Origin of the sequence: uncultured Massilia sp., from assembly GCF_913773735.1 — a bacterium.
In the GTDB taxonomy this organism is placed as follows: Bacteria; Pseudomonadota; Gammaproteobacteria; order Burkholderiales; family Burkholderiaceae_D; genus Telluria.
This window is the reverse complement of sequence record NZ_CAJYEB010000015.1, coordinates 1-56,725: the sequence shown is the minus strand read 5'-3', so window position 1 is coordinate 56,725 and position 56,725 is coordinate 1. Positions and strand designations below refer to the sequence as shown.

Here is a 56,725-nt window from a genome sequence, read left to right as displayed (position 1 = left end):
AAGACCCGCAGCGCGCGGCCGAAGCGCAGGCGGCGCACGCGCGCCTGCTGGCCACCGACTACGACGTGATGGTGGTGGCCGCCTATGGCCTGATCCTGCCGCGCTCGACGCTCGACATCAAGCCCTGCATCAACATCCACGGCTCGCTCCTGCCGCGCTGGCGCGGCGCCGCCCCGATCCACCGCGCGATCGAAGCCGGCGACCACGACACCGGCGTGACCATCATGGAAATGGAAGAAGGCCTGGACACCGGCCCGATGCTCCTGATGGAACACCTTCCCATCGACGCCACCGACACCACCGGCAGCCTGCACGACAAGCTGGCGGCGCTGGGCGGGCGCATGATCGTCGACGCGCTGCGCCGGATGGCGGCCGGCACGCTCGAGGCCGTGCCGCAGCCGGAAGACGGCGTGACCTATGCCGCCAAGATCGGCAAGGAAGAGGCGAAGCTGGACTGGTCGCTGCCGGCCGAGGCGCTGGCGCGCAAGGTGCGCGCCTTCAATCCCTTCCCCGGCGCGTCCGGCCAGGCCGGCGCGAGCACGATCAAGATATGGAACGCGCAGGCGGTCGACGGCGACGGCCGGCCCGGCCAGGTGCTGGCGGCCGATGCGCAGCACGGCATCGTCGTCGCCTGCGGCACCGGCGCGCTGCGCCTGACGGCGCTGCAAAAGCCCGGCGGCAAGCGGCTGGCGGCGGCGGAATTCCTGAAGGGGTTTTCGTTCGACGGGCTGGCGTTCGCCTGATCCCGGGCGCGCCATCTCACCCACCAGAATGCGAACGGCCGGTGCATGCTGCAGCATGAACCGGCCGTCGTCTTGTCGGAGAGGCATCCGGCCTCGGTGAGATTCCCGTTCCGGGAAACGGGTGGCGGCGTCGCCGTCGACCCGCGGGGCGCTGGGCCCCGGTCACGTGCCCGGCGCGCCGCGCCGGGCTGTCCTGTCGTGTATCAGTGCTGCTCGCCCTGGGCGCGCACGCGGTTGGCTTCCATGTACTCGCGCAGTACCTGGTTGATGCGGGTCTGGTAGCCCGGACCGGCCGACTTGAACCAGTCCAGCATGTCGACGTCGAGGCGGATGGTAACGATTTGTTTCACACCGCCAGCGGCGTGGGCCTTGATCGGCGCGGCGGCGTCATCGCCGCGAGCGGCCGGCTGGTCCCATTCAGGCACGTATTCTTTATTCATAGCAATCTTCCCATTGTGGAGGCGGAAAAACGGTCCGCGTATGCCGTGTTTTTGGACTAGGCACCGCGCCAACGGCGGTTCCATGGGGTTTATTGTCATGCCTGTATGTATCTTGGAAATTGCTAAACCCCCCGTATTTGTATCCTTCTGTAACAATCGGATCATTGAAACACTACGTTACAAACGTCTTTACGCCACGCTTTTTTTGAGGCGTCCGGCACCATCTCATCGATGCCGGAACAAACCCGGCGAGTGACGGTATAATTTCAGACCCGCCTGACGGGACGCCACCGATTCGCCGCACGCCGCCACCCCTGGCATGCGCCGCGCCGCCACCCGTGCGGTGCCCTGCGACGCTCGCTGGCATCCCTGACAACAGCCCCGAATTCCCTACGAAAGCACACGATGACCAGCGCCGTCCCCACCGTCTCCCCCGTCGAAGCCCAGCTGCGCGCCACGCTCGCGCGCCGCATCATGATCCTCGATGGCGCGATGGGCACGATCATCCAGCAGTACAAGCTGGACGAAACCGCCTACCGCGGCGGCCCCGGGGGCCGTTTCGCCGACTTCGCCGCGCCCGCCGGCAGCGGCGCCCGCGAGCTGTTCGTCAAGGGGAACAACGAGCTGCTGAACCTGACGCAGCCGCAGATCATCCAGGAAATCCACGAACGCTACCTGGCGGCCGGCGCCGACATCATCGAGACCAACACCTTCGGCGCCACCGGCGTGGCCCAGGACGACTACCACATGGCGCACCTGGTCTACGAGATGAACGTGCAGGCCGCGAAGCTGGCGCGCGCCGCCTGCGCGAAGTACTCGACGCCGGATCGGCCGCGCTACGCCGCCGGCGCCCTCGGCCCGACGCCCAAGACCGCCTCGATCTCGCCCGACGTGAACGACCCGGCGGCGCGCAACGTGACCTTCGACCAGCTGGTCGCGTCCTACCACGAACAGGTCTGCGCGCTGGTCGAAGGCGGCGTCGACCTGCTGCTGGTCGAGACCATCTTCGACACGCTCAACTGCAAGGCGGCGCTGTTCGCCATCGACCAGTACTTCGACGCGCACCCGGCAACCCCGCGCCTGCCGCTGATGATCTCGGGCACCGTCACCGACGCCTCGGGCCGCATCCTGTCCGGCCAGACCGTCACCGCATTCTGGAACTCGGTGCGCCACGCGAAGCCGCTGACCATCGGCCTGAACTGCGCGCTGGGCGCCGCGCTGATGCGCCCGTACGCGCAGGAACTGTCGCAGATCGCCGATACGTATGTGTGCATCTACCCGAACGCCGGCCTGCCCAACCCGATGAGCGACACCGGCTTCGACGAACTGCCGGAAGACACCTCGGCCCTGCTGCGCGAATTCGCCGACGCGGGCTTCGTCAACGTGGCCGGCGGCTGCTGCGGCACGACGCCGGAGCACATCCAGGCGATCGCCGACCTGCTGGCCAGCGCCACGCCGCGCACCGTGCCGACGATCCCGACGGCGCTGCGCCTGTCCGGCCTGGAGCCGTTCACCATCGACGACGACTCGCTGTTCGTGAACGTCGGCGAGCGCACCAACGTCACGGGCTCGAAGGCGTTCGCGCGCATGATCCTGAACGAACAGTACGACGAGGCGCTGTCGGTGGCGCGCCAGCAGGTCGAGAACGGCGCCCAGGTCATCGACGTCAACATGGACGAGGCGATGCTCGACTCCGTCGCCGCGATGACGCGCTTCCTGAACCTGGTGGCGTCGGAACCCGACATCTCGCGCGTGCCGATCATGGTCGACTCGTCGAAATGGAGCGTGATCGAGGCGGGCCTGAAGTGCGTGCAGGGCAAGGCCATCGTCAACTCGATCTCGATGAAGGAAGGCGAGGAGGAGTTCCTGCGCCAGGCAAAGCTGTGCCGCCGCTACGGCGCCGCCGTCATCGTCATGGCCTTCGACGAGAAGGGCCAGGCCGACACCTTCGAGCGCAAGATCGAGATCTGCAAGCGCGCCTACGACACCCTGGTGCAGAAGGTCGGCTTCCCGCCCGAGGACATCATCTTCGACCCGAACATCTTCGCGATCGCCACCGGCATCGAGGAGCACGACAACTACGCGGTGGACTTCATCAACGCCACCCGCTGGATCCACGAGAACCTGCCGCACGCGAAGATCTCGGGCGGCGTGTCGAACGTGTCGTTCTCGTTCCGCGGCAACGACCCGGCGCGCGAGGCGATCCACACCGTGTTCCTGTACCACGCGATCAAGGCCGGCATGACCATGGGGATCGTCAACGCCGGCATGGTCGGCGTCTACGACGACCTCGATCCGGAACTGCGCGAGCGCGTCGAAGACGTGGTGCTGAACCGCCGCGCCGACGCCACCGAGCGCATGATCGAATTCGCCGGCCGCCTGAAGGCGGGCGGCGCGAAGCAGGAGCAGAACCTCGAGTGGCGCAACGCGCCGGTCGGCAAGCGCCTGTCGCACTCGCTCGTGCACGGCATCACGCAGTGGATCGTCGAGGACACCGAGGAAGCGCGCCAGCAGATCATGGCCGACGGTGGCCGTCCGATCCACGTGATCGAGGGCCCGCTGATGGACGGCATGAACGTGGTCGGCGACCTGTTCGGGCAGGGCAAGATGTTCCTGCCGCAGGTGGTGAAATCGGCGCGCGTGATGAAGCAGGCCGTGGCCCACCTGGTGCCGTTCATCGAGGAAGAAAAGGCGGCCGAGGAAGCGCGCACCGGCATCGTGGCGAAACCGAAGGGCAAGATGGTGATTGCCACCGTCAAGGGCGACGTGCACGACATCGGCAAGAACATCGTCTCGGTGGTCCTGCAGTGCAATAACTTCGAGATCGTCAACATGGGCGTGATGGTGCCGGCCGCCGAGATCCTGGCCAAGGCCAAGGAAGAGAACGCGGACATCGTCGGCCTGTCGGGCCTGATCACGCCGTCGCTGGAAGAGATGGCCCACGTGGCGCGCGAGATGCAGCGCGACCCGTGGTTCCGCGACCGCAAGATCCCCCTCTTGATCGGCGGCGCCACCACCAGCCGCGCGCACACCGCCGTCAAGATCGCGCCGCACTACGAAGGCCCGGTCGTGTACGTGCCGGACGCCTCGCGCTCGGTGTCGGTGGGCCAGTCGCTGGTGACGGCCGACCTGCGCGACGGCTACGTGGCCGAACTGGAATCGGACTACGAGCGCATCCGCGAGCAGCACGCCAACAAGAAGGCGCTGCCGATGGTGTCGCTGGCCCAGGCGCGCGCCAACAAGGCCAAGCTGGCGTACGCGCCGGCCAGGCCGAAGTTCGTCGGCCGGCGCGTCTTCAAGAACGTCGACCTCGCGACCCTGGCGCGCTACATCGACTGGGGCCCGTTCTTCCAGACCTGGGACCTGGCCGGCCCCTACCCCGCCATCCTGACCGACGAGGTCGTGGGCGAGGCGGCGACCAAGGTGTTCGCCGAGGGCCAGGCGATGCTCAAGAAGCTCATCGACGGCCGCTGGCTGACGGCCAACGGCGTCATCGCCCTGCTGCCGGCGAACAGCGTGAACGACGACGACATCGAGATCTACAAGGACGACACGCGCGGCGCAGTGGACTTCACCTGGTACGGCCTGCGCCAGCAGGGCGTCAAGCCGGTCGTGGACGGCGTGCAGCGCCCCAACCAGTGCCTGGCCGACTTCATCGCGCCGAAGGGTTCCGGCATCAACGACTACATCGGCATGTTCGCCGTGACGGCCGGCCTGGGCATCGAGAAGCACGAGCAGCGTTTCGAGCAAGCGGGCGACGACTACTCGTCGATCATGCTCAAGGCCCTGGCCGACCGCCTGGCCGAAGCCTTCGCCGAATACCTGCACGAGCGCGTGCGCACCGACCTGTGGGGCTATGCGGCGGGCGAGGACCTGACGAACGAGGCCCTGATCAAGGAAGACTACGTCGGCATCCGCCCGGCGCCGGGCTATCCCGCCTGCCCGGAGCACACGGTGAAGAAGGAAATGTTCGAGACGCTGCAGGCGACCGAGATCGGGATGGAACTGACGGAATCGTATGCGATGTACCCGGGCGCGGCGGTGTCGGGCTTCTACTTCTCGCACCCGGAATCGAAGTACTTCGTGGTCGGCAAGATCGGCCAGGACCAGCTCGAGGACATGGCGCAGCGGCGCGGGATGGACAAGGCGGAACTGGAACGGCACCTGGCGCCGAACCTGTAGGCCGGCGGCGCGTAGGGTGCGCACCCCGTGCGCACCGCGCGTTCAAATCGCGTAGCGGACGACGCTGTCGCTCCACTGGTAGGCCGACATCTCGAGCTCGATCATGTCGTCGCCGGTGATGGCCAGCTCCTTCAGCGCCGGCAGCACCATGTCGTCGGCGCTGTCGGCCTGCTCGATCATCTCGGCCAGCTTGAGCAGCTCGCCGAAGAAGCCTTCGCGTCGCAGCAGCGCGTTGCGGATCTCGTCGCTCACCGGGATCTGCTCGACGATGTCGGCCATCGGGATGCCGAACAGCGCGTCCATCAGCGACATGATGCCGGCCGTGAAGGCCACCTCGCCCAGCTGGCGCTGGCCCGGACGCAGGCGCTGCGCCAGCAGTTCCATCAGGCGGCCGCGCGTCGTCGCCAGCATCAGCAGCGGGGTCTGGTTGTGGCCGCGCGTGGCGGGCTCGGCGTACAGCATGATCTGCAGCCAGCGCTGCAGCTGGCGCCGGCCCAGCACGACCAGCGCCTGGCTGACCGAATCGATGCGCTGGCGCGCGCCCACCGCGGGCGTGTTCACCAGGCGCAGCAGGTTCAGCGCCAGCGTCACGTCCTTCTTGACCGCGCGCTCGATCTCGACGTTGTCGACGTCGGACATGACGAGGTTCATCAGGTCCAGCACCGTCAGCTGCGACGGCGACAGCTTGCGCCCGCCCAGCACCGACGGCCTGGCGAAATAATAGCCCTGGAAGTAGTCGAAGCCGAAGTCCAGGCAGGCCTGGTATTCCTCGCGCGTCTCGACCTTCTCGGCCACGACCAGCTTTTCCATCGCGTGCAGGCGCCGCACCAGCGCCGGCAGGGTGCCGTGCGGGACGATGCGCAGGTCGAGCTTGACGAAGGACACCAGCGGCAGCAGGCGCTGCAGGCGCAGGCTGTCGCCGTCGACGCCGTCGATGGCGAAGCGGAAGCCATGGCCGGCCAGTTCGCGCATGCGCGCCAGCACCGCCTCGTCCGGCACCACCGAGGACACGATCTCGAGCACGGTGCGGTCGCGCGGCAGGAAGGCGAAGATGTCGCTGGCCAGGGTCTCCGCGTCGACGTTCAGGAAGCAGGCGGCGTCGCCGATCGCGCGCGCCAGCCCGAGCTGGGCCGCGTGGGCGATCACGGCGGCGGTGGCCGACAGGCCGCTGGGCATCGCGGCGCCCTCGGCATGCGGCGCCGGCATGCCCGGCAGGGCCATGCCCGGCGCCGTGCCGCGAAACAGCAGCTCGTAGCCGTACAGGGCCTGGTCGCGATCGAGGACGGGCTGTCGCCCCAGGTAGAAATCACGCACGCGCAACGGGTAGTCGGCGCGCTCGGCGCTCGCGGTATCGGTCATCTCGGACTCATGAACAATAGCATCCGGTTACTTTACCGCATTCCGACAGCGCAGTGACCGGATGAAAAACATTTCTGTAAAAAAACGTTACAAAAATCTTAGGTTTGCGGCAATCCATCCACAAACATCTTCAGCTCGCCGGGCGCGAAGTCGGTCCAGGTTTCGTTCTTCGTGAGCGGCGTGGTGACGATGATGGCGACGCGGTCGTTCGGCGTCGTGACCTGGGAAAAGTCGACGGACAGGTCTTCGTCGGACAGGCAGGCGGACGCGAACGGGTACTGGCGCACGATGTAGCACAGCTTGGTCGAGCAGTGCGCGAACAATGCGGTGCCGTCGGACAGCATCATGTTGAAGGTGCCGTGGCGCGCGACGATGGCGACCAGGTCAGCCAGCGCGGCGCGCAGTTGCGCCAGCGCCGGCGGCCGCTCGCCGAAGCGTTCGCGCAACTGCTGCAGCAGGAAACAGAAGGCGCGCTCGCTGTCGGTATTGCCGACGGGGCGGTACGGGCCGTCGAGGACCGGGTCGAACGCCTTCAGGTCGCCGTTGTGGGCGAACACCCAGTAGCGTCCCCACAGCTCGCGCACGAAGGGATGGCAGTTTTCCAGCGCCACCTGGCCCTGCGTGGCCTTGCGGATGTGGGCGACGACGTTCAGCGACTTGATCGGGTAGTGCTTGATCAGCTCGGCGATCGGCGAGGCGACGGCCGCCTGGTGATCGACGAAATGGCGCACGCCGGCCCCTTCGAAGAAGGCGATGCCCCAGCCGTCATGGTGGGTGTCGGTACGGCCGCCGCGATGGGCGAACCCGGTAAAACTGAACACGATGTCCGTCGGGACATTGCAGTTCATGGCAAGAAGTTGACACATGGGGCAAGCTTACCATGCGCCGGCACAAAGCCGGAATGCGGAACACGTGATTGGAAAAGAACGAGGGCGGACAGGATCCGGACCGCCGCGACGGGCGGGTCCGGACAGGGGTTTCAATGCAGGACGACCGGTTGGCTCATCAGGGTATCGTACGAACCCAGGAAGTCGTCGATCTCTTCCATCGTGGGTTCGCTGGCGATCAGGTTGTTGACGTCGCGCCGGAAGGCTTGCGCCAGTTTGCCGCCGATGAACGCTTCGCGCCGGCCGGACTTGTCGACGATCTCGTAGCCGCCGAAACGCAGGGCTTCGAGGTTGTGGTCGACGCCGAATTCCACGACGCTGTACTGTTCGCTGTTGTAGATCATGTTCATGATGACTCCTTCACTCGATCAGATGGGTGCAGGTGCTGCCCGGCGGCGGACAGCGCTTGGGCACCTCGAAACACCGTCGCGAGCGGTCGCAATGGCGGTCGGGAAGCGCCGCCGTACGTCGGTACGGCGGGCGTCGCGGGCCGCCAGTGCAACGCGCACCTGGTTATTCGCGCTGCCCATTTGGCATTCCACTTCGACTAAGAGATAAGGCTGTCCGGACCGATTTCAAGGAGCGCAACATATTGTTACGTTCGGATCGACGAGACAGATGGCATCAGGCCTGCAAGTCCGGGGTCAGCCTCAACAGCTGATCGTATGGCTCGGATTGCAGCCACGATCGCAACTGATCAAGATGCTCGCCGCGGGCGACGCCGATGAATAGCCGCTCGGGACGCTGGCGCAGCAGGCGATTCAATGTTACACGCAAAACCAGATTGCCGGTGCAGCACAGGCAACCGGGCGCGATGCGGGCCGGGGCCGGATGCAGGCTGGCGGCGAACGCGTCGAGCGGGGAGGAGCCGGGCGCGAGGCCCTCGAGGATGATGGCGGTGGCGCCGTGCGCTGCGGGCAGGCTGGCGGCGATCGCCGCTTCCCTGGCCTGCGCACTGGGCCCGGTGACCAGGGTGGCGCACACGGGCGCCAGGGCGGTCGTCATGGCGCGGCGGTCATTGCGCGCTCTTTTTACCGAGCTTTCCGGGTTCGACGCCGAGCTGCTTGAGCTTGCGGTACAGGTGGGTGCGTTCCAGGCCGGTCTTTTCGGCCACGCGCGTCATGGAACCGCCTTCGCGGCCCAGGTGGTGCTCGAAGTACATGCGCTCGAAGGCGTCGCGCGCCTCGCGCAGCGGCAGGTCGAAGGACAGCGTGTAGCCGTGCGCATGCGCCTCGCCGTTGCTCACGGGGCGACCCACGCCGATGGCGCCGGCGCCCGCCATGCCCGCCGGCTGCGGCGCGTACATCGGCTGCGCCTGCACGCTCGGTTCGGGGATCGGGGCCGCGGCCGCCGATGCCACCGGGCGCGGGGCGCTGGCCGGCGCGCGCGCCGCTTCCTGGCCGCGCGCCAGGCCCTGCTGCACCGCCTTCAGCAGCTTCTGCAGGGCGATCGGCTTTTCGAGGAAATTCAGGGCGCCGATGCGCGTGGCCTCGACCGCCGTGTCGATGGTGGCGTGGCCCGACATCATGATGACCGGCATGGTGAGCAGGCCGTCGCGCTGCCACTCCTTGAGCAGGGTGACGCCGTCGGTGTCCGGCATCCAGATGTCGAGCAGCACCAGGTCGGGCGCGCCCTGCTGGCGCGCATTGCGCGCCTGCTGCGCGTTCTCCGCCAGCTGCACCGCATGGCCCTCGTCCCCCAGGATTTCCGAGAGCAGCTCGCGGATGCCCATTTCATCGTCAACTACGAGTATGTTCGCCATCTTGTCATGCCTTCCTGATCTTCTACGGGAAAGTCCAAAAGCGCCACCGGTGTGACGCTTTTTTCAAGCTTACCCTACAGCCAAGATTCTATGCGCGAATCGCGCTTTCGGCCAAGTTCGCCTCTGGAGCTAACTTTAGCAGCAAAATCGATACCGAAGCGCCAGCACCGTCGGAGCGGTTGGCGACGTCGATGCGGCCACCGTGTTCGTCGATGATCTTCTTGACCATCGGCAGGCCCAGTCCGGTACCGCGCGCCTTCGACGTGACGTACGGCTCGAACGCGCGCGACAGGATCTTCGGCGCGAAACCGGGACCGTTGTCGACGATGGCCAGGCGCACCGCGGTGCCGGTGCAGCCGTCGGCGCCGACGTAGTGGATCGCCTCGGTGACCAGGTCGATGCGCGGCGCCGGGCCGCCGGGCGCGCGGTCGGCCAGCGCGTCCTGGGCGTTCTGCAGCAGGTTGTGGATCACCTGGCGCAGCTGGGTGGGATCGCCCATCACCAGCGGCAGGCCGGGCGCGAGCTGGGGGTGGATGATGTCGGAACCGTCCTCGGCCAGGTAGAGGTTGAGGATCTCGTCGATCAGGCCGTTCAGGTCGAGCGGCGACAGGTGCGCCGGCGGCGCCTTGGCGTAGTCGCGGAAGTCGTCGACCATGCGCTTCATCGCCGCCACCTGGTTGACGATGGTGTCGGTGGCCTTGTTCAGGAGTTCCGCGCCCTGGGCGTCGACGCGGTCGGCGAGCTTCATCTGCAGGCGCTCGGCCGACAGCTGGATCGGCGTGAGCGGGTTCTTGATCTCGTGCGCCAGGCGACGCGCGACCTCGCCCCAGGCCACCGAGCGCTGCGCCGAGATCACGTCGGAGATGTCGTCGAACACGACGATGAAACCGCTGCCCGCCCCCACCGGCAGGCGCGAGCCGCGCGCCAGCAGGGTGAGGTCGTGGTCGTCGGCGCTGCCGGGGCGGCGCGGAATCTCGATCTGCTGCTGCCAGTGCGCGCGCAGCGGCGCCCGCCCGCGTCCCGCGGCCGACTGCGCGCTCTGCGCCGAGAACGCGCGCGTGACGGCGCCGGCGAAGCTTTCCATGCCCTCGATCGCGTCGAGCGGACGGCCCGCCAGCGAGGCGATGTCGACCTGCAGGATGCGGTGCACGGCGTCGTTCGAATTGACCACGACGCCGTCGGCATCCATCACGATCACGCCGGCGGACATGTTGGCGAGCACCGACTCCAGGTGGGCCTTGGCGCTTTCCAGCGCGGCGCGGTTGCGCTCCACGGCGGAGCGCGCCTCGAACAGCTGGCCCGTCATGGCGTTGAAGGATTGCGTCAGCGTGCCCAGCTCGTCGCGCGTCTCGACGATCGGCCGCGGCGACAGGTCGCCCTCGGCCACCGCGCGCGTGCCCTCGGCCAGCACCAGCAGCGGCTGCGCCAGGTTGCGCGCGATCAGGAAGGCGCTGCCGATCGCGGCGAAGATCGCCAGCAGCAGCGTCAGCGTCAGCGTGCCGATGTACATCTTGCGCAGGCCGGTGCGGGCCTGGGCGCGCGCCTGGTATTCGCTGTAGGCGGTGCTGAGCACCTCGGCGTTCGAGGCCAGGTTGACGGGCACGCCCTGCAGCAGCTGCAGGTAGCGCGGCGCCATGCCGGGCGGCTCGGGCACCGCCACCACCACGCGCAGGCGCAGGCCGGTGACGGCGTCCAGGCCGCTGGGCTGGTCGTCGCTCATCTTGGCCAGGTCGCGGTCGATGCCGCCCTCGGCGCGCGCGTAGCCGCCCGGCATGGCGGCCTGGCGCAGCATCTGCGGCGTCGGCAGGTCCGGCGCCAGGTCGGCGCCGCGCACCTCGGAACTGCCGCCCACCAGCGTGCCGTCGGCCGTCAGCAGCATGGCGCTCTGCATGCCGCTGTTCTCCTCGACGGCGCGGGCGAGGATGGCGCGCGCCGCCTCGTCGTCCTGCCCGGCGAGCGTGGCCGCGGTGGTGCCGGCGCCGGCGCCGAGCTCGGTGAGCGCCTCGTCCAGCGCCGCGTGGCCCAGGTTCAGGCCGGACTGCAGCGCGGCCTCGATCTTGACGTCGAACCAGCTCTCGATCGAGTGCGAGACGAACTGCACCGAGACCATGAAGATGACCAGCCCGGGCAGGATGCCGATGCCGGCGAACAGCAGCATCAGGCGCGCCATCAGGCGCGAGCCGAAGCGGCCGGCCTTGTAGCCGGAATACAGGCGCGCCAGGTTGACGATCACCAGGATCAGCAGGGCGCCGGCCACGGCGGCGTTCAGTCCCAGCAGCCAGTAGAAGTTACGGTCGAAGAAGTCCGAGTTGTCGGACGCCGAGGCCAGCAGGAACAGCAGGATCGAGGCGATCGCGCTGCCGACCACGAGGGCGTAACGCAGGGCCTGGGTCACGGCTTACTCCGCACGGTAGGTGAAGGTCTTCTTGTTCGACGACAGGCGCCAGTCGGAGTTGTTGAAGGCATCGACCTGGAGCGGCTTCGACAGGGTCTCGCGGTCCATGAACATGCGCAGCGTGACGTTGTAGACTTCGCCGGTCTTGAGCGCCCCCCTCGGCGCGACCAGCCAGCGGCTCGGGCGCCGGATGAAGAACAGCGCCTCCTCGAGCGTGTCGAAGGGCTGCTGCAGGCTGCCCGGCACGACCACGTAGTAGACGCGCGTGAGCACGTGGTAGTACAGGCGCACGGTGCGCTTGATGGAGACGGCGCGGTCGTCGGTCCAGTACCAGCGCGGGCGCGTCAGCTCCAGCTCGGTGGTGAAATACAGCGACATGCCGTGCTGGACGGCCTGCTGCAGGCCGTAGGTCAGTTCGAACGAATAGGCGGCGTTGAGGCGGTAGCCGTCGTCGGCGGCCTCGATGCTGGCGCGGGTGATCTCGATCCCGTCGGCCGCCTGCGCGCTGGCGCATGCGAAGACCAGCATGAACTGGCAGGCGAGGAGTCGGAAAAATCGTAAAGTCACTAGGGCCAGAGCCTTAAAAAGCGTTGTCGGGAAGTCTCACGCCCCAGCCTTGTGGAACAGGGCGTAGAACAGACCGTCATGATCCTGCCCGGCGCCGCTGTTGGGAAGCAGTTGGCCCGGAGCGTCGAGTCGGACTGCACCATTGCGCACCGCGAAGGCGGCGGCCTGCGCTTCCGATTCTTGCGGCCAGAGCGAACATGTCACGAACAGCAATTTACCATCGGGCCGCAGCATTCGCCAAAGGTTGTCGAGTATTTTGGCGGAAAGTGTTGCAAGTTGGTGGGTATCGCTCTTGCGGCGCAGCCAGCGGATATCCGGGTGGCGGCGCACGATACCGGAGGCCGTGCACGGCACGTCGGCCAGGATACGATCGTATTGACGACCATCCCACCATCCGGCGTCTTCGGCGGCCCCCGCCCTGACCGTCGCCTGCAGGCCCAGGCGCTGCAGGTTCTGGTCGACGCGGACCAGGCGGCGCGCGTCGACGTCCAGCGAGGTCAGCTCGACGTCCGCCGTCTCCAGGATGTGGCCGCTCTTGCCGCCCGGGGCGGCGCAGGCGTCGAGCACGCGCATGCCGTCGGCCAGGTCCAGCAGCGGCGCGGCCAGCTGGGCGCCGGCATCCTGCACCGAGACCAGGCCGTCGGCGAAGCCGGGGATGTGCGCGACGTTGACGGCCTGGTCCAGGCGCACGGCCCACGGCCCGACCTGGCGCGCGCCCATGCCGGCCGCCTCCAGCGTGCGCAGGTAGTCCTCGACGCCGGTGCGGCGCCGGTTCACGCGCAGCGTCAGCGGCGGCTGGCGGTTGCCGGCCTCGAGGATGGCGCGCCAGTCGTCCGGGTAGGCGCCGCGCACGGCGTCGATCCACCACTGCGGGTAATTCCATTGCGCCAGCGGCGCGCGCAGCGCGGCCTCGAGCAGCTGGGCGCGCTCGCGCAGGAAGCGCCGCAGGACCGCGTTGACCATCGCCTTGGCATGGGCGAAGTCCGGGTGCGCGGCGGCCGCGCCCACGGCCTGGTCGACCACGGTGAAGGCTTCGTACGGCGCCGCCGTGCCTTCCGGCGGATCCAGCAGGGCCAGCGCGGCGTGCAGCAGGCCGGCCAGCATCGCCGGTTCCGGCGCCTTGCTGGTCATCAGGCCCAGCAGCACCTCGCTGCGTCCCAGCTGGCGCATGGCGCGGTAGGCGATGTCCTGGATCGCGCCGCGCGCCTGCGGGGCGGCGTCGTAGTCCTGGAAGACCTCGGCCAGCGCCTGCGGCAGCGCGATGCCGGCGCGCACCCGCGCCAGGCTGCCGGCCGCGCCCAGCAGGGCAAAGGCGAGCGAGTCCGCCTTGAGGTCGGGACGGTAGCCGAGCTGGGCCGCAACCTTGACCTCGTGGCTGTGGCGCAGGCGCGCCTCGTCCTGGTGGCTGGCCGCCGCCGGCGGGGCCGGGGCCGGGGCCGGGGCCGGGGCCGGCGCGCGCTCGGGGCCGCGCGCCGGGCGCCTGTCGTCCGGGCGCCGCTCGTCCCGGCCTCCCTGCGGCCGCGGCCCGGCCTGGCGCGGCGCCGGCGCCTGGCCCTGGGCGCCCGCGGGACGGCCCGCCCCGCCCGGGCCGGCCGGCCGCTTCTGCCCCGGACGCGCGGGGCCGGCACCGGCCGCCTTGGCCTTGGGTTTGAGGGTGAGCGTCGGGCGCTTTTCGGTCATGGCAATCAGTCAATGCATAAAGACGCACATTGTAGCGGGTAAGCGTTGCGCAGGCTTAAGCGAGACTTTGGAATCGTCCGGGCCAATGGTTTCCGGGTGGCGTCAAACCAGTATAATGGTTGCTGTTTGTCCGCGGCACGACCATCGCCCGGCACCGCCGTCCATTATATTTTCGACCATTCCCCATGCTCGCCCAACAAAAACAAGAGATCGTTGCCCTGTTCCAGGCCGCCCTGGCTCCCATCGTCGCCGGCAGCGACCTGACCCCGACCGACTTTGTTCCGAATATTGTCCTGGAACGCCCGCGCGATCCTTCCCATGGCGACGTCGCCTGCAACATCGCCATGCAGCTGGCCAAGCCACTCAAGACCAATCCGCGCGAACTGGCCACCCGCCTGGTCGCCGCCCTGCTGGCCGACCCGCAGGCGCAAGGCCTGGTCGAATCGGCCGAGGTGGCCGGTCCCGGCTTCATCAACCTGCGCGTGGCCGCCGGCGCCAAGCAGTCGGTCGTGCGCACGATCCTGGAACAGGCCGGCGCCTTCGGCCGCGGCACCGCCGGCAACGGCCACCACGCCATCATCGAGTTCGTCTCGGCCAACCCGACCGGACCGCTGCACGTGGGCCACGGCCGCCAGGCCGCGCTGGGCGACGCCCTGTCCTCGCTGTTCGAGTCGCAGGGCCACCAGGTGACCCGCGAGTTCTACTACAACGACGCCGGCGTCCAGATCGCCACCCTGGCCACCTCGGTGCAGGCGCGCGCGCGCGGCTTCAAGCCGGGCGACGCCGCGTGGCCGGAGTCGGCCTACAACGGCGACTACATCGCCGACATCGCCGCCGACTTCCTGGCCGGGAAGACCGTCTCGGCCAGCGACGGCGCCCCGGCCACCGCCAGCGGCGATGTCGAGGACATCGAATCGATCCGCCGCTTCGCCGTCACCTACCTACGCAACGAGCAGGACCAGGACCTGCAGGCCTTCGGCGTCAAGTTCGACAACTACTACCTCGAGTCCTCGCTGTACGCCGACGGCAAGGTGGAAGCCGCCGTGCAGGCGCTGGTCGATGCCGGCGTCACCTACGAGCAGGACGGCGCGCTGTGGCTCAAGACCACCGACTACGGCGACGACAAGGACCGCGTGATGCGCAAGTCGGACGGCACCTACACCTATTTCGTGCCGGACGTGGCGTACCACATCCAGAAGTTCAAGCGCGGCTTCGACCAGGCCATCAACGTGCAGGGCAGCGACCACCACGGCACCATCGCGCGCGTGCGCGCCGGCCTGCAGGCGGTGAACATCGGCATCCCGCAGGGCTATCCCGACTACGTGCTGCACAAGATGGTCACCGTCATGAAGAACGGCGAGGAGGTCAAGATCTCCAAGCGCGCCGGTTCCTACGTCACCGTGCGCGACCTGATCGAGTGGTCCGGCAACGGCGACGTCACCCGCGGCCGCGACGCCGTGCGCTTCTTCCTCATCTCGCGCAAGGCCGACACCGAGTTCGTGTTCGACGTCGACGTCGCCCTCGCCACCAACGACGAGAACCCGGTCTACTACGTGCAGTACGCCCATGCGCGCATCTGCTCTGCCCTGGCCAACTGGGGCGGCGACGTCGCCGGCCTGGCGGGCGTCGACCTGGCGCCGCTGACCGCGCCGCACGAGCAGGCCCTGCTGGCCAAGCTGGCCGCCTATCCGGAGATGCTGCAGCGCGCCCAGGCCGAACTCGGCCCGCACCAGGTCGCGTTCTACCTGCGCGAACTGGCCGGCGAGCTGCACAGCTACTACTTCGCGCACAAGTGGCTGCTGGACGACGACGAGCCGCTCAAGCTGGCGCGCCTGGCCCTGGCCACCGCCACCCGCCAGGTGCTGCGCAACGGCCTGGCCCTGATCGGCGTCTCCGCGCCGGACAAGATGTAATCATTGCCCTCCGATCGACTCGACACCGCACCACATGACCGCTGTTTTCCGTTTCCGCTCCCTTTCGCGCCAGCGCGGCAGTACGCTGACTGGCCTCATCATCGGCCTGGTCGTCGGCCTGGGCATCGCGGTCGCGGTGGCCCTGACGATCACCAAGGGCGCCTCGCCCTTCACCGAAAAGACGGCCAAGTCCGGCCGTCCGGCCGACCCGGCGCCCGGCCAGGCGGCCGACCCGAACAAGCCGATGTACGGCAACCGCGACGCCGCGCGCGAAGCCAACCGGGCGCTGGCCGACAAGGCCGCGCGCGGCGCGGCGCCGGCCGAGACCGCGCCGGCCCCCGCGCCGGCGGCGCCGGCCAAGCCGTCCGACGATCCGCTGGGCCAGGTCATCGCCGGCCTCAAGGATCCGTCCGAGAACCACGCGCCGGCCGCGCCCCGCCCCACCCCGGCACCGGCCCCAGCCGCCGCATCGGCGCCGGCGGCCGCCGGCACCGGCGAGTACATCTATTACCTGCAGGCCGGCGCCTTCCGCGACCTGTCGGATGCCGAGGCGACCCGCGCCAAGCTGGCCCTGCTCGGCTTCGAGGCCGCGCTCAGCGACCGCGCCAGCGACAGCGGCACGCTGCACCGCGTGCGCATCGGCCCGTTCAACCAGGTCGAAGCCATGAACAAGGCGCGCGCCAAGCTGCTCGACAGCGGCGTCGACGTCGCCATCGTGCGCAACCAGCGTTGAGCCACCCCTTGCCCACCTGCCGCGGCACCCGCCTGCGCGGCCAACAAGAAAAAGGAGAAGCCATGCGCGCACCGCGCCGCCTGTTCTGCACCGCCCTGCTCGGCCTCGCCGCCGCCGCGACCCTCCCGGGCGCCGCCGGCGCCGCCGAACCGGTGCCCGGCAACCAGTACGTGCTGCTGGCGTCGCCGCAGCCGACCGATACCGGCAAGAAGGTCGAGGTCATCGAGTTCTTCGCCTATTACTGCCCGCACTGCGCCGCCTTCGAGCCGCTGCTGGCCGACTGGGTCCGGAAACAGGGCGACAACATCGTGTTCAAGCGCGTGCACGTCGCGGCCGGCGCCGCCGCGCTGGCGCAGCAGCGCCTGTTCTACACGCTCGACGCGATGGGCCTGCTGGAGCAGTACCACGCCAGGGTATTCAAAGCGATGCACGTCGAGCGCCTGCGCCTGGGCAGCGACGAGCAGGTGTTCGACTGGGTCGGCCAGGCCGGCATCGACCGCGCGAAGTTCATCGATACCTACCGCTCGTTCGGCATCCAGGCGCGCCTGCGCCGCGCCGGCGCGATGATGGACGCCTACGACGTGCAGTACTGGCCGCTGGTGGTCGTCGACGGCCGCTTCGTCACCTCGCCTTCGCAGGCCGGCAAGTCGCTGCCGGGCTCGAACGAGACCCAGCAGCAGCAAGCTTCCCTCGACGTGATGGACTACCTGGTCGCCAGGGCGAAGGCGGAGAAGGACAAGCGATGAGCGCGCACGCGTCCATGGACGCGGCACGGATCGCGGGCCTGGCGCAGGCCGGCGCGGACGTGCGGGTCGAGGTCGTGGCGCAGACCGGCTCGACCAACGCCGACCTGCTGGCGCGCGCGCCCGGCCTGGCCGGGCCGCTGCTGCTGGTCGCCGAGCACCAGACCGCGGGACGCGGGCGCGCCGGCCGCAGCTGGCTGTCCGAGCCGGGCAACTCGCTGACCTTCTCGCTGGCCTGGCGCATCGACGGCGGGCCGGCGCGCCTGACCGGCCTGCCGCTGGCGATCGGCACGGCGCTGGCCGAGACGCTGGCCCGGCTCGGCCAGCCGGTCGCGCTGAAGTGGCCGAACGACGTGCTCAAGGACGGCGACAAGCTGGCCGGCATCCTGGTCGAGACCACGGCGGCGCCGGATGGCGCGACCTGGGCCGTGATCGGCGTCGGATTGAACCTCGTCATGCCCGACGAACTCGAAGCCAGGATAGGCCGCCCGGTGGCCGCCATGCCGTGGCTGGCGCGCATGGACCGCGACGCCCTGCTGGCGGCCCTGCTCGACGGCCTGGCCGGCGCGCTGCGCGCCTTCGAACGCGGCGGCTTCGCCGCGTTCAGCGCGCGCTGGAACGGGCTGCACGCCTACCAGGGCCGGCCGGTCGCGATCCTCGACCGCGGCGCGGTGCTGCACGAAGGGCTGGCCGCCGGGGTCGACGATGCCGGCCGCCTGCTGCTGGACACGGACGCGGGCCGCATCGCGATCGTGGCCGGCGACGTCTCGTTGCGCCCCAGGGAAACGTAAGCGAAAGGAGCCGCCATGCTGCTGCTGGTCGACGCGGGCAATACCCGCATCAAGTGGGCCATCGCGCACGCCGCCGCCGCGCCCGGCGACTGGGCCGCGCACGGCGCCGTGCCGCACGCCGGACTGGAGCGCCTGCGCGCCGCCTGGGCGGCGCAGGGCATCGCGCGCGCCATCGTCTCGAACGTGGCCGGCCCGGCGATGGCGGCGCAGCTGGAAGCCGTGCTGCCGGTGGCGCCCACGTGGTTCGCGGCGCGCGCCGAACTGGCGGGCCTGCGCAACCGCTACCGCAATCCCGCCCAGCTCGGCAGCGACCGCTTCGCGGCGGCGCTCGGCGCGCGCACGCTGGCGCCCGGCAAGGCGCTCGTCGTCGCGACCTGCGGCACCGCCACGACCGTCGATGCCGTCAGTGCCGGCGGCGACTTCCTGGGCGGGATGATCCTGCCCGGCCTGGGCCTGATGCTCGGCGCGCTGGCGCGCGGCACGGCCCAGCTGCCGCAGGTGGCGCCGGGCGCCCTGCCGCCGACCTTCGCCGACCACACCAGCGATGCGATCCTGTCTGGCTGCCTGTCGGCCCAGGCCGGCGCCATCGAGCGCGCCTGCGCGGCGCTGCCGGCCGAACTGTGCATCGTCTCCGGCGGCGCCGCCGCCAGCGTGGCGCCGCTGCTGACGGTGGCGCACCGGATGCTGGATAATATCGTGCTGGTCGGCCTGCACGCGGCCGTCCCCGCCCTCGCCACCGATTGAGGAACGCCTTGCTACGATTCGCCTTCTGGTCCCTCCTGATCCTGAACGCCCTCCTGTTCGCCTACGGCCAGGGCTACCTCGGCGCGGCCCGCGGCAACGAGCACGAGCCGGCGCGCCTGAAGCGCCAGTTCAACACGGCCAAGATGACGCTGCTGACCGGGGAACAGGCGCAAGCCGCCGCCCGCGCCGCGCCGGCGCCATCCGGCCCGGCGCAGGATGCGCCCGCGGCACCGGCGACGCCTGCCCCGGCGCCAGCGCCGGCCGCCGCCGCGGCGCCGGCCTTCGCCTGCACCGAGATCGGTCCGTTCGACGCGAGCGACGCGCGCCGCTTCGAGACGCGCCTGGCCGCGCTCGACCTGGGCGAGCGCGTGGCGCGCGAGAACGTGCAGGCGCAGGACGTCACGAGCTGGCTCGTCAACATCCCGCCCCAGGGCGGCAAGGAAGGCGCCGAACGCAAGTCGAACGAACTGCGCCAGCTGGGCGTGACCAATTTCTACGTGCTGCAGGGCGACTCGCCGCTGAAGTACGCGATCTCGCTGGGCGTCTTCAAGACCGAGGCCGGCGCCCAGGCCATGCTGGCCCAGCTGAACAAGCAGGGCGTGCGCAGCGCCCGCATCACCCCGCGCGGCCCGCAGACCACGCACTACGTCTTCAGGCTGCGCGCCCTCGACGCTCCCACGCGCAAGCGCGTGGCCGGCTACGCCGAACGCTACGACGTCGACGTCAGGGACTGCTCCTGACGGCCGCGCCGCGCACTGGCGGCACGGGCGCTCAGCGCCGCACGACGATGGGCTTGAGACCGAGCGAGGACGGCAGGGCGCGCGCCGCTTCCTGCGCCATCGCGCGGGTCGGGTACGGGCCGCAGTACAGGCGGTTCAGGTTGCCCGAGCGGACCACTTCCAGTGCCCCCTCGACGCCGGACTGCTTGAGCAGCGCGCTCATTTCCTCGGCCTTGCCGTCGCGGCCGAAGGCCCCGAGCTGCAGGTAGAAACCGCTGGCGGCAGCCGCTACGGCCTGCGGCTGCGGCTGCGGGCGGGCGACGGCCGCGCTGTCCATCTGCATGCGGTCCTCGAGCATGAGGGCGGCGATGTCCGGCGGCGGCAGCGCCTGGGCCTCGGACGCGGCCGCGCGCCGCACGGCCGCGATGCGGGTGCCGTCGTCCGGGAACAGGCGGTCGACCTGGACCTGGTGGCTGCCCTTGCCGAGCAGGCCGAGCTTGAGCGCCGCCGTGTACGAGACGTCGATCAGGCGGTCGGCGTGGAACGGCCCGCGGTCGTTGATGCGCACGACGACGGACTGGCCCGTCTCGATGCTGGTGATGCGCGCGTACGAGGGGATCGGCAGCGTCGGATGCGCCGCCGTCATCTTGTACATGTCGTAGGGTTCGCCGGACGAGGTGCGCTGGCCGTGGAACTTGACCCCGTACCAGCTGGCGACGCCGCGCTGGCTGTACGGCTCGTCGTTCAGCAGCGGCGTGTAGGTGGTGCCGAACACCGTGTAGGGACGGTTGGCGAACTTGGCGTAGGGTTCGTACTTGACGACGGCGTCGGGCAGGTCGCGCAGGCCGGGCGGGGGATTCGCGCCGGGACCGTCGTCCTGGTAGTAGCCGCCGCGTCCGGAACCGGCCGCGGGGAGCTTGGGCAGGTCGTTCGGGCCGCCGTGGTTGGCGGTGACCTTGTGCTTCCAGGGGAGCGGGATGAGGCTCTTGTGTTCGCCGGTTTCCGTGGTCGTGCAGCCGGTGATCATTGCCAATGACGCAATGACCGCGGGAAGCAACCTCGGAACGGCCATTGCGTTCTTTTTCATATCAGGTTGTCATCTTCAGGTCTGCACCAGCTTGCGGTGCCGTTGAATGCTCATCAATATACCACTGCCGAGACCCAATGTAATCAGCGCCGTTCCGCCATAGCTCATGAACGGAAGGGGAACGCCGACCACCGGCAGGATGCCGCTGACCATCCCCATGTTGACGAAGGCGTACATGAAAAACATCATCGACAGCGCGCCGGCGAGCAGGCGCGTGAACAGGTTCGGGGCGTTCGCGGCGATCATCAGCCCGCGTCCGATCAGCAGCAGGTAGAGGAACAGCAGCACCAGGTTGCCGACCAGGCCGAACTCCTCCGAGTACACCGAAAAGATGAAGTCGGTGGTGCGCTCCGGGATGAATTCCAGGTAGGCCTGCGTGCCCTTCATGTAGCCCTTGCCGGAGACGCCGCCGGAGCCGATCGCGATCACCGACTGGATGATGTGGAAGCCCTTGCCGAGCGGATCGGAGGTCGGGTCGATCAGCGTCATCACGCGCTCGCGCTGGTAGTCGTGCAGCATCGACCAGGCCACCGGCAGGCTCGCCGCGCCGCCCATGGCCAGCACCGCCAGCGCCTTCCACGACAGGCCGGCCAGGAAGATCACGAAGAAGCCGGAGCCGCCCACCAGCAGCGCGGTGCCGAGGTCGGGCTGCTTGGCGATCAGCGTGAACGGGATCAGCAGCAGCACCGCCCCGACGACGAAGGAATGCCATTTCACCAGCCCGGCGCGGGTCTGGAAGTACCAGGCCAGCATCAGCGGCGTGGCGATCTTCATGATCTCGGACGGCTGGATGTCGACGCCCACGTGCAGCCAGCGCCGCGCGCCCTTCTTGATGATGCCGAACAGGGCCACCGCGACCAGCAGGGTGACGCCGAAGGTGTAGATCGGCACCGCGAGCCGCAACAGCATCTGCGGCGGGATGTTGGCGGCCACCCACATCACGATGAAGGACAGCAGGATGTTGCGCATCTGCCCTTCCATGCGGCCCGGGAAGTCGTGGCCGGCCGAGCTCATGGTCAGGGTGCCCGCCGAGAACAGCAGGAACAGGATCATCGCCAGCGGCCCGTCGAACACGACGAGATACGGCTTGATGCGGCGCCACAGCGAGCGCCGTTCGGGAATGTGTGCCATCGCTTACTCCACGTTGCCGGCCGCCCCTGGCGCCGCCGCCGCCGCCGCATCGGGTGCGGGTGCGGGCGCGGGAGCGGCCGGCCTGGCCTTGTCGCCCGGGCGTTTGCCGAGCAGGTAATAGTCGAGCGCCTTGCGCGCGATCGGCGCCGCGTAGGTCGAACCGAAACCGGCGTTCTCGACCACCATCGCGATCGCGATGCGCGGCTTGTCGGCCGGGGCGAACGCGGTGAACAGCGCATTGTCGCGCAGCCGTTCCGGCGTCATGTTGTGGTTGTACTTGGCGCCCTTCAGGCCCACCACCTGCGCGGTGCCGGTCTTGCCGCCGGCGACGTAGCCGGCGTTGCGGAACGGGATGAAGCCGGTGCCGCTCTGGTCGTTGATCACGCCGACCATGGCGCGCTTGATGACGTCGATGTTTTCCTGCTTGAGCGGGATGCGGCCCGATTCCTTCGGCACCGTCAGGCTGCGCTGGCGGGTGCCGCCGTCCTCGACCATCTTGACCAGGTGCGGCTTCATCAGCACGCCATTGTTGGCCAGCGTCGCCACCGCGTGCGCCAGTTGCAGCATCGTGTAGTTGTTGAAGCCCTGGCCGATCGATACCGAGATCGTGTCGCCGCCGACCCACTTCTGCGCCGCGCGGTTGCGCTTGAAGCGCTCGCGCTTCCATTCCTGCGAAGGCAGCACGCCGCTCTTCTCGTGCTCGAGGTCGATCCCGGTGGGCTGGCCGAAGCCGAACTGCTTCATGAAGCCGCTGATGGCGTCGATCCCCATGTCGTTGCCGAGCTGGTAGTAATAGGTGTCGCAGGACATCACGATCGAACGGTACATGTCGACGTAGCCGTGGCCGCCCGGCTTGTCGTCGTTGAAACGGTGCCCGCCCAGCATGAAGAAGCCGGCGTCGCTGATGCCCTGCTCCGGGCGGCGCTTGCCCAGCTCCAGCGCGGCCAGCGCCATGAACGGCTTGAAGGTCGAGCCGGGCGGATAGGTGCCGGACAGCGGGCGGTTCATCAGCGGCCGGTCGAGCGAGGTATTCAGCTCGTTCCAGCTCTGGGTGTCGATGCCGTCGACGAACAGGTTGGGGTCGAAGCCGGGACGCGACACGTAGGCCAGCACGTCGCCGGTCTCGGGCTCGATCGCGACCAGGGCGCCGCGGAAGTCGCCGAACGCTTCCTCGACCACCTTCTGCAGCTCGATGTCGATCGACAGGATCAGGTTGCTGCCCGGGACCGGGGCGCGGCGCGACAGCGTGCGGATCGCGCGCCCGCCCGCCGAGCGCTCGACTTCCTCGTAGCCGGTCTGGCCGTGCAGCTGGCGCTCGTAGCTCTTTTCCAGGCCTTCCTTGCCGATGTGGTCGGTGCCGTTGTAGTTGGCGGCCACCGTCGTGTCCTCGTCGTCCTCGATGGCCTTGGCCTCGCGCTGGTTGATGCGGCCGATGTAGCCGATCACGTGCGAGGCCACTTCGCCCAGCGGGTACTGGCGGAACAGGCGCGCCTGCACCTCGACGCCGGGGAAGCGGAAGCGCTGCGCCGTGAAGCGCGCGACTTCGTCGTCGGTCAGGCGGTTGCGGATCGGGATGCTGGCGAAGTTCTTCGACTCTTCCATCAGGCGCTTGAAGCGCTTCCGGTCCTTCGGCTCGATGGCGACCAGCTTGGCCAGTTCGTCGATCACGGAATCGAGGTTGGCCTCCAGCTTGGACGGTGTGATCTCGAGCGTGTAGGCCGAATAGTTGCTGGCCAGGACCACGCCGTTGCGGTCGACGATCAGGCCGCGGTTGGGGACGATCGGCACCAGCGCGATGCGGTTGTCCTCGGCCTGGGACATGTACTGCTCGTGCTTGATCACCTGCAGCCACACCCAGCGCGCGACGAGCAGGCCGAAGCAGACGAAGATGAAGAGCATCAGCGCCGTCAGGCGCATGCGGAACCGGTGGATCTCGCGGTCGCTGTCGTTAAGCTCGGTCATTCAGGCAAAGAGGTTCGGTCAGATCGGACGCGTATGGTCCTTGTCGACGGCGCGGCGCTGTGGCGCCAGCAGCAGCCAGGTGATGAGCGGCCACAGGGCCACCGCGATCACGCTTTCGATGAAATACAGCCAGCCCGGGAAGCGGCCGGTCACGAAGAAACGCACCAGCACCTGGATCGACTGGGTCAGCAGCAGCAGCGGGAACACGTGCATCGCCTGGGTCAAGAGCGGGAACCACAGCACGCGCCGGTGGATCATGATCGCCAGGTAGGACAGCAGCGTGTAGGCCAGCGCGTTCTCGCCCAGCAGCGTGGCGTCGTGCACGTCCATCAGCAGGCCCATGCAGAACGCGATGCCGATGCCGACCTTGCGCGGCTGGTGGATGCCCCAGAACACCAGCACCAGCGCGACGAAGTCCGGCGCGCCGACCCAGCGGCCCCAGGGCAGCAGGTTGAGCATGAAGGCGCAGACCAGGCTGAAGGCGATGAACAGCGGGCTGACCGGCAGCAGGATGTAATGCGGTCGGGTCGACGAGGCCATCAGCCGCCCTCCTTCGGGGTCGCGGTCTGGCGCGCCGGCGCCGGGGTGCGCGCGGCCGGGCCGGTCGCCGCGGGAACGCCGGCGGCGGGTGCGGCGGCGGCGGGTGCGGCAGGTGCGGTGGCGGGCCGCCCGCCCGCCGGGGGCGTCGTGCCGGTCGCCGCCGGGGCGGCGCCCGCGGCCGGCGCGCCGGAAGGCGCCGCCTGGCCGGCGGCGGCGGGCGCATTCGCCGGCGGCAGAGGCTGCGGCTGCAGCGGCGGGGCCGGGACCGGCTCCATCTTCGGCAGGTTGCGGCGCGACGCCGCGCTGCCGTTCGTCTTGTGGGCGTCTTCGGGGCGCGGCACGGCCGGCTGGTCGGACATCACGATCAGGAGCTGGCGGTGGCGGTCGATGCCGGCCAGCGGCTGGCAGATCACGCGGCCGAAGGCGCCCTGGGCCACGTTCTCGACCTGGATCACCTTGGCGACGGCCAGGCCGGCCGGGTACATGCCGTCCAGGCCCGAGGTGACCAGCACGTCGCCGACCTGGATGTCGGCGTTGGGCGCCACGAAGCGCAGGTCGAGCAGGCCGGAGTGGCCGCGGCCGTAGGCGACGCTGCGCAGGCCGCTGCGCAGCACCTGCACGGGAATCGCCTGCTCCTTGTCGGTCAGCAGCGTGACTTCGGAGGTGAACGGGAACACGCGCGTGACCTGGCCGACCACGCCGGCATTGTCGATCACGGGCAGGCCGAGCTTGACGCCGTTGCGCGCGCCGCGGTCGAGCACCACGCGGCGCGTCGACGGGTCGCGCGCGTCGTACAGGATCTCGCTCATCATCGAGTGCACCGGCAGGTGCTCGCGCGCGTCCATCAGCTTGCGCAGCTGGGCGTTCTCGGCCATCTGGAGCTGGGCCTGCTGCATGGCCTGGGCCAGCGCCACCTGCTGGCTCTTGAGCTCATGCACTTCCTTCTGCAGCGCGGAGATCGAGGAAAAATAGTCGCCCATGCCGGCCAGCGCGTCGCGCGGGGCCAGGGCGGCCATCTGGAGCGGGTACAGCACCGTGGCCGCCACCTGGCGGACGGCGGCGAGCGTGTGGAAGCGCGCGTCGACCACGAGCAGTGCAATCGAGATCAGAGCGAACACCGTCACCTTGACCCTTGCGGGGGCGCCTTGCTTGAACAGCGGCGGAGGACTGTATTCCATGACTTCCAATAATGCGGGCGCGCCGCGCCAACGTCAATGACGGCGCCGTGCGCCAAAGTCGAAACGCGGGCAGGCATGCGGGATCGCCGCACACGCTGCCCGCGCCATGTACCCGCGCGATTACTCGTACGAGAAGATCGAGCCGAGCTTGTCCATGCGTTCCAGCGCCATGCCCGAGCCGCGCACCACGCAGGTCAGCGGGTCTTCGGCCACCAGCACCGGCAGGCCGGTTTCTTCCATCAGCAGGCGGTCCAGGTCGCGCAGCAGCGCGCCGCCGCCGGTCAGCATCATGCCCTTCTCGGCGATGTCGGCGCCCAGTTCCGGCGGGGTCTGTTCCAGCGCGTTCTTGACGGCCGAGACGATGTTGTTGAGCGGGTCGGTCAGGGCTTCCAGGATCTCGTTGCTCGAGATGGTGAAGGAGCGCGGGATGCCTTCCGACAGGTTGCGGCCCTTGACTTCCATTTCCTTGACTTCGGAACCCGGGAAGGCCGAGCCGATGGCCTTCTTGATCGCCTCGGCGGTCTGTTCGCCGATCAGCATGCCGTAGTTGCGGCGGATGTAGTTGACGATGGCTTCGTCGAACTTGTCGCCACCCACGCGCACCGAACCCTTGTAGACCATGCCGCCCAGCGAGATGATGCCCACCTCGGTGGTGCCGCCGCCGATGTCGACGACCATCGAGCCGGTCGCCTCGGCCACCGGCAGGCCGGCGCCGATCGCGGCGGCCATCGGCTCCTCGATCAGGTAGACCTGCGAGGCGCCGGCGCCCAGCGCCGATTCGCGGATCGCGCGGCGCTCGACCTGGGTCGAGCCGCAGGGCACGCAGATGATGATGCGCGGCGACGGACGGAAGAATTTCGAGTCGTGCACCATGCGGATGAACTGCTTGAGCATCTGCTCGGTGACGGTGAAGTCGGCGATCACGCCATCCTTCATCGGGCGGATCGCCTCGATGTTGCCGGGGACCTTGCCGAGCATCTGCTTGGCTTCCTTGCCGACCGCCTGGATCGTCTTCTTGCCGTTCGGGCCGCCCTCCTGGCGGATCGCGACGACCGACGGCTCGTCCAGCACGATGCCCAGGCCGCGCACGTAGATCAGCGTGTTGGCGGTGCCCAGGTCGATGGCCAGGTCATTCGAAAAATAGCTGCGTAAAAAACCAAACATGTGTGTCCTGATGCGCAACGCGGTGCGCCTAAAAAGGGACTCCGGAGTGGGTGACCGGAGTCCGCGACATTGATCGGGAATCCTTGCCGCGATCGCAGCTGGGCGTCGCGGGCTTGTTGTCGCGTGGCGGTTGGCCGATGGCCCCCCCGACGAAACAGCTGCCGCACGAGGCGGCCGGTCGAGGCTCCTTTCGGCGCCGAGAACGCATTAGCCCGCCATTCTACCTTATAATTTGTCGATTAAACGCTGAAAAACGGGTGGATTCGCCCCCAAATCGGCAGGCGAGATCGACGGCATTACCAAGCTTTTATCGGCTTTAGCGCGCCGTTATCCAAATTTCATTATCTGCATATTCATCTTTCGAACGCGGCCCCGGCCGCGCCATTTGCCATGTCCCTGACACTTTCAGACGTAAAACGGATTGCCAACCTGGCCCAGCTCGATATGGACGAGGCTCACGCCGAAATCGCCCTGAACGAGCTGAACGGGATCTTTGCCCTGGCCGAGCAGATGCAGGCCGTGGACACCAGCGGCGTTGCGCCGCTGTCGCAACCGTTGTCCGCCATCATGGCGCAGCCGCTGCGCCTGCGCGACGACGTGGTCACCGAGGAAAACCGCCGCGAGGATTACCAGGCCCCGGCGCCGAAAGCCCAGGACGGCCTGTACCTGGTGCCCAAAGTTATCGAATAACCAGCAGGGAACGTCGTCAATCATGCATAACAAGACCATCAAGGAGCTGTCCACGCTCCTGCACGCGAAACAAGTCTCGGCGACCGAGCTGACCCGGCACTACCTCGACCGCATCGCGGCCAGCGGCCACAACGCCTTCCTGGACGTGAACGAGGAACTGTCGCTGGCCCAGGCCAGGGCGGCCGACGAGCGCCTGGCCGCCGGCCTGGCCGGCCCGCTGACCGGCATCCCGATCGCGCACAAGGACATCTTCGTCACCCGCGGCTGGCGCTCGACGGCGGCCTCGAAGATGCTGGGCAACTACGTCAGCCCGTTCGACGCCACCGTGGTCGGCAAGTTCGCCGACGCCGGCATGGTCACGCTGGGCAAGCTGAACTGCGACGAGTTCGCCATGGGTTCCTCGAACGAGAACTCGGCCTTCGGCGCCGTCAGGAATCCCTGGGACGCGCTGGCCGTGCCGGGCGGCTCCTCGGGCGGCTCGGCCGCCGCGGTCGCCGCGCGCCTGGCGCCGGCCGCGACCGGCACCGATACCGGCGGCTCGATCCGCCAGCCGGCCGCGTTCTGCGGCATCACCGGCATCAAGCCGACCTACGGCCGCGTGTCGCGCTTCGGCATGATCGCGTTCGCCTCCTCGCTCGACCAGGGCGGCCCGATGGCGCGCACCGCCGAGGATTGCGCGCTGCTGCTGAACGAGATGGCCGGCTTCGACGAGCGCGACTCGACCAGCCTCACCGTCGAGCAGGGCAACGTGCGCGAGGATTTCGCGCGCGACCTGCACCAACCGCTGACCGGCCTGCGCATCGGCGTGCCCAAGGAATACTTCGGCGAAGGCCTGGCGGCCGACGTCGAACAGGCCGTGCGCGCCGCGCTCGACGAATTCGTCAAGCTGGGCGCGACCCTGGTCGAGATCTCGCTGCCGAAGACGGCGCTGTCGATCCCGGTGTACTACATCATCGCCCCGGCCGAGGCCTCGTCCAACCTGTCGCGCTTCGACGGCGTGCGCTACGGCTACCGCGCGCCGGAGTACACCGACCTGCAGGACATGTACAAGAAGACGCGCGCCCAGGGCTTCGGCAAGGAAGTCCAGCGCCGCATCATGGTCGGCACCTACGTGCTGTGCCACGGCTACTACGACGCCTACTACGTGCAGGCGCAGAAGATCCGCCGCCTGATCGCCGACGACTTCCAGGCCGCCTTCAGGGACAAGTGCGACGTGATCATGGGCCCGGTGGCCCCGACCGTCGCCTGGGACCTGGGCGCCAAGGCCGACGACCCGGTGGCCAACTACCTGGCCGACATCTTCACGCTGTCGACCAGCCTGGCCGGCCTGCCCGGCATGTCGATCCCGGTCGGCTTCGGCCAGGGGGAGAAGAACGCCAAGCGCCCGGTTGGCCTGCAAATCATCGGCAACTACTTTGCCGAAGCGAAGCTGCTGAACATCGCGCACCAGTACCAGCAGGTCACGGACTGGCACCAACGCGCGCCCGACGGTGTCTAGAGGACATGGTGGGCTCGGGGAGCCCACCCTACGCTACTTTCACCGTCCGTAGGGCGGGCACCCCGTGCCCGCCATGCCGGCAGAGACAAACAAGAGAGAACACTATGCAATGGGAAGTCGTCATCGGTCTTGAGAACCACGTCCAGCTCACGACCAACTCGAAAATCTTCAGCGGCAGCTCGATCCGCTTCGGCGCCGAGCCGAACACCCAGGCCAGCCCGGTCGACCTGGCGCTGCCGGGCGTGCTGCCCGTGATGAACCGCGGCGCCGTCGAGCGCGCGATCCGCTTCGGCCTGGCGGTCGGCGCGAAGATCGCGCCGCAGTCGGTGTTCGCGCGCAAGAACTACTTTTATCCGGACCTGCCGAAGGGCTACCAGATCAGCCAGTTCGAGGACCCGGTGGTCCAGGGCGGCACCCTGACCTTCGCGTTCGAGAAGGACGGCAAGCTGCAGACGAAGACGGTCAACCTGACCCGCGCCCACCTCGAGGAGGACGCGGGCAAGTCGCTGCACGAGGACTATGCCGGCATGAGCGGCATCGACCTGAACCGCGCCGGCACGCCGCTGCTGGAAATCGTCTCCGAACCGGAGATGCGCAGCGCCGCCGAGGCCGTGGCCTATGCCAAGGCCCTGCATGCGCTGGTGATGTGGCTGGGCGTCTGCGACGGCAACATGCAGGAAGGCTCGTTCCGCTGCGACGTCAACGTCTCGGTGCGCCCGCTCGGCCAGCAGGAATTCGGCACGCGCTGCGAGATCAAGAACCTGAACTCGTTCCGCTTCATGGAAGAGGCGATCCACTACGAGGTGCGGCGCCAGATCGAGCTGATCGAGGACGGCGGCAAGGTGCAGCAGGCCACCCGCCTGTGGGACCCGGACAAGAAGGAAACCCGCGCCATGCGCAGCAAGGAAGACGCGCAGGACTACCGCTACTTCCCCGACCCGGACCTGCCTCCCTTGACCATCTCCGAGGACTGGATCGAGCGCGTCAGGGCCGGCATGCCGGAGCTGCCGGCCGCGATGCGCGCGCGCTTCACCGGCGACTACGGCCTGCCGGAATACGACGCGCTGATCCTGACCTCGTCGCAGGCGATGGCGACCTACTACGAAGCCGTGGTGGCCAAGGCCGGCAAGGACAACGCCAAGGCGGCCGCCAACTGGATGATGGGCGAAGTGTCGTCGGCGCTGAACCGCGCCGGCGTCGACATCGCCGAGTCGCCGGTGGAAGCCTCGCAACTGGCGCTGCTGCTCAAGCGCATCGCCGACGGCACCATCAACAACAAGGCCGCCAAGGAAGTGTTCGCGGCAATGTGGGAAGCGAAGTCGGAAGACGAGCACCTGGCCGACGTCATCATCGAGCAGAAGGACCTGAAGCAGACCTCCGACGTCGGCGCGCTGGAAGCGATCGTCGACGAGGTGCTGGCCGCCAATGCCAAGTCGGTCGAGCAGTACCGCGCCGGCAAGGAAGCCGCGATCAACGCCCTCATCGGCCAGACCATGAAGGCCTCGAAGGGCAAGGCCAATCCGGCCCAGGTGACCGAGCTGCTGAAGAAGAAGCTGGCGGGTTGAGCCGTCAGCGCTTCAACGAGAACCGGAGCTTGCTCCGGTTTTTTTTCGTCGAGAATGCACGCATGAATGATTTCGGACCGTCAGAAACATTCACCATCACATCAGCCTGCATTGCAAGATTTCGGATTTTCAGAAATTTGGGCACCATGCATCAACACCACCAGCGTATTTCGGAATTTCAGAAATCTTATCGATAATGCGCGCATTGCCGACCGCGACATGCCGTTCACGGTCTGGGACGGCAAGGTCCGCATGTCGGTCGCGGGCGTACAGGGCATGCGGCGGCCGCCGAGCTGTCGCGTTCGACGACGTATGCGGCCGACGAGCGCGACTTCGTCATGCGCCTCGCCGGCTTCCTCGGCGATCGATGCGCTCGCCTGGCGGCGCTCGCGCACGAAGCGGCAAACGTTCCGGCCGGCCTGCGCTGAGGCCGGCTGGAGGTCCCGGATCGAACCAGACCTCCCGGCCGCTCAGGCCACGCCGTACTGCGCGCGGTACGCCGCCACCGCATCCTTGTACTGCGCCAGCGCCGGATCGGCCGACAGGTAGGCGAACAGGTCGGCCAGGTTGGCGATCGAGATCACCGGGATGCCGTAGGTCTGGCTGACTTCCTGCACGGCCGACAGCGGCGACAGCACGCCGTCCTTGCCGCCGCGCTCCATGCGGTCCAGCGCGATCAGCACGGCGGCCGGTTCGGCGCCGGCGGCGCGGATCATCGCGACCGACTCGCGCACCGAGGTGCCGGCCGAGATCACGTCGTCGATGATGACGACCTTGCCGGCCAGCCTGGCGCCGACGATGGTGCCGCCTTCGCCGTGGTCCTTGGCTTCCTTGCGGTTGTAGGCGAACGAGGTGTCGCGGCCCTTGGCGGCCAGCGCCACGGCGGTGCTTGATGCCAGCGTGATGCCCTTGTAGGCGGGGCCGAACAGCATGTCGAACGCGATGCCGGAATCGAGCAGGGTCTGGGCGTAGAACTGCGCCAGCTTGCCGAGCGTGGCGCCGTCGTGGAACAGGCCGGCGTTGAAGAAATACGGCGACTGGCGCCCCGCCTTGGTGGTGAACTGGCCGAACTTCAGGACTTCGGCTTGGACTGAGAACGCAATGAACTGCTGGCGCAGGTTTTCCACGAATGACCCCTGGTGACGATAAAACCGGTATTGTAATCCGCCGCGAATCGCCTGCGCAGCGGCCGGTCAGGCGCCGGCCGCCAGGCGCACCACGAGGTCGGGGTTGACCGGCTTGACCAGGTGCCGCTCGAAGCCGGCCTGCTCGCTGCGCGCCTTGTCGGCCTGCTGGCCGTAGCCGGTCAGCGCCACCATGCGGCAGCGGTGGCCCGGCAGCAGCGCGCGCAGGCGCCGCGCCAGTTCGTAGCCGTCGAGCACCGGCAGGCCGATGTCGAGCACGGCCAGGTCGGGCCGGAACGCGGCCGCCGCCGCCAGCGCCGCGATCGGCTCGTGGAACACGCGCACCTCGTGGCCGTGGGCCGCCAGCAGGCGCGCCAGCGTCTCGGCGCCGTCGATGTTGTCGTCCACGAGCATGACGCGGCACACCGCCATCGCCGCCGCCGGCAAGGGCGGAGCGGCGGGCGCCGCGCCGCAGCCGGGCGTGGCCAGCGGCAGCGTGACGACGAATTCGCTGCCCCTGCCCTTGCCCTCGCTGCGCGCCTCCACCTGCCCGCCATGCAGCTCGACGATGTTCTTGACCAGCGCCAGGCCGATCCCGAGCCCGCCCTCGGCGCGGTCGATGCTGCGCTTGCCCTGGAAGAACAGGTCGAACACCTGGGCGCGCAGTTCCGGCGCCATGCCGATGCCGTCGTCGGCCACCGCGATGCGCAGCGCCTGCGCGTCCGCCCGGCAGGCGCGCAGCACCACGTGGCCGCCCGGCTCGGTATAGCGCGCCGCATTGGTCAGCAGGTTCGACACCACCTGCGCCAGGCGCACCGGGTCGCCTTCCCAGACGATGCCCGGCTCGATGTCGACGTCGAGGCGGTGGCGGCGCTGTTCCAGCAGCAGGCTCGCCATCTCCACCGCCTTTGCCAAGGGCTGTGCGATGTCGACGGATTCGAGCTTCAGGTCGATCTTGCCGCGCGTGACGCGCGAGACGTCCATCAGGTCGTCGACCAGGCGCACCAGGTGCTCGACCTGGCGCTCGATGATCCCGCGCTCGCGCAGCGCGACGCCGTCGCCGCGCATGCGCATCAATTGCAGCGAGGTGACGATCGGCGACAGCGGATTGCGCAGCTCGTGGCCCAGCATGGCCAGGAACTCGTCCTTGGCGCGGCTGGCGGCGGTGAGCTCGGCCAGCAGTTCGGCGCGCTCGGCGTGGGCGCGCTCGATCTGCTGGCGGCCGCGCACGTGCTCGGTGACGTCGACGGCGACCACGATCAGGCCGCGCTCGCCGTCCTCCTGCACCAGCGGCTCGACCGAGAACTTCAGGAAGCGCTCGCACGGCGCGCCGTGCGCGTCGCGCAGCACCATGCGCATCTCCTCGGCCTGCGCCATCTCGCCGCTGCGCCGGACCTGCTCGAGCAGGTGCAGCGATTCGCTGTCGCGCAGCTCCGGGAACACGTCCAGGAACGTGCGGCCCTCGATGCCGGCGCGCCCGAGCAGTTCGCAATAGCGGCGGTTGGCCAGGCGGAAGGTGAAGTCCGGGCCGGCCAGCAGGGCCGCCGCCACCGGCGCGTCGAGCAGGATGCGGTCGCGCTGGGCCAGCGCCGCGTCGCGCTCGCGCCGCTCGGTGGCGTCGCGCGTGAAGCAGCGCGTGTAGCGCAGCCGGCCGTCCTCGAAATAGCCGTTCGAATGGATCAGCACGTGCTTGACCGAGCCGTCCTTGCAGCGCAGGCGCGCCGGATAGTCGTACAGCGTCTCGCCGGCCAGCAGGCGCGCCAGGATGTCCCCGATGACGGGCGCGTCGACGTGGAATTCGGCGATGTGGCGGCCGACGTACTCTTCCCAGCCGTAGCCGAGCATCTGCAGCTCCGCCTTGTTGGCCCACAGGATGGTCCCGTCGGCGCCGACCCGGTGCAGGCCCTCGGCGGCGTTTTCGACGAAATCGGTGAATTCGCGTTCGCTCTGGCGCAGCGCGGCCTCGGCCTCGCGCCGCCGCGCCGCCTCGGCCTGCAACGCCAGCACCTGGCGCTCCAGGTCGTCGACGCGCTGGGGATTCGGATGGATGGGCACGGGGCACTCCTTGTGCGTGGATGAAGGCGCCGCCGGCGCGGGGCACCACTGCCTAGTTTAACATGTGGAACCCGGCCGTTTCACATTCCCTGCCGCGTTGGCGAGCCCCTGGTTTTGCCTGCCAGCGTGTTGATGATCGTCAAAACCAGTTACACTTGTCCGCTTCCCTGCCCTATTTTCGTATCCATGCCAAGAATTATTTCCGCCAACCTGAACGGCATCCGCTCCGCCCACAAGAAAGGCTTCTTCAACTGGCTGGCCAGCCAGGACGCCGACTTCATCTGCGTCCAGGAACTGAAATGCCAGCTGGCCGACATGACCGAGGAATTCCTCGCGCCGCACGGCTACCACGGCCACTTCCACTACGCCGAAAAGAAGGGGTATTCCGGCACCGGCGTCTACAGCCGCATCAAGCCGGACGCCTCCAGGATCGGCTTCGGCTGCACGGAGTTCGACAACGAGGGCCGCTACACCCGCGTGGACGTGGGCGACCTGACCGTGATCTCGCTGTATGCGCCGTCCGGCTCGTCGTCGCCGGAACGCCAGGAAGCCAAGTTCCGCTTCATGGAAGTGTTCCTGCCGCACCTGCAGCAGTTGATCGCCGAGGGCCGCGAGGTCGTCATCTGCGGCGACTGGAACATCGCGCACAAGGAAATCGACCTGAAGAACTGGAAGGGCAACCTGAAGAATTCCGGCTTCCTGCCGGAAGAGCGCGCCTGGATGACGCGCCTCTTCGACGAGCTGGGCCTGGTGGACGTCCACCGCGGCATCGACCAGCGCCCCGAGCAGTACACCTGGTGGAGCAACCGCGGCCAGGCCTACGCGAAGAACGTGGGCTGGCGCATCGACTACCACGTCGCCACCCCGGGCATCGCGGCCAGGGCCCACGCCGTCTCGATCTACAAGGACGAGCGCTTCTCGGACCACGCGCCGCTGATCATCGACTACCGCACCTGATTCTCCGGCGCCGCCGCCGCCGCGGCCAGCACGGCGCGGATGTCCCCGGCGGCGGCGGGCTTGAGCAGGTGGTGGTCGAAGCCGGCCGCGCGCGAGCGGGCGCGGTCTTCCTGCGCGCCCCAGCCGGTCAGCGCCGCCAGCCGGATGCGCTCCAGGCCGGGGATGGCGCGCATCCGGCGCGCGGCCTCGTAGCCGTCCATGCGCGGCATGCCGATGTCCAGGAACGCCAGCTCGGGCCGGAACGCCACGGCCGCCTCCAGCGCCTCGACGCCGTCGCCGGCGCTGCGCACCTCGTGCCCCTCCAGTTCCAGCAGCGCCGCCAGGATCCGCACCGCGTCGGCATTGTCGTCGGCCACCAGCACGCGCAGGGCGCGCCCGGGCGATGGCACGGCGGCCGGCGCCGGCCGCCGCGACCTTGCCCCGCCGGTGTTCGCCGCGGGCAGGCGGATCGAGAACGTGCTGCCATGGCCCGGCCCGGGGCTGTCGGCGCGCACCGTGCCGCCATGCAGCTCGACCAGCTTGCGCACCAGCGACAGGCCGATGCCCAGGCCGCCGTTGGCGCGGTCGATGTGCTTGGCCACCTGGGTAAACATCTCGAACACCGCGCCCAGCGACTCGGGCGCGATGCCGATGCCGTCGTCGGCGACCGCGATGGCCACGGCGCCGTCGTCCATGCCCGCCTTCAGGACGATCCGCCCCCCCGGCGGCGTGTACTTGGCGGCGTTCGTCAGCAGGTTGCCGATCACCTGGGCCATGCGCACCGGATCGGCGTCGATGTCCAGCGGCGCGTCGGGCAGGACGACGTCGAGCCGGTGGCGCGCCGCCTCGACCAGCGGCATGCTGGACTCGACCGCGGCGGCGGCGACGTCGCGCAGGTCCACGGTTTCCCGCTGCAGCACGATCTTGCCGCTGGCGACCCGCGCGATGTCGAGCAGGTCGTTGACCAGGTGGGTCATGTGGCGCAGCTGCCGGTCCATGACGTCGCGCACGGAAGCCTGCAGGGCGGGCTTGCCGTCGCTGACGCGCAGGATGTCGAGGCCGTTGCGGATCGGCGCCAGCGGATTGCGCAGCTCGTGCGCCAGCGTGGCCAGGAATTCCGACTTGTGGCGGTCGGCCATGCGCAGCGCCTCCATCGCGCGCACGCGCTCGATGTGCGCCCAGCAGCGTTCCACCACGTCCTCGATCAGCGCGATCTCGTCGGTCGTCCAGGCGCGCGGGCGCTGCTGGTGCACGGCCATCATCGCCACCAGCCTGCCGCCCTTGACGAGCGGGCAGCAGATGATCGCCTTGATGTCGATCCGGCTGAACATCTCGTAGCCGTCGCCTTCGGCCAGTTCGCGGTCGACGTCGTCGATCACGAGCAGGCGGCCGACGCGCAGGTTCGACGTGGCGCGCGACCCGAACAGGTCCAGCGAATACACGCCCACGGTGCTGATGGCGCCCGCCACGCGCCAGTCGTTGCGGATCGTGAAGCGGTCGTTGTCCGGTTCGACGTCGGCATAGGCGACGCGGGTCGCCCCCAGGTATTCGCCCAGCTGGCGGGTCGAGGCTTCCATGATCACTTCGGGATCGGACGCCACGCGCGTCGCCTCGCCGATGGCGTCGAGCACGCGCAGGCGCGCCGCCTGGGGCGCCGCCGGCGTGCAGATGCACAGCACGCCGGCGACCGCGCCGGAGGCGTCGTGGATCGGACTGGCGGACAGCGTGGCATGCGTCCGCCTGGCGCCGTCGCCCGACGCGGGGAACACGATGTCGGCCGGCGCGGCGGCCGCGCCGCGCAGCGCCTGTTCCAGCAGCGTACCGGCCGCCGCCAGCAATGCCGGCCAGGCCAGCGCGCACGGCTGGCCGAGCAGGTCGGCCGGCTCGGGCGCCCCCGGCAGGAAACGGCAGGCATCGTTGAACAGCAGGCGCAGCTCGCTCCCCCACAGCACGCACATCGGCTGGCCCGCATGCAGCACGATGCCGGCCGCCGTGCGCAGCGCCTGCGGCCAGTCGGCCGCGGCGCCCAGGCCGTGCGCGCCGTGCGCCAGCAGCGCCGCGCCCATGGCGCCACCGCCGGCGAGGATCGGATCGGCGATGCGGGCGGACGATGGCGGATGAGGTGGCATGATGGCAGGCGGTTCGACGGGTCAAGACGGGGCGGCGGCGCGAGCGCCGGGAACGGGCCGCGGCGCGCGCGCCTGGGGCGAACGATACCACGGCATGGCCGGCGCCGCCGGGACGCCCGGGCGTCCGGACCGTCGTCAATACGCCCATCGCCCGCATTTTGATGCCACCAGGCATGTTTTATTGCTATCATCCATGCGCTGCCATTTCTTGTGGGATTCGCACATCCACGCCCCATGTCTCCACACACGACCGCCATGACCCAGACCGCCGCTGCCATCTCCCTGCCGACCTCCACGCGTGCGCCCGTGCTGCTGAACTCGACGCTGCGCGGCAGCGCCGACGGCATGCACATCGTGCTCGACTTCGATACCGCGATGGCGACCGGCAGCGGCACCATCTACGTGACCGACGGCGCCGTGCAGACCGTGATCGACCGCGCCACCGGCCTGCCGGCGCTGCGCATCGTCGGCGCCACGGATACGCACGCGATCGCCGCCGGCGACGTGGGCATCGAGGGCAGCCAGGTCAGCCTGGACGTCGCCGGCCTGCTGCCGGGCCATGCCTACAGCATCGTGATGGCGGCCGGCGTGCTGGTGTCGAGCCAGCACCTGCCCTTCGGCGGCCTGCGCTCCACCGCGGACCTGCAGTTCGCGACGCCCGAGGCGCCGGGCGGCGACGACGGGCCGGTGCTGCTGTCGGCCGACGCCGACGGCAGCCTGCTCGCGCCGGGTACCGGCATCGTGGTCACGCTGGCCTTTTCCAGGGCGCTGGCGAGCCTGCCGCTCGAGGCCCTGTCGGCGCCCGACGCGGTGGCGGGCACCCCGGTGTCGCTGGACGGCGGCCTGACCTGGACGGTGATTCTGGCGGCCACGCCGAACGCGGTCGAATCGAGCGGCAACGTGCTGCGCATCGACATGGGCAAGGTGCGGGACACGTCGGGCCATGCCGGCAGCGGCAGCGGCGACCTGGCCGGCTACGCGGTCGATACGAAAGGCCCGGGCGCGGTCATCGAACTGGATGGCGACGCGCTGTACCGGGGGCACGACATCGGCGTGACGATCCGCCTGGGCGAACGGATCGCGGGCGGCCTGGCCGAAGCCTTGTCCGCGCCGAACGCGCGCCTGGAAAACCTGGCCAGCGGCGACGGCGGGCTGACCTGGACCGCGCGCCTCGTCGCCGTCGACGACACGGTGGCCGCCGCCAATGCCCTGAGCCTCGACCTGGGCAAGCTGCACGACCTGCACGGCAATGCCGGCAGCGGCAGCGTCGCCTCGGCCAACTACGCGGTGCGGGGCGACGTGGGCGCGCAGATCCACGACTTCTACGGTCCCTACCACGACGACTTCGTCACCAGCGCGAACTGGCAGGGGCTGTCCGGCACCCTGGCGGCACCGCTGGCCGAGGGGCAGCGGCTGGAACTGCGCATCGACGGCGAACTCGTCGACGCGGGCGACGTCGGCCTCGAGGGCCGCTACTGGAATCATGCGCCGCAAGACCGGGTGTTCGAGGACGGCACGCACGGCTTCTCGGTGCGCGTGGTCGGGGCGGATGGCCAGGCCGTTTCGGAACTGTCCTGGCGGTTCGTGGTCGACACGCGCGCGCCGGTGCTGCAGACGCCCGCCGCCGACCTGCTGCAGGTCGACGCCGGGGGCGACCTCGTGCTGGCCTTCGACGAAGCCATGTACCCGGTCTTCGGCGAAGGCGCGCCGCAGATCGCGCTGTCCGACACCGAGGGCAATACCACCTACGTCACGCTGGACGACGGCCAGTTCTCGAGCGACCGCAGGACGCTGACGCTGCACGCCGCCGAACACCAGCTGCAGGCGGGCCGCGACTACACGCTCTCGCTGCCCTGGGGCTTGACGGACCTGGCCGGCAATTCGGTCCAGGACGACCTGCTGCGCCTGCGCACCGCGGGCCCGGACACGCTGGCGCCGCGCGCGACCGAGGCCGGCGCGCCGACGCCCGCCGGCGCCTACGGCCCCGGCGCCACGATCGCCATCGAGGTCGCGTTCAGCGAGGCCGTCACGACGGTGGCCGGGGACGTGCCGGCGCTGCACCTGAACAATGGCGGCGTCGCCCGCTACAGCGGCATCGGCGCCGACGGCCGCTCGATGCTGTTCAACTACACCGTGGCCGCCGGCGACCAGGATACCGGACGCCTGGCGCTGGCCAACGGCACCGACCTGGTCGGCCACGTGCAGGACCTGGCCGGCAACCTGCTGGACGCCGCGCACGTCGATTACGCCTACCTGGACGGCCTGGGCAACAGCGGCTACGGCATCGAGATCGACACCTCGACGCCGGCGGCGCTGGCGGCCCCGCAGCTGGACGCCGACAGCGACAGCGGCGCCGCGGGCGACGCCGTCACCAACCACGCCACCCCGTGGCTCGGCGGCGGCGGCGCCGAGGCCTACGCCACCGTCCTGCTGTACGAGGGCGACGTCGAGGTCGCCGCGACCCGGGCCGACTGGTACGGCAACTGGCGCGTCGACAGCCCGGCGCTGGACGACGGCACGCACGTGCTGACGGCGCGCCAGCGCGATGCGGCCGGCAACCTGGGACCGGCATCGGCGCCGCTGGCGCTGACGGTCGACACGCACGCCGCGGCGCCCACCGTGGCGCTGGCGGCGTCCAGCGACACCGGCGTGTCGAACGCCGACGGCGTCACCAGGGTGACCACGCCCACCTTCGGCGGCCAGGCCGAGGCGGGTGCACGGGTGGAGATCTTCGACGGCGAGACGCTGCTCGGCGCCGCCGTCGCCGGCAACGGCGGCGCCTGGGCATTCACGGTGGGCGCGGACCGCGCGCTGGCCGACGGCAGCCACGCCATCCGCGCCGTCCAGACCGACGTCGCCGGCAACCGCAGCGCGCCGTCCGCGGCGCTGGCGCTGGTCGTCGACACGATCGCGCCGACGGTGACGGACAAGATCGCCTACCGCCTGCCGCACAGCGGCTACGCGCTGCAGTTCAGCGAAAAGATCGTGGTCGGCGGTGGCGCGCTCGGCGTGGTCGACCTGCTGGGCAACCCGTTGCTGGACCTGCGCGGCAGCTACGCGATCGTGGACGACGCGGCCGGCGTGCCGAGCATCCTCGACCTGGACCTGGGATTGCTGGGTGGCCTGCTGCGCCTGCAGCTGGGCGAAGGCCTCGTGCAGGACGTGGCCGGCAACGTGGCCATCGTCGGCAGCGCCGACCTGAACCTCACGATCCCGATCCCGCTCTGAACACCGTCACTCGGCCGGACCGGCCGCGACCGGCCAGTCCAGCGTGCGCGCGCTGGCGAAGCTGCGCGTCTCTCCGGTGAGCGGATCCTCGAAGGCGATCGCGCGCGCCAGCAACTGCAGCGGCGCCGAGAAGTCGTCGCCCTTGCACGGCAGCGCGACCGGATAGAAGGCGTCGTTCAGGATCGGCGCGCCCAGCGAGGCCAGGTGCAGGCGCAACTGGTGCTTGCGTCCCGTGTGCGGGTGCAGGCGGTAGCGCGCCAGCTTGCCGCGGCGCTCGAGCAGTTCGACGAACGTCTCGGAATTCGGCGCGCCCTCCTCTTCCTTCATGACGAAGAACTTGTCGCCGTCCACCATGCGGCTGCGGTAGGTGAAGGGGAATTCGCGGCCTTCCAGCGCCGGCGCCAGCGCCTCGTAGACCTTGCGGATGCTGCGTTTCTGGAACATCGACTGGTAGGTCCCGCGCGTCTCCGGGTTGTGCGAGAAGATCACCACGCCGGCCGTCTCGCGGTCGAGGCGGTGGATCGGGGTCAGGTGCGGCAGGTCCAGCTTGCGCTTGAGGCGCACCAGCAGCGTCTCGTGCAGGAACCTGCCGGTCGGGATCATCGGCAGGAAGTGCGGCTTGTCGACCACCAGCAGGTGCGCGTCGCGGAACAATACCCGTTCCTCGAACGGGATCGGCGTCTCGGCATCCAGTTCGCGGTAGTACCAGATGCGCATGCCCTGGCGCACGTGGCTGGCGGCGTGCAGCCGGTCTCCCCTGGCGTCGACGACGTCGCCACGCGCCAGGCGCTCCGCCCAGGACGGCCCGCCGACCGCGCCGAAGCGCTCCTCGAGGAAGGCCAGCATGCCGCCGGCGCGGTCCTCGGTGATCCACAGGTAGCTGGGCGCCACGCCGTCGCGCAGCGGCAGCGGGACGACGGCATTGGCGGCGGCCTGGTGGCCCTTGCGGACGAAACGCGCCATCCGTTCCCTACCTCGACGCGACGTTGCCGCGGTAGGCCGGCAGGCGGTCGACCGAGGTGCCCTTGGTGCGCGCGTACAGCGGCAGCAGTACGTTCATGTGGTCCTGGATCTGTTCGATGCGGTTGGCCCCGCCCGGGTGCGTGGACAGCAGCTCGGGCGGCGCGCCGCGGCCGTCCAGCGCCGCCATCTTGTTCCACAGCGCGATGCCGGCGCGCGGGTCGTAGCCGGAGCGCGCGGCGATGTCCAGGCCGACCAGGTCGGCCTCGCGTTCCTCGTCGCGCGAGAACTTCAGCACGTAGAGCTGGCCGGCCGTATTCGCCAGGCCGCGGACGTCGTAGCCGGACCAGGCCGAGAACAGCGCGCCGCCGAGCTGCGTGACGAGGCCGGTGGTGGTGGCCTTGCTCTGGCGCTCGCGGCCATGCTCGCGCAGCGCGTGCGCGATCTCGTGGCCCATGACGGCGGCGATCTCGTCGTCGGTCAGGTTCAGCTTGTCGATGATGCCGGTATAGAAGGCGATGCGTCCGCCCGGCATGCAGAACGCGTTCACCTCGTTGGACTTGAGCAGATTGACCTGCCACTTCCAGCCCTGCGCGCTGGCGTTCCAGCGCGCCGTGTTCGGGATGATGCGCTGGGCGATGGCGCGCAGGCGCTTGACCTGCGGGTCGGATTCCGGCACCAGCACGCCCTTTTCGCGCGCCTGCGACAGCAGGGCCAGGTACTGCTGGGCCGACTGTTCGTTGATGGCCTTTTCCGGCGCCGTGAAGTCGCGCCAGCGCGCCTTGATCGAATCGCGCTCGATGGGCTTGAGGACGATGCCGTCCTGCACCACCTGGTCCTGGCCCACGCGCTTGTCCTGCGCGGGCACGCCCTGGACGGCGCCGCACAGCGCCAGCGCGACAGCGGTGCGCCGCACGATGGATGAGGTGTTCATGATCGTTTTCCCTGCAGAGTTCTTGATGACGCCATGCTCGCAGAAAGCACGTACGTACAGCACACGATAGATCAGCCGACGACCAGGTCCTTCTTGCGCAGCCTGAACACCGCCAGGCTGCCGCGCAGGTTGGGCAGGAAGGAAACCAGCCTGCCCTCGGCCAGCGCCACGTACTCCAGGACTTCGAGGCCGCATTTCTCGGCCAGGTCCTTGAAGTCGTGGATCGTGGCATAGCGCACGTTGGGCGTGTCGAACCACTGGTACGGCAGCGTGCGCGAGACCGGCATGCGGCCCTTGAGCAGCGCGGCGCGGTGCGGCCAGTAGGCGAAGTTGGGGAAGGACACGATGGCTTCCTTTCCCACGCGGACGATGTCGCGCAGGCGCGCCTCGACGTGCTGCATCATCTGCAGCGAGGACAGGCACAGCACCATGTCGAAGGCGTCGTCGGCGAACAGGTCCAGGCCCTGCTCCATGTCGTGCTGGATCACGTCGATGCCGCGCTGGGTGCTTTCCAGGACCTTGTCGTCGGCGATCTCGACGCCGTAGCCGGTGCAGCCCTTGCCGGTTTCCAGGTAGCGCAGCATGGCGCCGTCGCCGCAGCCCACGTCCAGCACGTGCGAGCCCTGCTCGACCCAGTCGGCGATGAACGCCAGGTCGGGGCGCAGCGTGTTCAAATCTTCGAATTTCATGGCGCCTCCTTGCATTCTTCCCAGATCCGTTCGTAGTAGGCGCGCACGATGTTCATGTAGCGCGCGTCTTCCAGCAGGAAGGCGTCGTGGCCGTGCGGCGCGTCGATCTCGGCGTAGGTGACCTTGCGGCGGTTGACCAGCAGCGCCTCCACGATCTCGCGGCTGCGCTCCGGCGCGAAACGCCAGTCGGTGGTGAACGAGGCGATCAGGTAGTTGGCGCGGGTGTTTTCCAGCGCCTTGGCCAGGCTGCCGCCGTGCTCGCGCGCCGGGTCGAAGTAGTCCAGCGCCTTGGTGATCAGGAGGTAGGTATTGGCGTCGAAGTATTCCGAGAATTTGTCGCCCTGGTAGCGCAGGTAGGATTCGATCTCGAAGTCGATGCCGAAGTCGAACTTGTAGTCGTTGGTCTCGGCCGCATTGCGGAGTTTACGGCCGAACTTCTCCGCCATGTCGTCGTTCGACAGGTAGGTGATGTGGCCGACCATGCGCGCCACCTTCAGGCCGTTCTTCGGCACCACGCCGTGCTCGTAGAAGTCGCCGCCGCGGTAGTCCGGGTCGGTCAGGATGGCCTGGCGCGCGACGTCGTTGAAGGCGATGTTCTGGGCCGACAGCTTGGGCGTGGAGGCGATCACGATGCAGTGGCGCAGGCGCTCCGGGAACATGATGCTCCAGGCCAGCGCCTGCATGCCGCCCAGCGAGCCGCCCATCACGGCGGCAAACCGGTCGATGCCGAGGCGGTCGGCCAGGCGCGCCTGCGCGGCGACCCAGTCTTCCACCGTCACCACGGGGAAGGCGGCGCCGTAGGGCTTGCCGGTGGCGGGATTGACGTGCATCGGCCCGGTCGAGCCGAAGCAGGACCCCAGGTTGTTGATGCCGATGACGAAGAAACGGTCGGTGTCGAGCGGCTTGCCCGGCCCGACCATGTTGTCCCACCAGCCGGCGCTCTTCGGCTCGGCGTAGTGGCCGGCCACGTGGTGCGAGGCGTTCAGCGCGTGGCAGACCAGCACGGCGTTCGAGCGGTCGGCGTTCAGCGTGCCGTAGGTTTCGTACATCAGCGTGTAGTCGCCGATGGCGGCGCCGCTCTGCAGGCGCAGCGGCTCGGCGAAATGCATCGCCTGGGGGGAGACTATTCCAAGGGATCCCATGAGACTCGTTGTTATGGTGGCGCCGCGCAGGCCATGGCCCGCGCGGCGCGTACGGCAAAATGATTTACAGGGTTTGCAGCTGCTCGACGGCGTCGGCGATCGCCGCCGGCTCCATCGCGCGCAGGATGCGCCTGGTGCGCGGCACCAGCGTTTCCAGGTCGCTGGCCAGGATTTCCTGCTTGACCGCCAGCAGCTGGGCCGGATGCATCGAGAATTCGCGCAGGCCCATGCCCAGCAGCAGGCGCGTGAGCTTGACGTCGCCCGCCATCTCGCCGCACACGGCGACGTCGATGCCCGCCTTGCGGCCGGCGTCGATGGTCATCGCGATCAGTTGCAGCACGGCCGGGTGCAGCGGATTGTACAGGTGCGCCACCTCGTAGTCGACGCGGTCGATGGCCAGCGTGTACTGGATCAGGTCGTTGGTGCCGATCGACAGGAAATCCAGGCGCTTGACGAACATCGGCAGCGCCAGCGCCGCGGCCGGGATCTCGATCATGGCGCCGACCTCGATCGCCTCGTCGAACTTGACGTGCTGTTCGCGCAGCTGCTGCTTGGCCTGCGCGATCATGGTCAAGGTCTGGTCGATCTCGAACGCGTGCGCCAGCATCGGGATCAGGATGCGCACCTTGCCGAAGCTTGATGCGCGCAGGATCGCGCGCAGCTGGGCCAGGAACATCTGCGGCTCGGCCAGGCAGTAGCGGATCGCGCGCAGGCCCAGCGCCGGGTTCAGCGCCGTGTGCTCGGCCTGGTCGAGCGGCTTGTCGGCGCCGACGTCGAGCGTGCGGATGGTGACGGGCCGGCCCTTCATCGCCAGCACGGCCTTGCGGTACTGCTCGAACTGCTCGTCCTCGTCCGGCACGCGCAGGCCCTGGGCGCCGCGGCCCATGAACAGGAATTCGGAACGGAACAGGCCCACGCCGGCGGCGCCCGCCTCCAGCGCCGGACCGCAGTCGTCCGGCAGCTCGATGTTGGCCAGCAGCGCGATCGCGGTGCCGTCCTTCGTCACGGCCGGCGTCTTCTTCAGCTTGAGCAGGCGCTTGCGCGCCTTCATCAGCGCGGTCTGCTTGGCGCGGTACTGCTCCAGCACCAGCGCGCTCGGGTTGGCGATGACGACGCCGGCGTCGCCGTCCACGATCACCCAGTCGTCCTGCTCGATCAGGCGCGAGGCCTGGCTCATGCCGACGGCGGCCGGGATGTCCAGGCTGCGCGCGACGATCGCCGTGTGCGAGTTCTGGCCGCCGACGTCGGTGACGAAGCCGACGAAGGAGCGGTCGCGGAAGGCCAGCATGTCGGCCGGCGAGATGTCGTGGGCGACCACGATCATCTGCGGCTGGAAGTGGTCCTCGCCCGGCGGCGCCGGCGGCGGCGCATGCAGCTCGGTGCCCATCAGCACCTTCAGCACGCGCTCGGCGACCTGCTGGATGTCCTGCTTGCGCTCGCGCAGGTAGGGATCCTCGATCTCGTCGAACTGCGCCGACAGCTCGTCGATCTGGGTGACCAGCGCCCATTCGGCGTTGTAGTGGCGCGAGCGGATGATGTCCAGCGGCGCCTCGGAGATCATCGGGTCGGACAGGATCAGCACGTGGACGTCGATGAAGGCGCCCAGCTCGGTCGGGGCATCCTTCGGCAATTCGGTCCACAGTTCCTGCAGTTCGCGGTGCACCTCGGCGAACGCGTGCTGCAGGCGCGCCACCTCGGCCTCGACCTGCTCTTCCGGCACCAGGTAGTGCTTGACGTCGAGCGCGGCCGGCGTGAGCAGGTGCGCGCGTCCGATCGAGATCCCGCGCGAGACGGGAATGCCGTGCAATGTGAACGCTGCCATCGGGGCTCCAGGGTGGAAACGGCCGGCCCTAAACTCGGGCATTATTCGCCTTCGCCGAACTTGTCGTTGATCAGGGCGGCAAGGGCCTCGATGCACTGCTGTTCGTCGGGACCGTCGGCTTCCAGCGTGACCCTGGCGCCCTTGCCGGCGGCCAGCATCATGACGCCCATGATCGACTTGGCGTTGATGCGGCGCCCGTTGCGGGCGAGCCAGACGTCGCTCTGGAATTTCGCGGCCAGCTGGGTGAATTTGGCGGAGGCGCGGGCGTGCAGGCCCAGCTTGTTGATAATCTCGAGTTCTTGCTGAATCATAGGTTGCGAATGGTCTGCCCGCTCGTTGTTGTGGTTCGATGGGTGGCTAGGAGCCGACCCGGATCCTGTTGTCGACCCGTACCGCGCCGTTCTGCGCCCCCGCCAGCGCCATCTCGACGACGACGTCGAGGGTGTCCTGGCGGTAGGTGATGGCCCGCAGCAGCATCGGCAGGCTGATGCCGGCGATGACTTCCACGTGGCCCGGACTGGCCAGGCAGTTGCAGCAGTTGGACGGCGTGCCGCCCTTGACGTCGGTGATGACGAGCACGCCGTCGCCGTCGTCCAGGCGCTGGATCGCGCCCTTGGCGAGCGCGTTGATCTCGTTCGTGTCCTGGTCCGCCGTGACGTCGATCGCCTCGAAGCGTTCGGTCGGGCCGCGGAACACGTGCGCGACCGCCGCGATGAATGCCTGGCCCAGCGGTGCGTGGGTCATCAGCAGGATGCCTACCATGTCATTGTCCCGTTACCTGGCGCTCGACGGCATCGATGAACATCGCCGCCACGTCGAACCCAGTCTGGTCGGCGATCTCCTGGAAGCAGGTGGGGCTGGTGACATTCACCTCGGTCAGGAAATCGCCGATCACATCCAATCCTACCAGCAACAGGCCGCGTGCGGCCAGTACCGGCCCGACGCTTTCCGCGATCTCGCGCTCGCGCGCCGAGATCGGCTGGGCCACGCCGAGGCCGCCGGCGGCCAGGTTGCCGCGCACTTCGCCGCCCTGCGGGATGCGCGCCAGCACGAACGGCACCGGCTTGCCGTCGATGACCAGCACGCGCTTGTCGCCCTTGACGATGGCCGGGATGTACTTCTGGGCCATGATCGTGCGCGCGCCGTTGTCGGTCAGGGTCTCGATGATCGAGCCCAGGTTCAGGCCGTCGTCCTTGACGCGGAAGATGCCGGCGCCGCCCATGCCGTCGAGCGGCTTGAAGATCACGTCGTCGTGCTCGGCATGGAAGGCGCGCAGCTGCGTGGGCGAGGACGACACCAGCGTCGGCGAGGTGAAGTCGCTGAACTGGGCGATCGCCAGCTTCTCGTTGTGGTCGCGGATCGCCTGCGGCTTGTTGATCACGCGCGCGCCCTGGCGCTCGGCCTGTTCCAGCAGGTACGTCCCGTACACGTACTCCATGTCGAACGGCGGATCCTTGCGCTGGATGACGGCATCGAACTCGGACAGGCGCACCGTGGCGGTCTCGCCTTCGACGTACCAGTCGTCCGGGTCGCCGGTCAGCGTGATCTCGGTCGCCTCGGCGGTCACGACGCCCCGGTCGAGCACCAGGTGGCGCTGTTCGAACGCATAGATGCGGTGGCCGCGGCGGGCGGCCTCGCGCATCATCGCGAAGGTCGAGTCCTTGTAGATCTTGAAGCCGGACAGCGGATCGGCGAGAAAAGCGATTTTCATGATGGTTCCAGTCGGGGCAATACCTGGATTTTAGCCGGAAACGCGGATGGCCGCGAAAAGCCGGCCAGCGCCGGCCGGCAGATGCCCCTTGGCAAAAAGTCATCTATTCGGACCGCATTTGCGTCCCCTCAAGCGGCCACGCGGCGCGCTTGGGAAGATGCGAGCGAGGAGGAGCCGCCATGAACGAGCAGGCCGAGCAGGATCGCATCAAGCAGGTCTACCGCCAGTGGCATGGCGGCGCCGCCCTCGCCCGCTACGCCTGGCACCGGCCCGAGATCGTGCACCAGGCGGCGGCGCGCACGCGCACGCTGGCCGAGCTGCTGGCGGCCACCGTCGGGCGCGACCTGTCGTCCGTGCGCGCGCTCGACGTCGGCTGCGGCAACGGCGGCTTCCTGCGCCAGCTGATCGACTGGGGCGCCACGCCCGCCCACCTGGCCGGCACCGAGCTGCAGCCCGACCGCCTCGACCACGCGCGCACCCGCACCGCGCACGGCGTGCGCTGGCACCTGGGCGGCCTGGACGCCTTCGACGACGACAGCATGGACCTGGTCAGCGCCAACACCGTGTTTTCCTCGATCCTCGACGACGACCTGCGGCGCGCGCTGGCCGCCGGGATGTGGCGCGTGCTGCGTCCCGGCGGCTGGACGATGATCTTCGATTTCCGCTACGGCAACCCGCGCAACCCGCAGGTGCGCAAGGTCAGCGACGTCGAGCTGCTGCGCTTCTGGCCGGCCGAGCGGCGCCAGTACCGCAGCCTCGTGCTCGCGCCGCCGCTGGGCCGGGCGCTGGCGGGCCTCCCCTGGCTGCTGCCGGAAGCGCTGGCGGCGCTGGTGCCGCTGCTGCGTTCGCACTTCATCTACATGGCGCGCAAGCCGGAACCGGAAAGCCGGTTCGGGGTGTAGGGTGGACGGGTCCCCCGTCCACGCGGCGATACGCGCCATCCAGGCCGTCGAAACCGCACACGAAGCCGATACACGAAGCCGATGCCAGGCGAAGCAACAGATCCCCGCGCAACATCGGCCCGCGCGCCGGATCAATAAATTTCCGGATCCGGATCCGTGCGCTCCAGCTCCAGTGACGCCGCCAGCAGCGCCAGCCTGGCCACCACGCCGTACACATAGAAGCGGTTCGGCGCCGCCGTGCCCGGCTTGGCCTTCAGGTCCGGCACCGCGTGCTGCTGGGCGAATGCCAGCGGCACGTACTGCGAGCCCGGCGCGTTCAGGTTCTGGTCGACGCCGCGCTCGGCGTGCACGCGGTAGAAGCCGCCCACCACGTAGCGGTCGATCATGTACACGACCGGCTCCGCCACCGCGTCGTTGATCGACTCGAAGGTCGGCACGCCTTCCTGGATCATCATGTCGGTGATGGTCACGCCATCCTTGATGACCGACATCCGGTCGCGCTGCTTGCGGCTCAGGTCCTTGACCTCGCTGGCATCCTTGACGGTCATGATGCCCATGCCGTAGGTGCCGGCGTCGGGCTTGACGATGACGAAGGGCTTCTGGTCCTTCATCCCGTATTCCTTGTACTTCTTCTTGATCTTCGACAACAGCGCGGACACGCTGTCGGCCAGGCTTTCCAGGCCCGTATCCTCGGCGAAGTTCACTTCGGCGCACTTGGTGTGCAGGGGGTTGACCAGCCAGGGGTCGATGTCGATCAGCTTGCCGAACTTCTTGGCCACTTCGTCGAAGGCCTTGAAGTGGTTGCTCTTGCGGCGCAGCGCCCAGCCGGCGTGCAGCGGCGGCAGCAGCGACTGCTCGTGGATGTTTTCCAGGATCGACGGGATGCCGGCGGACAGGTCGTTGTTCAGCAGGATCGTGCACGGGTCGAAGTCGGCCAGGCCGACGCGGCGGCCATTGGGCGAGCGCACCAGCGGCTCCACCACCAGCATGTTTCCATCAGGCAACGCCAACGGCGTCGGTTCCGTCACCTCGGGCGACAGCGAGCCCAGTCGCACGTGCAGGCCGGTCTGGCGGAAGATCTGCATCAGGCGCTGGACGTTCTGCAGGTAGTGCGGGTTGCGCGTATGGCTTTCCGGGATCAGCAGGAGGTTGCGCGCGTCCGGGCAGTACTTGTCGATCGCCGCCATCGCCGCCTGCACGGTCAGCGGCAGCATCTCGGTGGACAGGTTGTTGAAGCCGCCCGGGAACAGGTTGGTGTCGACCGGCGCCAGCTTGTAGCCGGCGTTGCGCAGGTCCACCGAACAGTAGAACGGCGGCGTATGTTCCTGCCACTCGAGGCGGAACCAGCGCTCGATGGCGGGCGTGGCTTCGAGGATCTTCTTTTCCAGGTCCAGCAGGGGACCGGACAGGGCTGTGGCGAGATGTGGAACCATACTGGGACGTCCTTCAGGCATCAGAGCGCGGGCGCTCTCTTATTTTTGGCGGTGTGGGTGGCTCACGTGGGGGCGGCAGAGCGCATTTTAAAGGCCATGGCCCGGCAGGCAATAAAAAAAGCGCCCCGCAGGGCGCTTCGAACGTCGGAACGACGCAGGAGATTAGGAGTGGTAGGCCGATTCGCCGTGGCTGGTGACGTCCAGGCCTTCGCGTTCCTGGTCTTCGGCCACGCGCAGGCCGATGACCACGTCGACGATCTTGTAGGCGATGAAGGAGACCACGGCCGACCAGACGATGGTGGTGCCCACGGCCTCGGCCTGGATCAGCACCTGGCCGGCGATCGAGTACGGATCGGCCGACATGGCGTTGGTGGTGTAGTCGAAGATGCCCTGGCCGCCCAGTTGCGGCGCGGCGAACACGCCGGTCAGCAGCGCACCCAGGATGCCGCCCACGCCGTGCACGCCGAACACGTCCAGCGAGTCGTCGGCGCCGATCATGCGCTTCAGGCCGTTCACGCCCCACAGGCAGACGATGCCGGCCACCAGGCCGATGATCAGTGCGCCCATCGGGCCGACGAAGCCGCAGGCCGGGGTGATGGCGACCAGGCCGGCCACTGCGCCCGAGGCGCCGCCCAGCATCGACGGCTTGCCCTTGGTGATCCACTCGCCGAAGACCCACGACACGGTGGCGGCGGCGGTGGCCAGCAGGGTGTTCAGGAAGGCCAGTGCGGCGATGTCGCCCGCTTCCAGCGCCGAGCCGGCGTTGAAGCCGAACCAGCCCACCCACAGCAGCGAGGCGCCGATCATGGTCATGGTCAGCGAGTGCGGAGCCATCGACTCGCGGCCGTAGCCGACGCGCTTGCCGATCAGGATGGCGCCCACCAGGCCGGCGACGGCGGCGTTGATGTGCACGACGGTGCCGCCGGCGGTGTCCAGCGCGCCCTTCTGCCACAGCCAGCCGCCCTTGGCGGTTTCGGTGGCCAGCGAAGCGGCGGTGATGGCGTCAGGGCCGGTCCAGAACCAGACCATGTGGGCGACCGGCAGGTAGCCGAAGGTGAACCACAGGACCATGAACAGCAGCACGGCCGAGAAGCGGGCGCGCTCGGCGAAGGCGCCGACGATCAGGCCGCAGGTAATGGCGGCGAAGGTGCCCTGGAAGGCCACGAAGATGAATTCGGGGATGACCACACCCTTGCTGAAGGTGGCGGCGGTGGCGAACGTCGCCTTGGCCGGATCCCAGATGCCCTTCAGGAAGGCGCGGTCGAAGCCGCCGATGAAGGCATTGTTCTCGGTGAAGGCCAGCGAATAGCCGTACAGGCACCACAGCACGATGATGACCGCGAAGATCATGAACACCTGCATCAGCACCGACAGCATGTTCTTGGCGCGCACCAGGCCGCCGTAGAACAGGGCCAGGCCCGGGATGGTCATCATGATCACCAGCAGGGTGGCGACGAACATCCAGGCGGTATCGCCCTTCTGTGCGGTGGGGGCGGCGGCCGGGGCGGCCGGGGCTGCTGCTGCGGCGGCGGGCGCTGCGGCGGCGGGCGCTGCGGCGGCCGGCGCCGCAGCCGGCGCGGCGGCGGCGGCCGTGGCGGCGGCCGGCGCCGCCTTGGATGCTTCCTGCGCCATGGCCGGGGTCGCGATACTGGAGGCCACGGTCAGGGCCACGGCGCACGATACGCCTGCGATCAGTTTATTGATGGTATGGATCATGGTTTCCCCTTACAGCGCATCGTTGCCGGTTTCGCCGGTACGGATACGGATTACCTGCTCCAGGCTGGAGACGAAAATTTTGCCGTCACCGATCTTGCCGGTGCGTGCCGCGCTTTGGATGGTGTCGATCACCTGGTCGACGATGGCGTCGTCGACCGCTGCCTCGATCTTGGTTTTCGGCAGGAAGTCGACCACGTACTCCGCACCGCGGTACAACTCGGTGTGGCCCTTCTGGCGGCCGAAACCCTTCACTTCGGTCACCGTGATGCCCTGCACGTTGATCTCCGATAAGGCCTCGCGGACCTCATCGAGTTTGAAGGGTTTGATGATGGCGGTGATCATTTTCATGCGATTGCCTCTTCAGAAAGTTTTTGACACGGTAAGCAAGGCCGCCGACTTGCCGAGGTTTTTGCCGTCGGGACTCAGCGACACGATGTCGGCTTTGATCCAGGCCAGGGCGACGGAGGCGACGCCGAAGTCCTTGGTCACGCCGATCTTGTAGTCGGAATACGAGAGCGCGCTGTTGTTGCGGATGCGCTGGTGGCCGGCGTGCAGGTTCAGCACGAAGCCTTCGCCGACGTCGACGTTCGCGCCCACGTCGAGGTAGCCGCTCTGCTTGCTGTCCGGCGTGCCGAACAGGTTCGTGGTGGAGTGCGAGTACTTGACGTAGGCCGGGCCGAAGCCGAGCTGGCCGTACAGTTCGAAGGTGTTCGCATTCGGGCTCAGGCCGTTGTCCGGATACCAGTAGTACAGGCCGCCGACGTCGTAGGTGATGCTGTCGGTGATGTTGCCGCGCTTGCCGCCGTAGACGTCCCATTCGAGGTTGCCGTCGCCGCCCAGGTCCTTGGTCCACTTGATCGAGCTCAGCCAGGTGCCGACGTAGAAGCCGGTCGGGTTATGGGTGTAGTCGGCGCCGCCCGAGATGGCCGGGTCGAGGCGCGACTGCGACAGGCCGCGGTAGCGGTAATCGCTGGTCACGGCGACGTTGTAGCTGACCGCATGCTCGGGTTGCTGTTCCTGCGCGCCGGCCTGGCCGGTCGTCCACACGGTTGCCGCCAGTAGTGCCACGTGGGTCCATTTGCTGCTGAATCGCTTCATACGAGACTCCCTGTTATGTTTTGAACGTGTGCTGATGATGCGGTTTACAATCCGTGTTCGCGATCCTGTCGTCGGAAGCTCGTCAAATCGCCGCATCGTGCGCGGCGGTTTGTTGGGATTCTTATGTTTGCAGGTTGTTTAGCAGGATGCGTGCCAGCTCGTGGAACATCGAATAACCCTTGTTTTTCAGGCATTCGACCTCCACTTTTTGGTTTCAAAAAAACAAACGACGTCCCGATACGTGCGCGGCCGCGGTGCGCGCACCATTTCAGGCGCCAACGCACCATATTGGTGCATCCCACGTCGCATTTAGGAATCCGTCAAATGAATAGCTTCTTCAACGACTTGCAAGGCAAGCTCAACCAGGCAATCGAGAACTCCCCGGCCAAGGACATCGAACGCAACGTCAAGGCCATGATGACCCAGGGCTTCTCGAAGCTGGACCTGGTGACGCGCGAGGAATTCGACATCCAGGCGCAGGTGCTGGCCAAGACGCGCGCCAAGCTGGACGCGCTGGAAGCGCGCGTGGCGGAACTGGAAGCGAAGCTGGCGGCCGACACCAAGGCCTGAAACCCTGGAGCAACGGCCGGCGGCCGGCGGCCGGCGCCGCGGGAGGCGTCAGGCCGGTCGCCGCACCAGGCGCCAGGCGCCGAACAGCGCGGCGCCACCGAGGCTGACGCCCGCCACCGTTGCGGCGATCCAGGCCGCCGGATCCGGCAAGCCGGCCGTGTCGAAGGCGAACAGCAGGCCGCACGCCAGCACCACCTGCGCCACCCACACGGCGCGCAGGGGCCGGAAGGCCCCGAGGTCGCCGCGCCGCCACAGGCGCAGAGCGACGTACCACGCCGGTCCGCACAGGATGCAGAACAGGACGGCGATGGCGATACAGGCGGCGATCAATCGGTGCATGGACGAGGGGCGGACCATGTCCGCCATGACGGGATGCGCCACCTTACCAGAGAGGCGCCCGGGAGCGCGAGGCCGACCGTCTGGCGATGCCCTCCGGTAACGCCCGGTTGCTTGATATTATTTCTATTTATTGCCGTTTTGTCATAGAATCTTGGCAAATCGGCGCAGTTCTGGCGAACGCGACCGTCTTCAACCCGACTTTGCGAGCCGCAGCCAATGACGACTTCTCCAGCGCGCCGGATGGCCGTCCCCTTCCTGCCATCGTGGCTATGCCTGGGCCTGTTGACCGTCCTCTCGCTGATCTTCATCACCCCGCCGTTCCAGGCGCCCGACGAGGCCCAGCACTTTTTCCGCGCCTACCAGATCAGCGAAGGCAAGATGCTCGGCGACGTCGCGCACGGCACCTCGGGCGGCAGCCTGCCCTCGTCCCTGTCGCGCCTCGTCGAGCACTTCCTCGGCACGACGGCGATCCACGCCGACGTGCGGCCGGTGGGGCCGCGGCCGCTGGGCGCGACGTTCGCGCAGCTGCGCATGCCGCTCGAACCGGAGCGGCGCGAATACACCGTCTTTTCCGGCGCCGCCTACTATGCGCCGCTGGCCTACCTGCCGCAGGCCGGCGCGATCGGCGTCGGCCGGCTGCTGGGCGCCGGGCCGCTCGCGCTGCTGTACATGGCGCGCCTGGCCAACGGCCTGGCCGCGCTGGCCCTGATCGCCTGGGGACTGCGCCTGCTGCCCGTCGGGCGCGAACTGGCCGCCTTCGCGGCCCTGCTGCCGATGGCGGTGTTCCTGTACGCGTCGGTGTCGACCGACGCCATCGTGATTTCCTCGGCCTTCCTGTTTACCGCGCTGGTGCTGAACCGCATCGTCGCCGACCGCTGGTCGGCGGCCGACAGCGCACTGGCGCTGGCCTGCGCGCTGGCGTTCTGCCTGCTCAAGCCGACCTACGTCCCGCTGCTGCTGCTCGGCTTCGCCCAGGTCCTGTTCACCCAAGCGCGCACCAGGGCCGTCCTGCGGCACGCCGCGATCCTGTGCGCGACGCTGCTGGCGACGGTGCTCTGGATGCGCTATTCGGCGGCGGCCGTCGTCACCGTCAAGGCGGGTACCGGCATGGCCGCGCAGCTCGCCTACGTCATCCAACATCCCGTGCACTACCTCGTCGCCGTGCTGCATTCGCTGTACTGGCGCGCGTTCTACTACCGCGAGTTCGTGGGCGTGCTGGGATGGCTGACCGTCCCGCTGCCCCTGCCGGCCTACCTGCTGCCCATCCCCGCCGTGCTGCTGGCGCTGGGCAGCGAGGCGCACGCCCTGTCGAAGCGGGTCGTCCTGCTGCTGGCGCACGGCGCCGTCGTGCTGGGCGGCTGCGTGCTGCTGGTGATGACCGCGCTGTACCTGTACTGGACGCCGATCGGCTTTCCCACCGTCGAAGGCGTGCAGGGACGCTACTTCCTGCCCCTGCTGGCGCTGGGCGCGAGCCTGCTGGCGTGGACGCTGGGACGCAAGGCGCTCTGGAGCAAGGACGTCGCCGGCGCCGGCATCCTGGTCCTCGTCTTCCTCGAGGCCGTACTGACGATCGGGACCGTTGCCGCGCGCTATTCGGTGTTCTGACTGTCCGCCCGCAAGCCGGGGCCGCGGACGCTCCTTAAGATGTGGCAGGTCATCGTCACCGCCCAAGGAAGCCATGAGCCTCGCCGTCCTCCACAGCCGCGCCCTGTCCGGCATGGATGCGCCCGCCGTCAGCGTCGAAGTCCACCTGGCCAACGGCCTGCCAGCGATGAACATCGTCGGCCTGCCCGACGCCGAGGTGCGCGAATCGAAGGACCGGGTGCGCGCCGCGCTGCAGAATTCCGGCTTCGAGGTGCCCAACCGGCGCATCACCATCAACCTGGCGCCGGCCGAACTGCCCAAGGAATCGGGCCGCTTCGACCTGCCCATCGCGCTGGGCATCCTGGCCGCGTCCGAACAGGTGCCGTACGCGGAAATGGACGCCTACGAATTCGCCGGCGAGCTGTCGCTGTCGGGCCAGTTGCGCCCCGTGCGCGGCGCGCTGGCCATGAGCTTCGCGATGCTGCGCCGGCAGGATGGCGACGTGCCGCCGCGCCGCTTCATCCTGCCGGCCGCGAACGCCGACGAGGCCGCGCTGGTGCAGGACGCCGCTATCTACCCGGCCGCCACGCTGCTGGAGGTGTGCGCGCACTTCGCCGCCAAGTCCGACGACGGCCGCCTGGCACGCTACCGCCCCGCCCTGCTGGAACAGGCGCCCGTCTATCCCGACTTTGCCGACGTCAAGGGCCAGAAGCAGGTCAAGCGCGCGCTCGAAGTGGCGGCGGCCGGCCTGCACTCGATCCTGCTGGCCGGTCCGCCGGGCGCGGGAAAAAGCATGCTGGCGGCGCGCTTTCCCGGCCTGCTGCCGCCCATGAGCGAGGACGAGGCGCTGGAGACGGCGGCGCTGCAGTCGCTGGCGGGCGGCTTCGCCATCGAGCGCTGGCGCCGGCGGCCATTCCGCAGTCCGCACCACACCAGTTCCGGCGTCGCGCTGGTCGGTGGCGGCTGTCAATTCCATCTATTAAGGCGACTACACACCTAAAAGAGCGACTAAACTAGATTGCTCGCCAGCATTATCGATTTACTGCTGCGCTCGGATACTTCTGCGACTGCATCAGCAACGTGGAGGTAAGCGTATGTGCGCATTCAGGAATCGCTCCAGTCGTGACTGCTGAATTGCCTATCCTGGTCGGAGTGCACAATCACCGTAGTCTTGGGCTGTCGACGCCAGACGACCATCAAAAGCGCATTCACGGCCAGCTCGCGATCAATGCGCAAACTAATAGACCAGTTGACCACCTGGCGCGAGAACAGGTCGAGTACGACGGCCAGATAGAGCCAGGCTTCATGCATGCGGATGTAAATAATATCCGTTACCCAAATTCGATTGGGTTCGTGCACGTCGACTTGGCGCTGCATATGATTCGGCGCCACCAGCGAAGGCGCACCGCCGCGTTTTTACTTTCGCTTGGCGTATCCAGTTGCGATTGGATCCCGGCCGAACGCATCAGACGGTAAAGGCGATTGATACCGCAATGTTCACCCAGCTAGCGCAAACCATCGCTGACCTTGCGGTGACCATAGACGCTGCCACCTTCCAACCTTGACTCCTTGATCGAAACCAGCAAGCGCTTGTCTTCCTTAGCATGCTTACTTTCAGGGTGCAAACGCCAAGCACAGAAACTACTGGGATGCACACCAAGCACTTTGCACAACCGCCGCACCGGAAATTGGTCCTGTAATTCAACAATGGAGATGTACCTTGTTCAAATTTCTTGGCAAAGTACACCGCGGCTTCCTAAGAAACTCACCTCTACGCCGGTGCCTCCTGTGGTTGGAGTGCATAGCCAAATTGTGCGGCACGCCGATGCAGCTGCTTGATGACCCGGTCACGGTATTGCTGTTCGTAATGGTCGGCGCCC

Annotated in this window: 49 protein-coding genes and 1 pseudogene (1 of these 50 cut by a window edge); 17 read left to right on the top strand and 33 right to left on the bottom strand. The window is 68.5% G+C overall.

Going from position 1 to position 56,725, the window contains the following annotated elements; all coding sequences use genetic code 11:
* Positions 1 to 743, top strand: the 3' portion of a protein-coding gene (gene fmt, locus QZ749_RS06455; RefSeq protein WP_296944694.1) for a methionyl-tRNA formyltransferase. It extends 208 nt beyond the left edge of the window; only the last 743 of its 951 coding nucleotides appear in the window; the start codon falls outside the window, past its left edge; it ends in the stop codon at positions 741 to 743.
* A gap of 203 nt (positions 744 to 946) precedes the next feature.
* Here the strand turns inward: fmt and QZ749_RS25635 are convergent, their stop codons facing one another.
* A complete protein-coding gene (locus QZ749_RS25635) occupies positions 947 to 1,093 on the bottom strand; it encodes a BrnA antitoxin family protein (protein ID WP_373896789.1) in 147 nt (48 codons plus the stop codon).
* Between the two features lie 495 nt (positions 1,094 to 1,588).
* On the opposite strand from QZ749_RS25635, the gene metH reads away from it, so the two are divergent.
* Positions 1,589 to 5,365, top strand: coding sequence for a methionine synthase (gene metH / locus QZ749_RS06445; protein ID WP_296944690.1), 3,777 nt, complete (start codon positions 1,589 to 1,591; stop codon positions 5,363 to 5,365).
* A 42-nt stretch (positions 5,366 to 5,407) separates the two neighbouring features.
* Here the strand turns inward: metH and QZ749_RS06440 are convergent, their stop codons facing one another.
* From QZ749_RS06440 to rsmB, 8 genes are all read right to left on the bottom strand, one after another.
* Positions 5,408 to 6,724, bottom strand: a complete 1,317-nt coding sequence (locus tag QZ749_RS06440) for an EAL and HDOD domain-containing protein (protein WP_296944688.1) — start codon at positions 6,722 to 6,724, stop codon at positions 5,408 to 5,410.
* Between the two features lie 98 nt (positions 6,725 to 6,822).
* Positions 6,823 to 7,590 (bottom strand): class II glutamine amidotransferase, encoded by a 768-nt coding sequence (locus tag QZ749_RS06435; protein WP_296944686.1) that lies wholly within the window; start codon positions 7,588 to 7,590, stop codon positions 6,823 to 6,825.
* 113 nt (positions 7,591 to 7,703) lie between these two features.
* A complete protein-coding gene (locus tag QZ749_RS06430) occupies positions 7,704 to 7,961 on the bottom strand; it encodes a DUF3567 domain-containing protein (protein ID WP_036235350.1) in 258 nt (85 codons plus the stop codon).
* Positions 7,962 to 8,235: 274 nt separating this feature from the next.
* Positions 8,236 to 8,616 carry a GTPase gene (locus QZ749_RS06425; protein ID WP_296944682.1) on the bottom strand — a complete coding sequence of 127 codons (381 nt, stop codon included), beginning with the start codon at positions 8,614 to 8,616 and terminating at the stop codon, positions 8,236 to 8,238.
* A gap of 10 nt (positions 8,617 to 8,626) precedes the next feature.
* Positions 8,627 to 9,373 carry a response regulator gene (locus QZ749_RS06420; protein WP_296944680.1) on the bottom strand — a complete coding sequence of 249 codons (747 nt, stop codon included), beginning with the start codon at positions 9,371 to 9,373 and terminating at the stop codon, positions 8,627 to 8,629.
* A gap of 88 nt (positions 9,374 to 9,461) precedes the next feature.
* On the bottom strand, positions 9,462 to 11,768 hold the full coding sequence (locus tag QZ749_RS06415; protein WP_296944678.1) for an ATP-binding protein: 2,307 nt from the start codon (positions 11,766 to 11,768) through the stop codon (positions 9,462 to 9,464).
* A gap of 3 nt (positions 11,769 to 11,771) precedes the next feature.
* Positions 11,772 to 12,296 (bottom strand): DUF4390 domain-containing protein, encoded by a 525-nt coding sequence (locus QZ749_RS06410; RefSeq protein WP_296944674.1) that lies wholly within the window; start codon positions 12,294 to 12,296, stop codon positions 11,772 to 11,774.
* Positions 12,297 to 12,371: 75 nt separating this feature from the next.
* The gene (gene rsmB / locus QZ749_RS06405; RefSeq protein WP_296944672.1) at positions 12,372 to 14,015 is read right to left on the bottom strand and encodes a 16S rRNA (cytosine(967)-C(5))-methyltransferase RsmB; all 1,644 of its coding nucleotides are present in this window, start codon (positions 14,013 to 14,015) and stop codon (positions 12,372 to 12,374) included.
* A 185-nt stretch (positions 14,016 to 14,200) separates the two neighbouring features.
* On the opposite strand from rsmB, the gene argS reads away from it, so the two are divergent.
* The 6 genes from argS (at position 14,201) to QZ749_RS06375 (ending at position 19,679) form a co-directional block, all read left to right on the top strand.
* Positions 14,201 to 15,928, top strand: a complete 1,728-nt coding sequence (argS, locus tag QZ749_RS06400; protein WP_296944670.1) for an arginine--tRNA ligase — start codon at positions 14,201 to 14,203, stop codon at positions 15,926 to 15,928.
* Between the two features lie 34 nt (positions 15,929 to 15,962).
* On the top strand, positions 15,963 to 16,661 hold the full coding sequence (locus QZ749_RS06395; RefSeq protein WP_296944668.1) for an SPOR domain-containing protein: 699 nt from the start codon (positions 15,963 to 15,965) through the stop codon (positions 16,659 to 16,661).
* A 62-nt stretch (positions 16,662 to 16,723) separates the two neighbouring features.
* On the top strand, positions 16,724 to 17,407 hold the full coding sequence (locus QZ749_RS06390) for a thiol:disulfide interchange protein DsbA/DsbL (protein WP_296944666.1): 684 nt from the start codon (positions 16,724 to 16,726) through the stop codon (positions 17,405 to 17,407).
* A complete protein-coding gene (locus QZ749_RS06385; RefSeq protein ID WP_296944663.1) occupies positions 17,404 to 18,195 on the top strand; it encodes a biotin--[acetyl-CoA-carboxylase] ligase in 792 nt (263 codons plus the stop codon). Before QZ749_RS06390 ends, QZ749_RS06385 begins: the two co-directional genes overlap by 4 nt.
* Positions 18,196 to 18,210: 15 nt before the next feature.
* Positions 18,211 to 18,939: a type III pantothenate kinase gene (locus QZ749_RS06380; protein WP_296944660.1), complete on the top strand. Its 729-nt coding sequence runs from the start codon at positions 18,211 to 18,213 to the stop codon at positions 18,937 to 18,939.
* Between the two features lie 8 nt (positions 18,940 to 18,947).
* Positions 18,948 to 19,679 carry an SPOR domain-containing protein gene (locus QZ749_RS06375; RefSeq protein WP_296944657.1) on the top strand — a complete coding sequence of 244 codons (732 nt, stop codon included), beginning with the start codon at positions 18,948 to 18,950 and terminating at the stop codon, positions 19,677 to 19,679.
* Between the two features lie 31 nt (positions 19,680 to 19,710).
* Here the strand turns inward: QZ749_RS06375 and QZ749_RS06370 are convergent, their stop codons facing one another.
* From QZ749_RS06370 to QZ749_RS06345, 6 genes are all read right to left on the bottom strand, one after another.
* The gene (locus QZ749_RS06370) at positions 19,711 to 20,685 is read right to left on the bottom strand and encodes a septal ring lytic transglycosylase RlpA family protein (RefSeq protein ID WP_296944740.1); all 975 of its coding nucleotides are present in this window, start codon (positions 20,683 to 20,685) and stop codon (positions 19,711 to 19,713) included.
* A 75-nt stretch (positions 20,686 to 20,760) separates the two neighbouring features.
* Positions 20,761 to 21,876: a rod shape-determining protein RodA gene (gene rodA / locus QZ749_RS06365; protein ID WP_296944654.1), complete on the bottom strand. Its 1,116-nt coding sequence runs from the start codon at positions 21,874 to 21,876 to the stop codon at positions 20,761 to 20,763.
* Positions 21,877 to 21,879: 3 nt separating this feature from the next.
* Complete coding sequence (gene mrdA / locus QZ749_RS06360) at positions 21,880 to 23,838, bottom strand: penicillin-binding protein 2 (protein WP_296944651.1); 1,959 nt, start codon at positions 23,836 to 23,838, stop codon at positions 21,880 to 21,882.
* Positions 23,839 to 23,856: 18 nt separating this feature from the next.
* A complete protein-coding gene (mreD, locus tag QZ749_RS06355; protein ID WP_296944649.1) occupies positions 23,857 to 24,378 on the bottom strand; it encodes a rod shape-determining protein MreD in 522 nt (173 codons plus the stop codon).
* Positions 24,378 to 25,556, bottom strand: coding sequence for a rod shape-determining protein MreC (gene mreC, locus QZ749_RS06350; RefSeq protein ID WP_296944647.1), 1,179 nt, complete (start codon positions 25,554 to 25,556; stop codon positions 24,378 to 24,380). The genes mreD and mreC overlap by 1 nt, the downstream gene beginning before the upstream one ends.
* A 120-nt stretch (positions 25,557 to 25,676) precedes the next feature.
* A complete protein-coding gene (locus tag QZ749_RS06345; RefSeq protein WP_036235315.1) occupies positions 25,677 to 26,720 on the bottom strand; it encodes a rod shape-determining protein in 1,044 nt (347 codons plus the stop codon).
* Between the two features lie 390 nt (positions 26,721 to 27,110).
* Between QZ749_RS06345 and gatC the strand changes: the two genes are divergently transcribed.
* The 3 genes from gatC to gatB are packed head-to-tail and all read left to right on the top strand — an operon-like array spanning position 27,111 to position 30,473.
* Positions 27,111 to 27,410, top strand: a complete 300-nt coding sequence (gene gatC, locus QZ749_RS06340; protein ID WP_296944640.1) for an Asp-tRNA(Asn)/Glu-tRNA(Gln) amidotransferase subunit GatC — start codon at positions 27,111 to 27,113, stop codon at positions 27,408 to 27,410.
* 22 nt (positions 27,411 to 27,432) lie between these two features.
* Entirely contained in the window at positions 27,433 to 28,908 is a 1,476-nt protein-coding gene (gene gatA / locus QZ749_RS06335; RefSeq protein WP_296944638.1) for an Asp-tRNA(Asn)/Glu-tRNA(Gln) amidotransferase subunit GatA, read from the top strand.
* A 5-nt stretch (positions 28,909 to 28,913) separates the two neighbouring features.
* Positions 28,914 to 30,473 (top strand): Asp-tRNA(Asn)/Glu-tRNA(Gln) amidotransferase subunit GatB, encoded by a 1,560-nt coding sequence (gene gatB, locus QZ749_RS06330; protein WP_296944636.1) that lies wholly within the window; start codon positions 28,914 to 28,916, stop codon positions 30,471 to 30,473.
* A 101-nt stretch (positions 30,474 to 30,574) separates the two neighbouring features.
* On the opposite strand, the gene QZ749_RS06325 is transcribed toward gatB, so the two are convergent.
* From QZ749_RS06325 to QZ749_RS06315, 3 genes are all read right to left on the bottom strand, one after another.
* Positions 30,575 to 30,868: a hypothetical protein gene (locus tag QZ749_RS06325; RefSeq protein ID WP_296944633.1), complete on the bottom strand. Its 294-nt coding sequence runs from the start codon at positions 30,866 to 30,868 to the stop codon at positions 30,575 to 30,577.
* Between the two features lie 75 nt (positions 30,869 to 30,943).
* Positions 30,944 to 31,600: an orotate phosphoribosyltransferase gene (gene pyrE / locus QZ749_RS06320; RefSeq protein ID WP_296944630.1), complete on the bottom strand. Its 657-nt coding sequence runs from the start codon at positions 31,598 to 31,600 to the stop codon at positions 30,944 to 30,946.
* 66 nt (positions 31,601 to 31,666) lie between these two features.
* The gene (locus tag QZ749_RS06315) at positions 31,667 to 33,652 is read right to left on the bottom strand and encodes an ATP-binding protein (RefSeq protein WP_296944628.1); all 1,986 of its coding nucleotides are present in this window, start codon (positions 33,650 to 33,652) and stop codon (positions 31,667 to 31,669) included.
* Between the two features lie 186 nt (positions 33,653 to 33,838).
* On the opposite strand from QZ749_RS06315, the gene QZ749_RS06310 reads away from it, so the two are divergent.
* Entirely contained in the window at positions 33,839 to 34,609 is a 771-nt protein-coding gene (locus tag QZ749_RS06310; protein ID WP_296944625.1) for an exodeoxyribonuclease III, read from the top strand.
* Here QZ749_RS06310 and QZ749_RS06305 read toward each other — a convergent pair.
* Entirely contained in the window at positions 34,597 to 36,717 is a 2,121-nt protein-coding gene (locus QZ749_RS06305) for an ATP-binding protein (RefSeq protein ID WP_296944623.1), read from the bottom strand. The two genes, QZ749_RS06310 and QZ749_RS06305, sit on opposite strands and share 13 nt — an antisense overlap.
* A gap of 255 nt (positions 36,718 to 36,972) precedes the next feature.
* Here QZ749_RS06305 and QZ749_RS06300 point away from each other — a divergent pair, with 255 nt between their 5' ends.
* A complete protein-coding gene (locus tag QZ749_RS06300) occupies positions 36,973 to 39,945 on the top strand; it encodes an Ig-like domain-containing protein (protein WP_296944619.1) in 2,973 nt (990 codons plus the stop codon).
* A gap of 6 nt (positions 39,946 to 39,951) precedes the next feature.
* On the opposite strand, the gene QZ749_RS06295 is transcribed toward QZ749_RS06300, so the two are convergent.
* The 8 genes from QZ749_RS06295 to gshB all read right to left on the bottom strand — a co-directional run bounded on the left by QZ749_RS06295 (position 39,952) and on the right by gshB (position 47,203).
* Complete coding sequence (locus QZ749_RS06295) at positions 39,952 to 40,908, bottom strand: pseudouridine synthase (protein ID WP_296944616.1); 957 nt, start codon at positions 40,906 to 40,908, stop codon at positions 39,952 to 39,954.
* 7 nt (positions 40,909 to 40,915) lie between these two features.
* Positions 40,916 to 41,839: a M48 family metallopeptidase gene (locus QZ749_RS06290; RefSeq protein WP_296944614.1), complete on the bottom strand. Its 924-nt coding sequence runs from the start codon at positions 41,837 to 41,839 to the stop codon at positions 40,916 to 40,918.
* Between the two features lie 71 nt (positions 41,840 to 41,910).
* Positions 41,911 to 42,528, bottom strand: a complete 618-nt coding sequence (gene metW / locus QZ749_RS06285) for a methionine biosynthesis protein MetW (protein WP_296944612.1) — start codon at positions 42,526 to 42,528, stop codon at positions 41,911 to 41,913.
* Entirely contained in the window at positions 42,525 to 43,637 is a 1,113-nt protein-coding gene (locus tag QZ749_RS06280; protein ID WP_373896790.1) for a homoserine O-acetyltransferase, read from the bottom strand. Before QZ749_RS06280 ends, metW begins: the two co-directional genes overlap by 4 nt.
* Positions 43,638 to 43,734: 97 nt before the next feature.
* The gene (gene ptsP, locus QZ749_RS06275) at positions 43,735 to 45,492 is read right to left on the bottom strand and encodes a phosphoenolpyruvate--protein phosphotransferase (protein ID WP_296944606.1); all 1,758 of its coding nucleotides are present in this window, start codon (positions 45,490 to 45,492) and stop codon (positions 43,735 to 43,737) included.
* Positions 45,493 to 45,533: 41 nt separating this feature from the next.
* On the bottom strand, positions 45,534 to 45,803 hold the full coding sequence (locus QZ749_RS06270; protein ID WP_296944603.1) for an HPr family phosphocarrier protein: 270 nt from the start codon (positions 45,801 to 45,803) through the stop codon (positions 45,534 to 45,536).
* Between the two features lie 46 nt (positions 45,804 to 45,849).
* Complete coding sequence (locus QZ749_RS06265; RefSeq protein WP_296944602.1) at positions 45,850 to 46,254, bottom strand: PTS sugar transporter subunit IIA; 405 nt, start codon at positions 46,252 to 46,254, stop codon at positions 45,850 to 45,852.
* Position 46,255: 1 nt separating this feature from the next.
* Positions 46,256 to 47,203, bottom strand: a complete 948-nt coding sequence (gshB, locus tag QZ749_RS06260) for a glutathione synthase (protein ID WP_296944599.1) — start codon at positions 47,201 to 47,203, stop codon at positions 46,256 to 46,258.
* A gap of 179 nt (positions 47,204 to 47,382) precedes the next feature.
* Between gshB and QZ749_RS06255 the strand changes: the two genes are divergently transcribed.
* The gene (locus QZ749_RS06255) at positions 47,383 to 48,105 is read left to right on the top strand and encodes a class I SAM-dependent methyltransferase (RefSeq protein WP_296944596.1); all 723 of its coding nucleotides are present in this window, start codon (positions 47,383 to 47,385) and stop codon (positions 48,103 to 48,105) included.
* Positions 48,106 to 48,236: 131 nt separating this feature from the next.
* Here QZ749_RS06255 and gshA read toward each other — a convergent pair whose 3' ends face one another.
* From gshA to QZ749_RS06235, 4 genes are all read right to left on the bottom strand, one after another.
* Entirely contained in the window at positions 48,237 to 49,538 is a 1,302-nt protein-coding gene (gene gshA, locus QZ749_RS06250; protein ID WP_296944594.1) for a glutamate--cysteine ligase, read from the bottom strand.
* Between the two features lie 162 nt (positions 49,539 to 49,700).
* Positions 49,701 to 51,254: an ammonium transporter gene (locus tag QZ749_RS06245; RefSeq protein ID WP_296944591.1), complete on the bottom strand. Its 1,554-nt coding sequence runs from the start codon at positions 51,252 to 51,254 to the stop codon at positions 49,701 to 49,703.
* 9 nt (positions 51,255 to 51,263) lie between these two features.
* A complete protein-coding gene (locus tag QZ749_RS06240; protein WP_047827009.1) occupies positions 51,264 to 51,602 on the bottom strand; it encodes a P-II family nitrogen regulator in 339 nt (112 codons plus the stop codon).
* A 12-nt stretch (positions 51,603 to 51,614) separates the two neighbouring features.
* Positions 51,615 to 52,352, bottom strand: coding sequence for a TorF family putative porin (locus tag QZ749_RS06235; protein ID WP_296944585.1), 738 nt, complete (start codon positions 52,350 to 52,352; stop codon positions 51,615 to 51,617).
* A 324-nt stretch (positions 52,353 to 52,676) separates the two neighbouring features.
* Here QZ749_RS06235 and QZ749_RS06230 point away from each other — a divergent pair, with 324 nt between their 5' ends.
* Positions 52,677 to 52,922 (top strand): accessory factor UbiK family protein, encoded by a 246-nt coding sequence (locus tag QZ749_RS06230; protein ID WP_296944583.1) that lies wholly within the window; start codon positions 52,677 to 52,679, stop codon positions 52,920 to 52,922.
* A gap of 48 nt (positions 52,923 to 52,970) precedes the next feature.
* On the opposite strand, the gene QZ749_RS06225 is transcribed toward QZ749_RS06230, so the two are convergent.
* Complete coding sequence (locus QZ749_RS06225) at positions 52,971 to 53,261, bottom strand: hypothetical protein (RefSeq protein WP_296944581.1); 291 nt, start codon at positions 53,259 to 53,261, stop codon at positions 52,971 to 52,973.
* Positions 53,262 to 53,477: 216 nt separating this feature from the next.
* Between QZ749_RS06225 and QZ749_RS06220 the strand changes: the two genes are divergently transcribed.
* Both QZ749_RS06220 and QZ749_RS06215 read left to right on the top strand, forming a co-directional pair.
* The gene (locus QZ749_RS06220) at positions 53,478 to 54,866 is read left to right on the top strand and encodes a DUF2142 domain-containing protein (protein ID WP_296944579.1); all 1,389 of its coding nucleotides are present in this window, start codon (positions 53,478 to 53,480) and stop codon (positions 54,864 to 54,866) included.
* A 73-nt stretch (positions 54,867 to 54,939) separates the two neighbouring features.
* Positions 54,940 to 55,809 (top strand): annotated as a pseudogene (locus tag QZ749_RS06215) (YifB family Mg chelatase-like AAA ATPase); the annotation flags it as partial.
* A gap of 140 nt (positions 55,810 to 55,949) precedes the next feature.
* Here QZ749_RS06215 and QZ749_RS06210 read toward each other — a convergent pair.
* Positions 55,950 to 56,222 (bottom strand): DDE-type integrase/transposase/recombinase, encoded by a 273-nt coding sequence (locus tag QZ749_RS06210; RefSeq protein WP_296944576.1) that lies wholly within the window; start codon positions 56,220 to 56,222, stop codon positions 55,950 to 55,952.
* Between the last annotated feature and the right edge of the window lie 503 nt (positions 56,223 to 56,725).

Bases quoted from the DNA above. Each gene is read 5' to 3' on its own strand.
- QZ749_RS06385 (WP_296944663.1), top strand. From the start codon at position 17,404: ATGAGCGCGCACGCGTCCATGGACGCGGCACGGATCGCGGGCCTGGCG.
- metW (WP_296944612.1), bottom strand. From the start codon at position 42,528: ATGAAATTCGAAGATTTGAACACGCTGCGCCCCGACCTGGCGTTCATC.
- QZ749_RS06245 (WP_296944591.1), bottom strand. From the start codon at position 51,254: ATGATCCATACCATCAATAAACTGATCGCAGGCGTATCGTGCGCCGTG.
- QZ749_RS06230 (WP_296944583.1), top strand. From the start codon at position 52,677: ATGAATAGCTTCTTCAACGACTTGCAAGGCAAGCTCAACCAGGCAATC.
- QZ749_RS06270 (WP_296944603.1), bottom strand. From the start codon at position 45,803: ATGATTCAGCAAGAACTCGAGATTATCAACAAGCTGGGCCTGCACGCC.
- QZ749_RS06225 (WP_296944581.1), bottom strand. From the start codon at position 53,261: ATGCACCGATTGATCGCCGCCTGTATCGCCATCGCCGTCCTGTTCTGC.
- gshB (WP_296944599.1), bottom strand. From the start codon at position 47,203: ATGAAAATCGCTTTTCTCGCCGATCCGCTGTCCGGCTTCAAGATCTAC.
- QZ749_RS06420 (WP_296944680.1), bottom strand. From the start codon at position 9,373: ATGGCGAACATACTCGTAGTTGACGATGAAATGGGCATCCGCGAGCTG.
- QZ749_RS06345 (WP_036235315.1), bottom strand. From the start codon at position 26,720: ATGTTTGGTTTTTTACGCAGCTATTTTTCGAATGACCTGGCCATCGAC.
- gatB (WP_296944636.1), top strand. From the start codon at position 28,914: ATGGTGGGCTCGGGGAGCCCACCCTACGCTACTTTCACCGTCCGTAGG.
- QZ749_RS06305 (WP_296944623.1), bottom strand. From the start codon at position 36,717: ATGCCACCTCATCCGCCATCGTCCGCCCGCATCGCCGATCCGATCCTC.
- mreD (WP_296944649.1), bottom strand. From the start codon at position 24,378: ATGGCCTCGTCGACCCGACCGCATTACATCCTGCTGCCGGTCAGCCCG.
- QZ749_RS06240 (WP_047827009.1), bottom strand. From the start codon at position 51,602: ATGAAAATGATCACCGCCATCATCAAACCCTTCAAACTCGATGAGGTC.
- QZ749_RS06300 (WP_296944619.1), top strand. From the start codon at position 36,973: ATGACCCAGACCGCCGCTGCCATCTCCCTGCCGACCTCCACGCGTGCG.
- QZ749_RS06435 (WP_296944686.1), bottom strand. From the start codon at position 7,590: ATGTGTCAACTTCTTGCCATGAACTGCAATGTCCCGACGGACATCGTG.
- gatC (WP_296944640.1), top strand. From the start codon at position 27,111: ATGTCCCTGACACTTTCAGACGTAAAACGGATTGCCAACCTGGCCCAG.
- QZ749_RS06255 (WP_296944596.1), top strand. From the start codon at position 47,383: ATGAACGAGCAGGCCGAGCAGGATCGCATCAAGCAGGTCTACCGCCAG.
- QZ749_RS06220 (WP_296944579.1), top strand. From the start codon at position 53,478: ATGACGACTTCTCCAGCGCGCCGGATGGCCGTCCCCTTCCTGCCATCG.
- QZ749_RS06265 (WP_296944602.1), bottom strand. From the start codon at position 46,254: ATGGTAGGCATCCTGCTGATGACCCACGCACCGCTGGGCCAGGCATTC.
- QZ749_RS06430 (WP_036235350.1), bottom strand. From the start codon at position 7,961: ATGAACATGATCTACAACAGCGAACAGTACAGCGTCGTGGAATTCGGC.
- QZ749_RS06290 (WP_296944614.1), bottom strand. From the start codon at position 41,839: ATGAACACCTCATCCATCGTGCGGCGCACCGCTGTCGCGCTGGCGCTG.
- gshA (WP_296944594.1), bottom strand. From the start codon at position 49,538: ATGGTTCCACATCTCGCCACAGCCCTGTCCGGTCCCCTGCTGGACCTG.
- gatA (WP_296944638.1), top strand. From the start codon at position 27,433: ATGCATAACAAGACCATCAAGGAGCTGTCCACGCTCCTGCACGCGAAA.
- ptsP (WP_296944606.1), bottom strand. From the start codon at position 45,492: ATGGCAGCGTTCACATTGCACGGCATTCCCGTCTCGCGCGGGATCTCG.
- QZ749_RS06310 (WP_296944625.1), top strand. From the start codon at position 33,839: ATGCCAAGAATTATTTCCGCCAACCTGAACGGCATCCGCTCCGCCCAC.
- QZ749_RS06235 (WP_296944585.1), bottom strand. From the start codon at position 52,352: ATGAAGCGATTCAGCAGCAAATGGACCCACGTGGCACTACTGGCGGCA.
- QZ749_RS06390 (WP_296944666.1), top strand. From the start codon at position 16,724: ATGCGCGCACCGCGCCGCCTGTTCTGCACCGCCCTGCTCGGCCTCGCC.
- QZ749_RS06380 (WP_296944660.1), top strand. From the start codon at position 18,211: ATGCTGCTGCTGGTCGACGCGGGCAATACCCGCATCAAGTGGGCCATC.
- QZ749_RS06280 (WP_373896790.1), bottom strand. From the start codon at position 43,637: ATGCATTTCGCCGAGCCGCTGCGCCTGCAGAGCGGCGCCGCCATCGGC.
- metH (WP_296944690.1), top strand. From the start codon at position 1,589: ATGACCAGCGCCGTCCCCACCGTCTCCCCCGTCGAAGCCCAGCTGCGC.
- argS (WP_296944670.1), top strand. From the start codon at position 14,201: ATGCTCGCCCAACAAAAACAAGAGATCGTTGCCCTGTTCCAGGCCGCC.
- rsmB (WP_296944672.1), bottom strand. From the start codon at position 14,015: ATGACCGAAAAGCGCCCGACGCTCACCCTCAAACCCAAGGCCAAGGCG.
- mrdA (WP_296944651.1), bottom strand. From the start codon at position 23,838: ATGACCGAGCTTAACGACAGCGACCGCGAGATCCACCGGTTCCGCATG.
- QZ749_RS06425 (WP_296944682.1), bottom strand. From the start codon at position 8,616: ATGACGACCGCCCTGGCGCCCGTGTGCGCCACCCTGGTCACCGGGCCC.
- mreC (WP_296944647.1), bottom strand. From the start codon at position 25,556: ATGGAATACAGTCCTCCGCCGCTGTTCAAGCAAGGCGCCCCCGCAAGG.
- QZ749_RS06410 (WP_296944674.1), bottom strand. From the start codon at position 12,296: ATGCTGGTCTTCGCATGCGCCAGCGCGCAGGCGGCCGACGGGATCGAG.
- rodA (WP_296944654.1), bottom strand. From the start codon at position 21,876: ATGGCACACATTCCCGAACGGCGCTCGCTGTGGCGCCGCATCAAGCCG.
- QZ749_RS06295 (WP_296944616.1), bottom strand. From the start codon at position 40,908: ATGGCGCGTTTCGTCCGCAAGGGCCACCAGGCCGCCGCCAATGCCGTC.
- QZ749_RS06395 (WP_296944668.1), top strand. From the start codon at position 15,963: ATGACCGCTGTTTTCCGTTTCCGCTCCCTTTCGCGCCAGCGCGGCAGT.
- QZ749_RS06440 (WP_296944688.1), bottom strand. From the start codon at position 6,724: ATGACCGATACCGCGAGCGCCGAGCGCGCCGACTACCCGTTGCGCGTG.
- QZ749_RS06370 (WP_296944740.1), bottom strand. From the start codon at position 20,685: ATGATCACCGGCTGCACGACCACGGAAACCGGCGAACACAAGAGCCTC.
- QZ749_RS06210 (WP_296944576.1), bottom strand. From the start codon at position 56,222: ATGCAGCGCCAAGTCGACGTGCACGAACCCAATCGAATTTGGGTAACG.